Below are 57,671 nucleotides of genomic sequence, written 5' to 3' on the forward strand. Positions count from 1 at the left end.
GAGCAGGTGGAATCCGTCCTTGGCGAAGGAGTCCTGGTCGGAGGGCTGCACGTTCTCCGCGACCTGGACCTGCCCGGAGCGCAGGGCGGTGGTCCTAGCGCCGGCCTCGGGGACGAACACGAACCTGACCTCGGCGAGACTCGCCTCGCCCCGCACCGTGGCGAGCGAGGACGGCCACGAGTAGCCGGCACGCCGCTTGAGCACGACCTCCTGATTGGAGGTGTAGTGGTCCAGCACGTAGGGCCCGGAGCCGACGAAACGGCCGCGGCAGCGGTCGGCGAGCGGTGTCCCGGCGGTCGCCGGGGACAGGATGCCGAGCCCCGCCCCCGACGTGGCCTGCAGGAACTGCGCGTTCGGCGAGTCGAAGTCCACGTGCAGGCGATGGGCGTCGACGACCGTGGTGCCCTGGTAGCCGCGCAGGTAACTCGCCGCGCCGTTTGCCGGGAGCGTGGCCAGGCGATCGAAGCTGGCCTTGACCGCCTCGGCGTCCAGCGGGGTGCCGTCGCTGAAGGTGGCGCCCTCGCGCAGGGTGAACGTGAACCGGCGGGCGTCGTCGGAGGCCGAGAACTCCGAGGCCAGCCAGGGCACGATCTTCCCGGTACCCGGGTCCTGATCGGTCAGTGTGTCGACGAGCGACCTGCTGATGTCGAGCGCGACGAGCTGGCCGGTCTGCTGCGGATCCAGGCAGGCGGGGTCGGCCGGTATCGCCACGACCAGCGTGGCGCCCGCGCTGGAGGCGTTCGTTCCGGTTTCCGCCGCGCAGGCGGCGAGCAGCCCGTTCAGGGCGAGAAGGGCGAGGGCGAGGGGTTTCCGACGAGGGGACATCCGGTGGCTCTTTCCACAAGAAGCGGGACGGCCGCGACGGCGGCGGCGACTCCCGAGAAAGTTCGTAGTGCGTATAGTTCGCACTGCGGCCAAATTAGCAAGTCGCCGCGATAACCGTCAAACAGACTCGGGAATAGGGGAAAGCTTCCGCCGTACGGCGAGGGGCGACACCGCGACCCCTGCGACCGCCACCACCGCACCCAGCCAGAACAGCAAGGAGAAGGCGGAGTCGGGCACGGCGCCGGTGCGGCCGGAGGTGGTGGACGCGATCACGGCGGCGGCGAGCTGACTGCCGATGACACTTCCCACGGTGCGGGCGATGTTGTTGATGCCGTTGGCGGTCCCGGTCCGGGCCAGCGGCACGATGTCGGCGATCAGCTTGGGCAGCGCCCCCATAACGAGCCCGGAGCCCGCCCCCACGACCGCGTAGAACACGAGGTGCTGCCAGTACGAGGCGTGGCCGAGCGCCATCAGCGCCGACCCCACGGCGAACAGCGTGAACCCGCACGCCAGCGGCCCTCGCGAACCCAGGGACGCCGAGATGCGACCGACGGCCGCACCGGCCGGGACGATGGCCAGCATGCCCGGGAGCATCAGGAGACCGGCCACGGTGACCGATGCGCCGAAGCCGGCGCCGTCCGCCCCGGGCTTCTGCTGGGCGAACAGGGGCATCCCCAGATAGAAGAAGTACGACCCGGCCCCGAACAACAGGGCGGCGGCGTGCGTGGCCAGCATCGGCCGATCGGTCAGCTCGCCGACGTCGATGAGCGCGTGGGCCCTGCCGCGTTCCACCACGACGAGCACGGCCGCCAGCAGCACGCCGAGGACGAACAGGCCGAGCACCCGCGCCGACGTCCAGCCCCACGAGGGGCCCTGCGTGAGCGCGAGCAGCACCGCGACGAGGCCGAGGCCCAGCAGCACGGCTCCGAGCACGTCGAGCCTGCCCGAGGTGTCGTGGCGGCGGACGGGCACGTACCGCCAGACCATCGCGAGACTGAGCGACGCCAGCAGCGCGCCGAGGACGAACAGATACCGCCAGGACAGGTGGTCGGCCAGCAGCCCGCCGACGACCAGGCCGGCCCCGCCGCCCGCTCCGACGATGCCGGAGACCAGCCCCATCGCGAACGGCAGGCGTTCCCGTGGCAGCGCCTCACGGAGGATCGCCATGGACAGCGGCACCACCGCCAGCGCCGCGCCCTGGACGACGCGGGCGGCGATGAGCTGGCCGATGTTCTGGGCCGCCGCCGCGCCGGCCATGCCCACCGCGTACGCGATGAGCACGCCCATCATCACTCGCCGCCTGCCGTACATGTCCCCCAGCCGGCCCAGGAGCGGGGTCAGCACCGCGCTGGAGAGCAGGAAGGCGCTGAGGATCCAGGCCGACCAGGCGGGCGTCGTCCGCAGTTCCCTGGCGAGCAGGCCCAGGGCGGGGACCACCACCGTCTGCATCAGGGCGTAGCCGAAAACCGCGATGCCGAGCGCGACCAGCAAACCGGTGCCTTCCGCGGCGGGGCTCGTCGTGTCACCCGTGCTCACGAAGCCTCCTTAGTTCGTAGTACAAACAGTTCGTAGTGCGTACAAATTAGTTGGCAGTGCGAACTGATGTCAACTACGCTCGGACCGGGAGGTACAGGTGACCAGGACGACGACCACGGAGGCCGGCACGGAGTCGACGTTCGCCACCGCGCTGGTGCGCATGTCCCACGTGGTGCAGTACGTCTTCGCCGATGTGAGCCGGGAGCACGGCGTCACCCCGCAGCAGGCGCAGTTGCTGTGCATGCTGACCGGCGGCCCCATCGGCATGACCGAGCTCAGCCGCCTCCTCCATCTGGAGAAGTCCAGCCTCACGGGGCTCGTGGACCGGGTGGAACGGCGCGGGCTCGTGACGCGGGTTAGCCATCCTCGCGACCGCCGAGCCTGCCAGATCTCCCTCACGCCCGAGGGCGCGCAGCTCGGCGAGAAGGTGCACGGGGAGATCTGCGCGCGGCTGGACGTCCTGGGTGAGGCGATGCCAGAGGCCGACAGGCGCCGGATCGCCACGGCCCTTACGGGCGTGGTCGCGCGCTACGCCACCTGAGTGTCCGGCGGGGCACCAGGCCGCCGCGCGGGACATCCGCCATCTCCGGACCCGAGCGGGGGACCGCGGGGCGCAGGCGCGCCTGCTGGCGCGGGCGGCGGACCTCTTCGCCGATGCCGGGCATCCGCGGGACGCGGCCCGCTGCCGCACTCCCCTCGTGACACCGCCTGACACCGCCTGACATCGGGGAGCGGCCTCGCTGACCATCGACCCGACGTCGGCCGCCGACCCCGCACCGGCGTGCGGCTCAGGTCGCGGTGAGCCTGCGGACCGGCGACTTGCACGACCGGCGCTGCGACGGCGCCTGCGAGTCGAAGCGGACCTGCCAGTCGCCCGTCGACGGCACCTTCTTCCGCAGGGTGAACCTGCCGTCAGAACCCGTCGTCGCCGACCCCTGCACGGCGTCGGCGCCCGAGCCCGACGGGTCGAACCAGAGGCGGACGCGCTGCTGGGGCAGCGGGTCCCACCTGGCGGGCCCCCCGGCGGGCTCCACCCGGACGAGCAGCGTGCCGGTGTGGGTCGCCTTCCTGCCCCGCCTGCCGCTCTTGGGGCTCGCCGAATAAGTGATCGTGGTCCGGGCCCCGGCGGCTCGCACTGTCGAACGGACCTCGGCGCTCCTCGCGGCGGTCTCGCGCACGCGGTCCTCGGCGGCCCCGCGGAACTCCGCCGACCAGAAGCCGGACTCGGTCGCCGTCACCCTCGCGTCGAACCGGCCCGACCTGCCGGTGACGACCCGCGCCACCTCCCTGCGGGCGAGCATGTCGTCGGGCCGGAACAGCAGGACGACGGTCCGGCCGGGAAGACCGCCCCAGTCGTCCTTCCCGGTCACCGTCTCCAGACGGCCTGAGACGGTCAGGGGGCTCCCCTCGTCGACCGGATCCGGGGCCAGCTCGAAGCCGTCGATCCTCGACAGCCGCAGCCCCTCCTCGGCGTGGACCTCGAACTCCCGCTCCTCGGTGACGCCGTCGGCGCCGACCACGACGCGCCAGGTCCCCGCCGCCGCGTCCCGGCCGAACGCGTGCCTGGCCCGCCACCGCTCCTCGAAGGTCGTGCGCTCCTCGCTCTCGAAGCGCAGTCCCGTGTGGGACCCGTCCGGGGCGATCAGGTGCCCTTTGACTCCTGCGGCCCGGCCGCTGGTGACCACGTCGACGGTCGCCTCCGCCGCGCCCTCGCCGCCGATCCGGACGGGGTCGGGATCGACCTCGACCGACTCGATCTCCACGGGAGCGCTGTCGGCGGCGGGCCGTCGCAGGAGCCGCTCGAGCAGGTGGTGGATGATCGTCATGTCGCTCAGCACACCTTCCGGTAGGGCGCCTCCGGCACGAGGCGCCGCCAGTCGTCTTCTCCCAGGGCGCCGCCCGCCCGCGCGCACACCTCGGCCGCGGCCCGTTCCGGGTCGATCGTGTAGCGCCGCAGCGTCCCGTCCTCCCCGGCGCTGTAGAGGTAGCGCCCGTCCGCTCCGAAGGCGAGCGCGAGCACCCGGCCGGTGTGGACGGCGTACGGCAGGCCCAGCGGCGACCGCGTGCCGGCGTCCCACAGGCGGACCTCCCCGCTCGTGCCGCCGGTGGCGATCAGCCGTCCGTCGGGCGAGTAGGCGAGCGCCACGACGTCGTCGAACCGTCCCTCCTCGGGCGCGAGCGTCCCCGTACGCCGCAGCGTGCGGGCGTCCCACAGGCCCACGCCGGCCTCATGGAAGCCGGTGGCGATCGCCGAGCCGCCCGGGCTGAACGCGATCGACCGCACCCCGTCGAGGACGGGCCCGAAGGGACGGCCGGTGACCGTTCCTGTGGCCAGGTCGACCAGCGCGGCGTCCCGGCCGCCGATAGCGAGGACCCGGCCGTCCGGGCTGACCGCCATGACGTCCCATCCGCTGCGGCGCGGGACGGGAATCTCCGTGCCGCGGGCGAGGTCCCACGCCCGGACCGGCTCGTAGTCCTCGCCGACGGGTGCCACGGCGAGGACCCCGCCTCCGACTGCCAGCCCGCCCACCGAGCCGGCGCCCGCGACCGGGACGCGGCGGAGCGGGCGGCCGTCCGGAACGCTCGAGAGGCTCACCGTCGCGGCCCCGCCCGGCACCTCGCCGGCGGAGGCGGAGGCGAGCGTGTGAGCGTCGGGAAAGGCGAGCGCCCCGGCCGGTGTGCCGCCGAGCGGCGGCCCGAGGCGGATGCCCCTGGCCGGATCCCACAGGAGCGGCCCTTTCCCGGCCGGCGAGACGGCGAGCGTCCGTGCGCCTGGGGCGAAGGCGGCGGCGACCGCCGACGGGGACACCGCCGTGGAGCGGGCCCCCGCCCCGACGTCCACCGTGGCGACCCTGCCACCGCTCAGCAGGTAGCGCAGCACCGGGCCGCCCGCCGCGCCGGTGGCGACCCTGATGTCCGGCATGCCGGTGGTGTCCCCCGGCGTGGAGTAGGCGAGCAGGCCGCCGCCGTCCGCGCTCCACAGCCCGGCGCCGGTGCGGTCGAAGGTGAGGACGAGCCTGCCGCCGTCGCCGTACGCGAGCCAGACGGCGGAGGCGCCCTCCAGGACGGTGCCGCGGCGGCGGCCGGTGGACAGGTCCCAGAAGCCGACGTCCTCGCCGCGGCCGACCGCGATCGTGCGGCCGTCGGGACTGAAGGCGACGGCGTCCCCCCGGCCGCCTCCGGGGGCAGGAAGGCGCCGCGGGCCGTGCGGACGCCCCGCGACCGGCTCGTACAACCGGTACCGGCCGTCGTCCAGCAGCACGGCGGCGTGCCGGGCGGAGACCACGACCCCCTCCGCCCGCTCGTCGCGCACGTCGAGGAGTTCGACACCGCGAAGGGCGTCCCAGACCTGGCCCCGATGGCCGGGCGCGAGCACGGCGAGGCGCCGGCCGTCCGGGCCGAACGTCATCTCCAGTGCGCCGTTCCCGAACGCCGGCCCGAGCGGACGGCCGGTGGACAGGTCCCACACGCGCAGGCGGCCGCCGCCAGAAACCGCGAGGCGGCGGCCGTCGGGGCTGAGCGCGACGGCGTCGGGGGCCGGTCCGATGCCCTGGGCGCCCCCGGCCACGCGGTGGGCGGCCACCTCCCACAGGACCGCCCGGCCTGCGTCGGCGACGGCGAGCAGCCGGCCGTCCCCGCTCAGGTCGAACCGGGCTCCGGCGGTGACGGGCGGGGGCGGGTCGATCCGCCGCAGCGGCTGGGCGAGCGAGCTGTAGAGGGCCGCCCGCGCCTCGGGCACCCCGGCCAGCCGCCAGGCGGCCACGCTCAGCGCCATCGCCCGGGTGGGATCGGACGAGCGCGAGGTCTCGGCCAGGGCGGCGAGCCGCCGGGCCACGGCCACGTCCCGCTGCCGCTCGGCGGACGACTTCTGGTCGAGGGCCAGCCCGGCCGAGGTCGCCGCGACGGCCGTGAGCACGACGAGCGCGGCGGTGAGGCGGCGGCGCCGCCGGGCGTGGACCCGGGCGAGGGCCCGGGACGCGTCGAGGAACGCCTTCTCCAGCGTGTTCAGCGTGACGTGATGGCGCGCGGTCGCCGCCCAGCCGAGCGCCGTCTCCAGCGCCGTCCCCTGGTAGAGGTCGCCGGCACGCCTCCCGTGCAGGTCCCACATCCGGGCGGCCTCGGTCAGCGGCCGCTGCACCCGCAGGCCCGCCCGATCCGCGTCGACCCACCCGCGCAGCCGGGGCCAGGCGCGCAGCAGGGCGGCCGCGGCGAGAGCGACCGTCTCGCCCTCCCGGACGACGAGGTCGGCGCGGGCGAAGCCCGACAGCACCCGGCCGGCCGTCTCCCGGTCGACCAGCCCGTCGAGGAGCTCGTCCTCGGGCACCGGCCGGGGAAGGTCGTCGCCCCCCTCCCCCGGCGCGACCATGCGCAGCAGGATCCGCGGCACCAGCGCCTGGTCGGCCGGGACGAGCGCGCCGTACGCCTCCTCGGCCACGGCCGCGAGGGACGGCGGCGCGACTGCCCTGGACGGCCCGAGACCCTCGGCCGTACGGGTGCCCGCCGCGAGCAGCGCCTCGCCTCGCGGCGACGCGTGCCCGAGCAGCGTCGAGAGGAGGGTGTCCGCGTCCGGCCTGGCCTCCGGGTTCTTGTCGAGCGCGCGGGCCACCAGGCCGCGCAGCGGCTCCCCCAGCGCCGTCAGGTCCGGCTCGGCCGCCAGGATGCGGTGCAGCAGGGCCGCCACCCCGGTCAGCGCCTGCCCCGCCGCGCCCGGATCGCCGCCGGGTACGGGCAGACGCGCGGACCCCTCGGCGAACGGCTCTCGGCCGGTGGCGGCGAACAGCGTCACTGCTCCCCAGGCCCAGACGTCGACGGCAGGGCCCGTCCGTGCCCCGAGCACGCTTTCCGGAGCCATGAAGGCCGGTGTGCCGGCGACGTGCCCGGTCGTCGTCAGCGACATGTCGGCGGTCCGCGCGATGCCGAAGTCGATGACCCGCGGGCCGTCGGGGCCGATCAGCACGTTGTCCGGTTTGAGGTCGCGGTGGACCACCGACGCTCCGTGGATGGCGGCCAGCGCCGTCGCGATGCCCGTGGCGAGACGGTGCAGCTCCCCCGGCCCGTACGGCCCGTCCCGCGCGACCGCCGCGCGCAGGCTCGGCCCGGCGACGAACTCGCTCACGATGTACGGCTGGGGGCCCTCCAGATCGGCGGCGATGACCCTGGCCGTGCAGAAGGGCGCGACCCGGCGCGCGGCGGCGACCTCCTTGGCGAACCGTGCCCTCGCCCGCGCGTCGCCCGGCCCGCCGGCCGGGCGGAGGACCTTGACGGCCACCCGGCGACCGGCCTCGTCGTAGGCCTCGTACACGACGCCCTGCCCGCCCTCGCCCAGGCGGCCGGCCAGCCAGTAGCCGCCGAGCCTGCGCGGATCGCCGGGAAGCAGGACGGTCGCCATCCAGACCTCCCGCCGGCCGCGGACCGCTGCCCCGATCGTGCTACGGGTGTCCTCCGCCGCCAAGACCCCTGTGGCGCGCTCGATCAGGCTCAGGGCCCGCGAAGGGCGTGTCTTCTCGACCGGTGCGGCCGGCGCCCGATAGGAGTAGGAACACTCTCCCCTTCCTGATCGAGATCGGTGATCGATGGTTCCAGGCGAGGGGACGCGCAGAGAGGTTCTGGTCTCCAGGCGCTGGATTCAGGCGGCGGCGCTGGTGGCGGTGTTCGGGTTCTTCGTCATGGGGTTGCTCGCCTTCCGCACGTACGCCGCGGGGCCGCCCGTGCCGCGGCTCGTGGTGAGCGAATCCGGGCAGGAGCTGTACACCGGGCGCGACGTCGCCGACGGGCAGAAAGTCTTCCTGGCAACGGGCTCATGATCGCTGACCTCCGCTCGCAGAGGCAGGCGACGGCAGGGGGACGACAGGGCCTTCCTCGATCACCTCCCACCGGCGTACGGCTACCGGCTGGACCCGTCGGATGAAGGCGCATTCATGTGGCCGAGTCGCTGCTGGAGCGCGGCGGCCTGGACACGCCGGACGTCTTCGCCCGCTTCCGGTGGGTCAGAACTGAGCACAGGTGCCAGTGAGGCTGGTGCCGTGCCCACGGCGATCCGTGCTCCGCGCCGACGTCGCACGCCACGCATCGTCAGAACATCGATCAAGATCGGCGATAAGGAAGGCAACTGAGGGCTCAGTTTCGAGAGCGGGGGCGTGATGAGGCCGACGGCTCCGGGAGCCGTCGGCCTCATCACACGGTGGCGCTGTCAGTCTGCGACGAAGAACATCCGCTTGTTGACGAACTCGTCCATGCCGAGGGGACCGAGCTCGCGGCCGAACCCGGAGCGCTTCACCCCGCCGAACGGAACTTCTGCGCCTTCACCGGCAGGGGTGTTCACGTTCGCCATCCCGGTCTCGAGCAGTGAGGCCATGGATGTGGCTCGATCCACGTCGGTGCTGAACACCGCGCCACCCAGTCCGTACTGCGTGTCGTTCGCCAGCTCCAGGGCCTCCTCGTCGCTGCCGACCTTGTAGACCACGGCGACCGGCCCGAACAGCTCTTCGCTATAGGCCCGCATGTCCGGGGTGACACCCGTGAGGACAGCAGGCGAGTAGTACGCCGCCGGGGCGTCGCTGAGCACACCGCCGGCATGCAGTGTCGCTCCCTTGCTGACTGCGTCGTCGACCTGGGCCGCCAGCGTCTCCGCAGCCGCCCGAGATGACATCGGGGCGAATGACCCCGGCTCGATCGCGAGCGCCTTCCGGGTGAGCTCCGAGACGAAGTCATCGAAGATGTCCTGCATCACGATCATGCGCTTGTTGGAGTTGCAGGCCTGGCCCATGTTGTACATGCGGGTTTCCCACGCGGTCTCCGCCGCCTCGGCGACGTCGTCGGTGTCGAGGATCACGTAAGGGTCCGAGCCTCCCAACTCCAGCACGCACTTCTTCAGGTGCTTCCCGGCGAGCGACGCGACGATCGCACCGGCCCGCTCGGATCCGGTCAGCGAGACGCCCTGCACCCGTGGGTCGGCGATGATCGTCTCGATCTGCTCGTGGGTTGCGAACAGGTTGACGTACGCGCCCTCCGGCACGCCGGCGTCCTTCATGATCTGCTCGACTGCGAGCGCCGACCGCGGCACCGACTCGGCGTGCTTGAGGATGATCGTGTTGCCCAGCATCAGGTTGGGCGCCGCGAAACGGGCGATCTGGTAGTACGGGAAGTTCCACGGCATGATCCCGAGCAGGGGGCCGATAGGCAGTTTCTGTACGACCGCCTTTCCGCCTGCGAAAGTCTTGATCGGCTGGTCCGCAGCAAGCGTCGGGCCTTCGGTCGCGAAGTAGTCGAAGATCGCCTGGCAGAACTCGACCTCCCCCACTCCCTCCGAGACCGGCTTGCCCATCTCCTGGGCCGCGATCGCGGCGAGCTCATCCGCACGCTCGGCGAACAGTGCTCCGACCTTGCTGACGATCTCGGCACGTCGGGTGATCGGGACATGCTTCCACGTCGCGTACGCCGCGGCGGCGGCCGCCAGCGCGGCCTCCACGTCTGCGTCGGTCGCCGGCTCGAAGGTCTCGACGACCTCGCCTGTCGCCGGGTCGGTCACCTGGTAGGAGGGACTGGTGCTCATTGTCGTTCTCCTGTCGGGAGTGGTTCAGCCGGTGCCGGGTCGGGCACCGATTGTGAGTGTCGGCGGTGCGGAGTGTGCGCCGACACGTCCGCCCCTCGCTCGCCTGGTCGCTCTCGAAGGAGACAACAGGGTCGAGCGCCTCGGGCCCGAAGTACGGAGGCGACGGCAGCCCTGCCGGATCTGCGTCGGCCGCCGTACGGCTCGCGGCCCGGCTTCGATCATGTCGATCGGAGCTGTCTGGTCTGGGGGAACCCACAGGCCGCTGAGTTCGAGCGTCCTCCGCCGATCTCTTCGGTTCAGAGACTACCGCCAGTGCGTTCGCGAGCGCTGGGAGGTCTACGCGGCCCCCGGCGCTCTCCGCCTACCTGGTGCCGTGCCCGGTCACCTACCGCCCTCAGCGAGACGGCTACCACCAGCGGGAGGGGCAGTGCAGATTCCGGGTGCCGCTGAGGTCAACATACCTCTGAGGCCGCACGATCGGACAAACGAACAACGACTGTTCACGGCGAGCAGGCGGCAGCCATGCAGCCGCGCCTCCTCGAAACGCATACGGCAGGGCCGCCCGCGCCCCTTCAGGACCCGTCTCCACCAGTCCTCCGGCCACCGGCTCCGAAGTCCGATCTGACGGACTTGGACCGAAAGTCCCACGATCACGGGACTTCGAGACGGCCGCGGCGTGCCGTACGGCTCCTGTGGCACGCCCGCTACTCGCGGTTTCCTTGAGGTGTCGAAAGAGAGAAAGACGTTGAAAGGGGCCGGCAATGGCCATCACCGAAGGGCGTAACCAGAGGAACCACCGCCTCCACGCCGCCGCTCCCACCGTCCCCGCCCCCCGCGTGCACGGCGAGGCGCTCCCCGCCGCCACCGCCACCCGCCCGGTCCAGTACGTCTGGGCCGCCGCCCGGATCGCCGTCGGCTGGGTGTTCCTGTGGGCCTTCCTGGACAAGCTGTTCGGCTGGGGCTTCGCCACCCCCGCCGCCAAGGCGTGGATCAACGGCGGCAGCCCGACCACCGGCTTCCTGAAGGGCACCGCCGACCACACCTTCGGCGGCCTGTTCAACGCCCTCGCAGGCCAGGCCTGGGTCGACTGGCTGTTCATGACCGGCCTCGCCGGCATCGGCACCGCCCTCATCCTCGGCGTGGGCATGCGCGTCGCCGCCGGTGCGGGCGGGCTGCTCCTGCTGACGATGTGGGCCGCCGAACTGCCGCTGGCCACCAACCCCTTCATGGACGAGCACATCGTCTACGCCATCGTCCTGGCGGGCCTGGCCCTGGCAGGCGCCGGCCAGACCCTCGGACTCGGCAAGTGGTGGGCCGCCACCCCCCTGGTCCGCCAGCTCCCGATCCTCAAGTAGACCGACTCTCAAGCAACGGACTCCGGCGCCCACCCCCGGCCCCCTGGGGGTGGGCGCCGGCTTGGCCGGGCCGCCCAGCTCCGCCTTGCGATGTCTCGGCGCGACGACGGCGAGCCCCCGCAGAAGACTTCCACGAGAAGGTGCGCCGTGAATTCTCCCCTCGCCACAGAACTCGCCTTCCACCGGCTGCTCACCGCCGCCGGGCAGGCGCCCTCGGTGCTCAACACGCAGCCGTGGCGGCTCGAAGCGGTCCGTGGGGAGTCCGCCGAGCTACTGGCCGACCCCGACCGGCGGCTCCGGGTCAGCGATCCCCGAGGACGCTCGCTGCACGTCAGCTGTGGCGCCGCCCTGTTCAACCTCCGGCTCGCCGTCCGGATGACCGGTCACCGGCCGATGGTCTGGCTGCTGCCGAACACCGCGGAGGAACCCCGGCTCCTGGCCGCCGTCCGTGTGTCGCCGTACCGGCCGGCTGCTGTGCGAACTCGGGAACTGTACGACCGTATCGGCCTGCGCCGGACCAACCGGGAGCCGTTCGGCGAACGGCGGGTTCCCGAGCATGTGCTCGCCGACCTGCGCCACGCGGCCGCCTGTGAGGGTGCCTGCCTGGTCATGCTCGGCCGGCACGCCGCGGCGGATCTGCTGGAGTACGTCGCCATCGCCGACGACGAGCTGGCCAAGGACGGCGGCTACCAGGCCGAGCTGCGGGCGTGGACGATGAGCGGAAACCGCCGCGACGGACTGCCGTCCTACGTGCAGGGGTCCGGCTGCGCCGACGACCCGGCGCCGGTCCGGGACTTCGGACTGCACAGGGAGCGTGGGCCGGTCCATTTCGAGTCCCGTCCCCAACTGGCGGTGCTCACCACCCCGGGCGACGGCCCCGTCGACTGGCTGCGCGCAGGCCAGGCGTTGCAACGCCTGCTGCTGACCGCGACCCTCCACGGGATCTCGGCCTCGTTCCTCAACCAGCCGCTCGACCTCCGCGACATGCGCCGCCGCAGCGATCCCCACCACCGGCGCGGGCACATACAGATGATCATCCGGCTGGGGTACGGCCCCTCGGTGCCCCGCGCACCCCGCCGCCCCGCCGCGGAGCTGAGGGCAAGCGCTCCGGCCCGAATCCCCGAAGGCTGCGCGGTGTGAGCCGGTGCCCCGGGCCTACTGCTCGCGGGGCAGGCCGGGCGGGTTGACCAGGGATTCGGGGACGGCCTCGTTGGCCAGGCCCCAGCGGGCGAGGACCTTGGCGTAGGTGCCGTCCTTGATGAGGGCGTTGAGGGCGTCGGCGATCGGCTTGGCCAGGCCGTTGCCCTTCCGCGTCATCGCGGCGATCAGGCCCTGGAGGGTGGGGCCGGCGCCGGAGTAGGTGCCGACGATCTTCGTGTCGCCGCTCACCGCGGCGTGGTAGGCGGAGGTGGGGTTGGGCGCGAAGAACGCTTGTATCCGGCCGGACTTGAGCGCCAGATAGGTGTCGGCCGCCTGCTTGTAGTACTGGATCTGGGCGGGCTTCAGACCGGCGGCGCGGTTCTGCTTGTCCCAGCCCAGCAGGATCTTCTCCTGGTTGGTGCCGGAGCCCACGGCCACGCTGAGCCCGGCGACGTCGGCCGGCTTGGCGATCGACGTGATCGTGCTGTCCTTCGGCACCTCCCATGCCAGCTGGTCCAGCCGGTAGGTGGCGAAGTCGTAGATGTCCTTGCGCTCCTCGGTGACGGTGATGTTCGAGAAGCCGGCCGCGTACTTGCCGGACCGCACCGCGAGGAACAGGTTCTCCCACGACGTGGCCTCGATGCGCGGCTTCAGGCCGAGCACGTCGGCGACGATGGAGGCGATGTCCTCCTCCACGCCGATCGGGGTGACGTTGTCGTCGGCGACGAACGACAGCGGCGGCTCGAACGTGGAGGTGCCGACAAGGAACTCCCCCTTCGCCCGGATCGCGGCGGGCACCTCGGCGGCGATCGCCTCCACCTTCCTGGCCCGGATCCGGTTCTGCTCCGGACTAGTGTCGATCTTCAGGACGCCGGGCGGGGCCGCGGCGGCGGCCGCGCCGTCGTCGGGAACCGTGCCGCAGGCGGCGAGCAGCAGCAGAGCGGACACGCCGAGCACGGATAACCGGGATGATGACATGCGATTGTCCTTGGAGGTCAGAGCACCTTGCTGAGGAAGGCGCGCGTACGGTCGTGCCTCGGCCGGTCGAGCACCTGCGGGGGCGGGCCGTGCTCGATGATCCGGCCGGCGTCCATGAAGACCACGGTGTCGGCGACCTCGCGGGCGAAGCCGATCTCGTGGGTCACGACGATCATGGTGGTGCCGCTGCGGGCGAGCGCCTTCATCACTTCCAGCACCTCGCCCACCAGCTCGGGGTCGAGTGCCGAGGTGGGCTCGTCGAACAGCACGACCTTGGGCCGCAGGGCCAGGGCCCGGGCGATCGCGACGCGTTGCTGCTGTCCCCCGGACAGCTGCCGCGGATAGGCGTCGGCCTTGTCGGACAGGCCCACCTGCTCCAGCAGCTCGGTCGTCAGCGCCTCGACCTGGTCGCGGGGGCGGCCCTGGGCCGAGATCGGGGCCTCGATCACGTTCTCCCGGACGGTGAGGTGGGGGAACAGGTGGAAGTTCTGGAAGACGAAGCCGATGTGGGTGCGCCGGCGCAGGATGTCGCGCTCCCGCAGCTCGTACAGCCGGTCTCCGGACCGCCGGTAGCCGACGAACTCGCCGTCGATGGCGACGTACCCGCGGTCGATCTTCTCCAGGTGGTTGATGCTGCGCAGCAGCGTCGACTTGCCCGACCCGGAAGGGCCGATGATCACGGTCACCTCGCCGGGCTGGACCCGCAGGTCCACCCCGCGCAGGACCTCCAGCGGGCCGTAGCTCTTGTGCACGCCGCGCACGTCGACCATGGGAGTGCTCATCGCCGCCCGCCTCCCCCTCCGGCCGGGCGCTGCCGCCGGGCGGCCCGCCGTACGGTGAGGATCCGGCGCACCCGCTGCACCGGCGTGGGCGGCAGGGCCCTCGCGAGGCCCCGGCCGAATCTGCGTTCCACGTAGTACTGCGCGGCCGACAGCACCGTGGTGAGGACGAGATACCAGATCGCGGCCACCAGCAGCATCGCGATCACCCGGCCGTTGCGGTTGTAGATCACCTGGACCTGGTAGAACAGCTCGGGCAGCGCCATGATGTAGACGACCGAGGTGCCCTTGACCAGGCCGATGATCTCGTTGCCCGCGGCAGGGACGATCGACCGCATGGCCTGCGGAAGCTGGATCCGGAAGATCTGCCTGGCCCTCGGGATGCCGAGCGCGGCGGCCGCCTCCAGCTGGCCCGGGTCCACCGACAGGAAGCCTCCGCGCACGATCTCCGCGGCGTACGCCGCCTGGTGCAGCGCCAGGCCGAGCGCGGCGGCCGTCACCGGTCCGATCAGGTCCATCGAGTCGACGGAGAAGAACGCGGGCCCGAACGGCACCCCGAACGAGATCTGCTTGTACAGGGCGGCGAGGTTGTACCAGAACAGCAGCTGCAGGATGAGCGGCACCGAGCGGAACAGCCACACGTAGCCCCAGGCCGCCGACGCGAGCAGCGGGACGCGGGACAGCCGCATCAGCGCGAGCACGGTCCCCAGCAGGAAGCCGAGCACGATGCCGAGCGCGGTCAGCTCCACGGTGAACAGCACCGCGTGCAGCACCGAGGGATGGAACAGGTACGCGCCGACGACCGGCCAGTCCCAGGCCGGATTGGTGACCAGCGCGTTGACCGCCATCGCCAGCAGCACCGCCACCACGGCGCCGGCGATCCAGCGGCCCGGGTGACGCGCCTTGACCACGGTCAGCGGACCGGCGGTCTCCGCCGCCGCCTCCTCCAGCACGGCGGGCGCGGTCATCGTGCCTCCGTGGCGTCAGGTGGATGGACGTTACTGAGCGCGAAGGGCTCGACAGTCATGGCTCAACCCTCCCGGCGACCGCGCTGATCGCGGGCGTCCGACATGTCTCCATCTTCAGCACAGGAACCGATATACCGTCAAGCCCTACTTGTTTAGTAGGTAATTGCTTAGGATGCGTCCACAGGACGACGAGCGACAGGAGGTCCGATGCCGAAGGCATGCGTGTTTCCCCCGCGTGGCGGCACCCGACGGCTACGCCCGCGACGAGACGGCCATGGAGGTGGGCGCGTGCGCACCGGCCACGGCGACGCGTCCCGAGGAGAGCCGCGGTGAGCGACCGGCACCTCCTGGACAACCCCGTGTGGGCATCGCTGACCGGCCCGCACGCGCGCTTCGCCGGACGGTACGGCAACGCGGTGCGCTACCCGGACGACGTCTCCCCGTTCTTCGCACTGCCCGACGAGCCCGGCCCCGCCGACTGGAACGACCTCGCCGCGCTCGCCGGGCCCGGCGCGACGGTCCCGGTCACCGGTGACGTCACCGCAGCGCCGGACGGGTGGGAGGTGGTCTCGCGCGGCGGGGGCGTGCAACTGGTCGGCGACGACGTGGTCCCGGCGCGCGACGACGAGGCGGTCCGCCTGGAGGCGGCGGACGTGCCGGAGATGCTGGACCTCGTCGCGCGCACGCAGCCGGGCCCGTTCCGGCCGCGCACCATCGAGATGGGCACCTACCTGGGCATCCGCCGTGGGGGCGCGCTGGTCGCGATGGCCGGTGAACGGTTGCATCCGCCCGGCTGGACGGAGATCAGCGCGGTCTGCACCGATCCGGCCTTCCGCCGCCAGGGCCTGGCGTCACGGCTGGTGCTGGCCGTCGCCGCCGGCATCCGCGCCCGCGGCGAGACCCCGTTCCTGCACGCCGCCGCGAACAACACCCCGGCGATCCGGGCGTACGAGGCGCTCGGCTTCCGCCTTCGCCGGCGGACGGCGTTCGTCACCGTCCGCGCGCCCGCCGGCGTACCGGTCGCGTGAGCGCGAGGGCGCGACCATCACCCCTGAGCAACGGACGTCAGGAGTCCCCGTGACCAAGCAGATCCATCTCGCCGCGCACTTTCCCGGCGTGAACAACACCACCGTCTGGTCCGATCCCGCGTCGGGCAGTCAGATCGACTTCGACTCGTTCCGCCACCTGGCCCAGACGGCCGAACGCGGGAAGTTCGACTTCTTCTTCCTGGCGGAAGGCCTGCGGCTGCGCGAGGCGAAGGGACGCATCCACGACCTGGACGTCGTGGGACGCCCGGAGTCGCTCACGGTCCTTTCCGCCCTGGCCGCCGTCACCACCCACCTGGGGCTCGCCGCGACGGTGAACTCCACCTTCAACGAACCGTACGAGGTGGCGCGACGGCTGGCCACGCTCGACCACCTGAGCGGCGGCCGGGCCGCGTGGAACGTGGTGACCAGCTTCGACGCCTTCACCGGGGAGAACTTCCGCCGGGGCGGCTTCCTGGCCGAGGCCGACCGGTACACCCGGGCGAAGGAGTTCCTGCGGACCGCCAGGGAGCTGTGGGACTCGTGGACGCCCGACGCGGTGGCCGCGGACACCGCGTCGGGACGGTTCCTCCGGCCCGGCGGCGTCACCCCCTTCCGGCACCAGGGCCGGCACTTCGACATCTCGGGGCTGTTCAACGTGCCGCGGGGCCCGCAGGGCCACCCGGTGATCATCCAGGCCGGCGACTCCGACGAGGGCCGCGAGTTCGCCGCGTCGTCGGCTGACGTGATCTTCAGCAGGCACAGCAAGCTGGAGGAGGGCCGTGCCTTCTACCGTGACGTCAAGCGCAGGCTCGCCGCCTACGGACGGCGGCCGGAGGACCTGAAGATCCTTCCCGCCGTGACGTACGTGCTCGGCGACACCGACGCCGAGGCCGCCGAACGGGCCATCGAGATCCGCCGCGCGCAGGTCGGCCCGCAGACGGCGCTCTACTTCCTGGAGGCCGTGTGGGGCCGCGACCTGTCGGGATACGACCCGGACGGCCCGCTGCCCGACGTCGAGCCGAACCTGGACGAGGGCGTGTCCAAGGGCCACGCGGCGTTCCGCCGCGACCGCGGCGAGCTGGTGGCCAAGTGGCGCGCCCTCGCCGAGGAGAAGAACCTGTCGATCCGCGAGCTCGCCATCGAGGTCTCCGCGCCGCAGACCTTCATCGGCACGCCGCGGTCGGTCGCCGACGAGATCGACCACTTCGTGCAGGCCGATGCGGCCGACGGCTTCATCTTCGTCCCCCATCTGACTCCCGGCGGGCTGGACGACCTGGTCGACAAGGTCGTCCCCCTGCTGCAGGAGAAGGGCGTGTTCCGGGCCGACTACACCGGGCCCACCCTCCGCGACCACCTCGGCCTCGCCCCCCGCACTCCGAACCCCATCGAGGAGACCTCATGACGCTGCATCTCGCCATCGCGCTGGACGGGGCGGGCTGGCATCCGGCCGCGTGGCGGGCCGAGGGCGCGCGGCCGGACCGGCTGTTCACCTCCGGCTACTGGACCGAACTCGTCGCGGAGGCGGAGCGCGGCCTGCTCGACTTCGTCACCTTCGAGGACGCGCTGGGCCTCCAGTCGGCCCGCCTCAACGAGCCCGACGGGCGCCTCGACCAGGTGCGCGGGCGGCTCGACGCGGTGCTGATCGCGTCGCGCGTCGCCCCGCTGACCTCGCGGATCGGCCTCGTGCCGACCGCCGGCACGACCCACACCGAGCCGTTCCACGTGGCGATCGGCATCGCCTCGCTCGACCACATCAGCCGCGGCAGGGCCGGGTGGCGGCCCCAGATCTCCGGCCGCCCCGACCAGGTCGCGCACTTCGGCCGCCGCTCCCCGTTCCCGCCGCAGGACTACTCCCGCGACCGGGATCCCGTCTTCGGCAAGCACGTGCTGGACCTGTTCGCCGAGGCCGCCGACGCGGTCGAGGTGGTCCGCCGCCTGTGGGACAGCTGGGAGGACGACGCCGAGATCCGCGACGTCGCGACCGGCCGCTTCATCGACCGCGACAAGCTCCACTACATCGACTTCCGCGGCGAGTGGTTCAGCGTGAAGGGCCCGTCGATCACGCCGCGCTCTCCGCAGGGCCAGCCGCTGGTCACCTCCCTGGCCCACGACACGGTGCCGTACGAGTTCGCGGCCCGGTCCTCCGACGTCGTGTACGTCACGCCGCGCGACAGGGAGGACGCCGCCGCGATCGTCGAGAGCGTCCGGGCGGCGGAGGCGGCCGTCGGGCGCACCGAGCCGCCGTTGCGGATCTTCGCGGATCTGGTGGTCTTCCTCGACGCCCACGACGCGGCCGGCCGGAAAGCCCGGCTGGACGACCTCGACGGCGCCGAGCTCGACTCGGACGCCCACGTCTTCACCGGCACCCCCGGGGAGCTCGCCCGGCTGCTGCTCGGCTGGCGGGAGGCGGGGTTGGAGGGATTCCGCCTCCGGCCGGGACGGCTGCCTCACGACCTGACGGCGATCACCAGGGGCCTGGTGCCCGAACTGCAGGCCGAGAACGCGTTCCGGACGGCGTACGACACGGTGGACCTGCGCGGGCGGCTCGGCCTGGCCCGCCCCGCCAGCCGCTACGCGGCATAGAGCCGCATGAGGGGCGAGCCGGCCGCGGCCGGCTCGCCCCTCGCGCGGGGCCACGCGGGTGGCCTTGTCAGCCCCGCGATCGAGGGCGGTACCACGAGACGGCCGAGACGAGCAGGGCGGCCACCAGTGCACCGCAGGCCCAGGCGAACACCGACGAGATGCCCTCGGCGAGACCGTTCGCGCCGAGCGGGATCAGCATGGCGGCCAGGCCGAGCGAGCCCCCGACGGTGAGCGCGGTCTGCAGCAGACCGGCGGCGACCCCGGCGTACTCGGCCGGGGCGGTGGTCAGGACGATCATGTTGAAGGGGATGATCGCCACGCCGACGCCCAGCCCCATGACGACGAGGGCCGGAAGCACATCGGCGGCGTAGGCGCTGCCGCCGTCGAGACGGGTCAGCCAGGCGACCCCGGCGAGCACCACCGCCAGGCCGAGCAGCGCACGGGTCTTGAGGCCGACCGCGGCGATGCGGGCGGTGAGGATCTGGGTGCTGACGAGCAGCGCCAGGCCGAACGGCAGGATGGCCAGGCCGCTCCGCAGCGCGTCGAAGCCGAGCACCGCCTGGAGATACTGCACCAGGTAGACCAGGAAACCGGTGAGGACCGCCGCGAGCAGCAACAGGCCGGCGAAGGCGCCGGCCCGCTCCCGCCCGGCCAGGACCGCCAGGGGCAGCAGCGGCTCGGCGGCCCGCCGGTCCACCAGGAGCAGCGCCCCGGCCGACACGACCGCGCCGACGAGCGCGGCCGCCGTCCACGGGTCGCCCCAGCCCTTCTCCGCGGCGTGGACCAGGCCGTACACGGCGGCGGCGAGTGTGGCGATGCTGAGCAGTGCGCTGTGCATTCCAGGAACACGGGGCAGGCCGAGCGAGCGGGACCGGGTCGCCTCGTCGCGCACGCCGAGCGCCCGGGCGGCGAGCGCGACGACGACCAGCCCGATCGGCACGTTGACCAGCAGGCTCCAGCGCCAGTCCCCCGCCCAGGTCAGCAGGCCTCCCAGCACCATGCCCGCGGAGGCGCCGAGCCCGGTCACGGTGGAGTAGAGCCCGAAGGCCCGCTGCTGCCGCTCGCCCCGGAAGACGATCGCGAGCAGCGCCAGGCCGGTGGGGCCGGCGATCGCGGCACCCGCGCCCTGCAGGACCCGGCCCGCGAGCAGCACCTCCACGTTCGGCGCGAGGCCGGCGACCAGCGACGCCACCACGACCAGGCCGATCCCGGCGAGGAACACCCTCCGGTGCCCGAGGGCGTCGCCGAGGCGGCCGGCGAACAGCAGGAGCCCGCCGAAGGCGAGGAGAAACCCGTTCGGCACCCACGATCCCCCGGCCACGGACAGGTGCAGGTCGGACTGCAGGGCCGGGAGCGCGACGTTCACGATCGTGCCGTCGAGCTGGAGCATGAACTCGGCGCCGACGATCGCCGCGAGCGCGAGGGCCCACGCGCGGTCGCGGCCGTTTCCGGGCAGGCCGGCCGAGACGTCGCCGGTCGCGGTGGTGCTGTCTGTGCTCATGGAAACCTCCACGGTCCGCCCGATGCGAGGGACAACAAGGCGAGGAAGCCTCAGGTTAGGCGGCGGCATTATCCTGAGGTCGCCTCAGGTTGATGGTGAAGATTCAAGTTGAGGTAACCTCAGGATGTCAAGCGGGAGGTATCGATGGACGGCAAGCCCTACATCGCCCAGCGCCCGAAGCGCGCGGACGGCCGGCGCAACTACGACGCCATCCTCGCCGCCGCGCGCAAGGCGTTCGAGACCTCGGGCGCCGACGCCTCACTGGAGGACATCGCGAGCCAGGCGGGCGTCGCGATCGGCACCCTGTATCGGCACTTCCCCACCCGCGCCGCACTCGTGGAGGCCGCCACCCGCGACGGCCTGGAGAGCCTCGTCGCCCACGCCGAACGGCTGGCCGCCCGGCCGGATCCCCTCGACGCGCTGACCGAGTGGATGCGCGAGGCCGTCGTGCACTTCAGCACCTTCCGCGGCCTGGTCGGCATCCTCGCCCGGAGCATGTACGACGAGGGCACTCCCTCCCACACCATGTGCGCCGCGATGCACCGCAGCGGCGCCGACCTGCTGCGCGCCGCCCAGACGGCCGGCAGGGTGCGCCCCGACCTCACGCCCGAGGAGCTGTTCGACCTCCTCAGCGGCGCGGCCTGGGTGCGCGAGCAGGCCGCCTCCGGCAGAGACGGCAGCCCGCGCTTCCTGCGACTGGTGCTGGAGGGCATCACCACCCGGGAAGACTGACCCTCGCCTACAGAGACGAGACGATCTTGGCGATCAGTTCGTAGGAGCGGATCCTGGCCTGGTGATCGGGCACCTGCGTGAGGACGAACAGCTCGTCGGCGCGGGTGCGGCGCAGGAGTTCGCCGAGGCGGGGGGCGATGCGCTCCGGGCCGCCGACGAACTGCGGGTCGATCTTCTCACGCAGGAACCGCTCCTCGGCCGGGCTGAACCGATGCGCCGCCGTCTCCTCCTCCGTCGGCAGGACGGTCGCCGGGTCGGTCGTGCGCATGAGGATCTGGCCGTACACGAAGGAGGCGGCGAGCCGGTGCGCGCGCTCGTCGCTGTCGTTCGCGACGGCGATCACCGCCACGCAGGCGTGCGGCTCGGCCAGGGCCGGGGAGGGCCGGAACGCCTGCCGGTACGCCTCCAGCGCCTCCGGCGCCCCGCCGCCCACGATCGCGTGCGCGTACACGTACGGCAGGCCGAAGCGGCCGGCGTAGGCGGCACTGGAGGCGCTCGACCCGACCAGCCATATCTCGGGCGGGATGCCCGGCTCGGGGATCGCGCGCACGCCGCCGCTGCCGCCGGAGAAGTACTCGCCCAGCTCGCGCAGCGCGTCACCGAAGTCGAGCCGGCGCGGGTCGCCGAGGCGGGCCGCGGCCTCCCCCGAGCCGCCGGGGGCGCGCCCGAGCCCGAGGTCGACCCGGCCCGGGTAGAGCCCGGCCAGCACGCCGAACTGCTCGGCCACCACGTACGGCGAGTGGTTGGGCAGCAGCACCGCACCGGAGCCGACGCGGATGGCGGAGGTCGCCGCGAGGATGGACCCGGCGAGCACAGCCGGGCTCGAAGTCGCCAGCGCGGGGGTGTTGTGGTGCTCGGCCACCCAGTAGCGCCGGTATCCCAGCGCCTCGACGGCCTGGGCCAGGTGGACGGAACGGCGCAGCGCGTCGCCCGCGGTGTCGCCGCGCCAGACGGGGGCGGTGTCGTGCACGGAGACGGCGATTCCCTCGGCCAACGTCCTCTCCTTTACGGAAGGGGGATATCCGGAGGTGTCCTCAGGTTCACCGAAGTCAACCTGAGGTATCCTCAGGTTGTCAACGGCCGACCCGCCGACAGTTCATCCGGGGAGCCGGGGCACGGCCGCGAGCAACTCCCGGGTGTACGGGTGCCGGGGATGGTGGAAGACCTCCTCGACGGCCCCCTCCTCCACCACGCTGCCGTCCTTCATCACCAGGACCCGGTCGCTCAGGTGACGGACGACTCCCAGGTCGTGGGAGATGAACAGCAGCGCCGTCCCGTCCTCGGCCTGGATCTCGGCCAGCAGGTCGAGCACCTGGGCCTGGATCGACACGTCGAGGGCGGAGACGGGCTCGTCGCAGATCAGCACCTCGGGCCGGGACGCGAGCGCGCGGGCGACGGCCACGCGCTGCCGCTGGCCGCCGGACAGCTCACGCGGACGCCGGCCGAGCAGTTCGGACGGCAGCCCGACCCGGCCAAGCAGTTCGATCGCGCGCTCCCGGCGCCGCCGCCTCGGTAACCCGGAGAGCGGGTCGGCCACCAGGCGGCCCACCGTGTGGCGCGGGTCGAAGGAGTCCAGCGGGTTCTGCGCGATCACCTGGACGGCCGGGCGGAGAGGGCGCCGCCGTCGCTCGGGCAGGCCGCTCCACGGGCCTCCCCGCAGGGTCACCTCGCCCGCGTCCGGCGCGAGCAGGCCGAGGGCCAGCCGCGCGAGGGTCGTCTTGCCCGACCCCGACTCGCCGACGACGCCGAGCGTCTCCCCCGCGTGCAGGCGGAAGGAGACGTCGTCCACGGCCCTGCGCGAGCCGTACGCGACCGACAGCCCCGTGGCGGCGAGTACGGGATCGCGCGGGGCGGCCCCCGGGGAGCGAGCCGCCCGGCGCGGCACGGCGACAGCGGAGGGCACGGGAGACGTGGAGGGCACGGGAGACGCGGAGGGCACGGCGGCCAGCAGTGCCCGGGTGTAGTCGTGCCGTGGAGTCGTCAGCACCTCCCGTGCCAGGCCCTCCTCGACCACCAGGCCGTCCCTCATGACCAGGACGCGGTCGGCGACCGCGGCCACCACGGCGAGGTCGTGACTGATCATCAGCAGCGCCGTCCCGGCCGCCTTCCTGTCCGCGAGCAGCCGCAGGATCTGGGCCTGCACGGTCACGTCGAGGGCGGTGGTGGGCTCGTCGGCGATGATCAGCTCCGGCTCCGCGGCGATGGCGGAGGCGATCAGGGCCCGCTGCCGCAGCCCGCCGGAGAGCTGGTGCGGGTGCTGCCGCACGCGCGCCTCGGGGTCCGGGACGCCCACCGCCTCCAGCAGCGCCAGGACGCGATCCGGGCGGGCCCTGCGGGGCACCACGTCGTGCTCGGCCAGCACCTCGGTGATCTCGGCCCCCACGGTGCGCAGCGGGTCGAGCGAGACCAGGGCGTCCTGCAGGACCAGCCCGGCGAACCGGCCGCGCAGGCGGCGCCACTCACGCGGGCCGAAGGTCAGGGCGTCCCCTCCGCCGACGTGGAAGGCCGACGCCCGCACGTGCGCGCCCGGGCCCGCCAGCCCGATGAGGGCGCGGGCCGTGACGCTCTTGCCCGACCCCGACTCGCCGACCAGGGCGACGCACTCCCCCGGCGCGATCGACAGCGACAGCCCGCGTACGGCCTCGACGCCGGAGGCGGGAAAGGAGACCCGCAGGTCCTCCACCGCGACGAGCGGTGGAGCGGCGGTGGCGGCGGAGTCGGCGGGGCCGGGGGCGGAGCCGGCGCGGGTGATCGCGAGCTCTGTCATGGGGTCCTTCCCTCGAAACGCCGCTGGAGGTGCCGCCCGGCGACCGTCAGGCACACGACCGACAGGGTGAGGGCCGCTCCCGGAGAGAAGGCCACCCACGAGGCCACACGCAGGTAGTCCCGCGACTCGGCCAGCATGGTGCCCCACTCGGGGGCGGGCGGCTGGGGGCCCATGCCGAGGAAGCTGAGGCCCGATGTGGCGATGACGGCCTGGCCGAGCCCCATCGTGGCCAGCACGGGGACGGGGCCGACGACGTTGGGCAGCACGTGCCGGGTGACGACGCGGGCCCGCGAGTGGCCGAAGGTCACCGCCTGCTCGACGTAGCCGGAGCGGCGCACGACGAACGTCTGCGCCCGGACCACCCGCGCGTACGTGGGAATCTGCGCGATCCCGATCGCCGCGACGACGTTCCACGTGCCGGGGCCCGTGATCGCGATCACCAGGAGCGCGAGCAGCAGCTCGGGGAAGGTCGACAGCACGTCGAACAGGCGGGCCAGCGCCTCACCGGCCACGCGGGTCGCCAGCCCGGCGGCCAGGCCGAGCAGCGAGCCCGCGCCCACCGCGAGCGCGGTGGCGAGGACCCCGATGCCGAGCGAGTGACGGGCGCCGTACACGACGCGGGCGAGCACGTCGCGGCCGAGGTGGTCGGTGCCGAGCGGATGGCCCGCGCCGGGCGGGGCCAGCGCCCGCAGCGGGTCGGCCGCCAGCGGGTCGACCCGGGTGACCAGGCCGGGGGCCGCCACGGCGACGGCCAGGACGGCCAGGACGAGCAGCGCGAGGACGAGGCCGGGGCGCGGGCGGGCGGCCGGCCTGAGAGCGGGTGCGGCGACGGCCATCATGCGCTCCTGAGCCGGGGGTCGACGAGCCGGTAGGCCAGGTCGAGCAGGGCGCTGATCGTCACGTACACCGCCGCGGACAGGATGACGACGGCCATCACGACCGGCATGTCCTTGGCGTTGACGGCCTGCATGGTCACCCGGCCGAGCCCCGGGCGGCCGAAAAGGGCCTCGGTGATGACGGCCCCGCCGAGCAGGACGCCGGTGAACCAGCCGGTGAGCGTGACGGCCGGAAGGAGCGCGTGCCGCAGCGCGTGCCGGGCCACCACGGCCCGCTCGCTGAGGCCGCGCGAGCGCGCCGTCACCGCGAACGGCTGCTCGAGCGCGCGTTCCAGGCCCTCCCTGAGCACCTGCCCGAGCACGCCGGCGACGGGCAGGCCGAGCGCCAGCGCGGGAAGGACGAGCGCCTGCGGGTCGGCCGCACCGGAGACGGGGAACCAGCCGAGCGAGAACGAGAACACGAACAGCAGCACGATGCCGATCACGAACTGCGGCACCGACACCGCCACCAGCTCGACGGCGGAGACGATCCGGCGCGGCCAGGCCGACCTGCCCGCCGTCGCCACCGCCAGGACGAGCGCCAGCACCACGCCGACCGCGGCGGCCGCCAGGGTCAGCCGCACCGTCGGGCCCACCTGCCCGGCCAGTACCTCGCCGACGTCGCGCTGCAGCTGGTAGGAACGGCCGAGGTCGCCGTGCAGCAGGCGGCCGAGGTAGCTCAGGTAGCGCACGGCCTCGGGCCGGTCCAGCCCCCACTCGGCGACGATCCGCGCGCGGATCTCCGGCGTGTCGGCGCCGTCGCCCACGAGGATGTCGACGGTGTCCCCCGGCGCCAGCAGCAGGGCCGCGTACGCGGTCGTGGCGGCCGCCCACAGCACGGCCACCGCCGAGACGACCTTCCGCACCGGCGCGCCCAGCCAGGCGGGCGCGCGCAGGCCGGAAAGCCGCCGCCGCGCGGGCGGCCGGGTCACGGGCGGCGGTGTCGTGGGTGCCGGCTTCGTGGGTGCCGATGTCGTGGGTGCCGGCTTCGTGGGCTGCCGGGCCGGTAGCGCCGCCGTCATGCGGCGATCCGCACGTCGTAGACGCCGCGCGGCGTGCCGGAGACGGGGTCGAAGCCCAGGCCCTGCACGTTCCTGCTCGCCGCGATCTGGTCAGAGGGGACGTAGATGGGGAAGACGGTCGCCTCGTCGGCCACCACCTTGCGCTGGACCTTGGCGTACAGGGCCTTCCGCTCGGCGGCGTCGGAGCTCGCCGACGCCTTGGCGAGCCATCCGTCGAGCTCGGCGTCCTCGTAGTGGGTGCGGTTGATGGCCCCGCCCTTCGGCAGGATGAGGTTGAGCGCGGCCCCGACGTCGGAGTCGCCGCGCGAGTTCTCGAAGATCTCGTACGCGTCGTCGTCGAGCGCCTTCTGCGCGGTGCCCTGGTCCACGATCTTCACCTGGAAGTCGATCCCCGCCGCCTGCTTGACCTGCGCCTGGACCGCCTGCGCCAGGATGTCCCTGCGGTCGCGGACGAACGGCGCCGACGCCACCGAGCGGACCGTCAGCCGCTTGCCGTCCTTGACCCGGTAGCCCTCGGCGTCGCGCCCGGTCCAGCCCGCCGCGTCGAGCAGCGCGTTCGCCTTGGCGGCGTCCCCGCCGTACGTCCTCTCCAGGGACGCGTCGTAGAAGGGGCTGGTGTCGCCGACGACGCTCCAGGCCCGCTTGGCGGTGCCCTGGTAGACGGAGGCCAGCACGGCGTCGACGTCGACGGCCTCGCGGAACGCCTGCCGCACCCGCCTGTCGTCGAAGGGCGGGTGGGAGGTGTTGAAGTAGTAGGAGAACGACGTGCCGGAGTTGAGCGCCGACTGGAAGGACAGCGCCGGGTCCCGCTTGATCGACTGGATGTCAGTGGCCGGGACGCCCTCGACGACCTGGACCTGCCCGGAGGTGAGCGCGCCGACGCGGACGGCCGCCTGCGGCAGGAAGCGGTAGGTGACCTCCGACAGGTACGCCGGTCCCTGGTGGGCGCTGCCCCGCGGCGCCCAGTTGTAGCGGGGGTTGCGCCGGTAGTGGACCTCCTGGCCCCGCACGTACCGGTCGAGGACGAACGGGCCGGTCCCGACCACGTCCGGGCCGCCGGCCTTGAGGTCCTTGGCCTCCCGGAGGGACTTCGGGGACACCTGCCCGGCGTACGGCGAGGCGAGGAAGTCGAGGAACAGCCCGTCCGGCTCCTTCAGCGTGATCTTCAGGGTGGTGGGCGAGAGCACCTCGGCCTTGTCGAAGGCGTGCAACTGGATGGCGGCGACCGTCGGGTTGTAGCCGGGCTCGCGCAGCTTGTCCAGGTTCGCCTTCACCGCCGCCGCGTCGAACCTCGTGCCGTCCTGGAAGGTGACGTCGCCGCGCAGTTCCAGGGTGTAGGTGCGCCCGTCGTCCGACACCTTCCACGACTGGGCGAGCCACGGGACGAACGACCCGTCCTCGCCGTGCGCGAGGAGCGCGTCGAACTGGTTGAACACCAGCAGCCTGGCCTTGTTCTGCGCCCACAGATGGGGGTCGAACGTGATGGGCTCGGTCTCGACGGCCCACGTGAGAGAGGTGCCGCCCGCCTGCCCGGCCGGCGTCTCGGAACCGCACGCGGCCAGGGCCGCGACGAGGATGACGGGCAGCGCGCCTCTGACGACCTTCACCGTGGTCCTCCCGCCGTCCATGCCTGCGCGAGCAGCTCGTAGGAGCGGACCCGGTCGGCGTGCCCGTGCGTGATGGTGGTGACCAGCAGCTCGTCGGCGCCCGTGACCCGCTGGAGCACGCGCAGCCGTTCCACGACCGTCTCCGGGGAGCCCGCGAACTGGGTGTCCACGCGGTCGGCCACCAGTTCCCTGTCGGACTCGCTCCAGACGTGCGCGTCCGCCTCCTCCGGCGTCGGATAGGGGATCGCCCCCTGGCCGCTGCGGATGGCGCGCACCCAGAGGCCGTACGGTTTGGCCAGCGCCCTGGCCGTCGCGTCGTCCTCGGCCACGACCACGTCCGCGGAGACGACGACGTACGGCTCCGACAGCGCCTTGGAGGGGGTGAACGCCTCCCGGTAGGCCTCCACGGCCTCCAGCACCGACGCCGGGCTGACGTGGTAGTTGGCGGCGAACGGCAGGCCGCGCTCCCCCGCCACCTTCGCGCTCTGCCCGCCGCTGCTGCCGAGGATCCACAGCTCCACCTCGGCGTCCTCACCCGGCACGGCGTGCGCCGCGATCCCCTCCGGCGACCGGTAGGTGCCCTCCAGGAAGGCGACGACCTCGTCGACCTGCTCGGCGAAGTCGGGGGTCCGCGCGCCCGGCTGTTGCAGCAGCGCGGCCTGGAGCGCGAGCTGCGGAGAGCGCGCCAGCTCGGCGAAGGAGAACGCGGGCGGGATCAGCAGCCCGTCCACCACGCGGGACTCACGGGGCACGGGGGCCTGGGCGGCCTGGGCGGCCTGGGCGGCCTGGGGGGCGTGGGGGGTCTGGGGGGCCTGGGGGGCCTCAGCCACGATCTCGGCCCTGCGCTGCCCGGAACGGCCGAGCCCGAGGTCGATCCGGCCGGGATGGAGCGCGTCGATCAGGCCGAACTGCTCGACCACCGCGACAGGCGTCTGATGGCCGAGCTGCACAGCTCCGGAGCCCACCCTGATGTGGTTCGTCGCGGCCGCGATGAGGCCGATGAGCACCGCCGGGGCCGAGCTCGCGACGCCGGCCGCGAAGTGGTGCTCGGCCACCCAGTAGCGGAGGTAGCCCAGGCGCTCGGCGTGGCGGGCGAGGTCGATGCTGTTGCGCAGCGCGTCTCCCGTGCCGCTGCCGGACGGGATCGGGGACAGGTCGAGGATCGACAGGGGAACCGGCCGGCTGACCGGCCGTGCTGTGGACGGGGGGATGCTCATGCCGGCACTCCGGTGTTGTGCGGGGTCGCTGCGGTGCTCCGCCGGGTCGCGGCGGCGCTCTGCGGGGTCGTGCTGTCTCCCTGCCGGGTCCCTGGTGTGGAGGGGAACGGTGCGGCGGGGAACGGCCTGCTCGGGATCTCCTTGCGCAGCACGGGGGCGATGTCGCTCTGGAACAGCTCCAGCGCCCCCCGGTGCTGCGCCCGGGTCAGGCCGTCGGCGTCCGCGCTGATGTGCATGACCTCGTGGCCGAGCCGCTCGTGGTAGCGGAGAACCTTGTCGACGATCTGCTGGGGGCTGCCGACGAGGATCGAGCCGCGCTCGACGGCGTCCTCCAGCGAGTGGAAGACCGGCTCCACGCCCGACTTGCGGAACAGCGCGACGCGCGCGTCGTAGATCGGCCGGTAGGTCGCGATCGCCTCCTGCGAGGTGCGCGCCGCGTAGAAGCCGGCGCTGCCCGCGCCCACCAGCGCGCCGGCCGGATCGTGCCCGTAGTGCGCCCACCTTTCGCGGTAGTGGTCGACCAGCTCGGCGTACGGCTCGACGGGGTTGGTGACGTTCGCCGAGAACAGCGGGTCGCCGTAACGGGCGGCCAGGTCGACCGAGTCCTTGCTGGTGGCGCTGCCGTGCCAGACCCGGATCGGCCGCTGCAACGGGCGTGGCCAGGTCTCCGCGTCCGTGAGGGACGGCCGGAACCGGCCCTCCCAGGTGACCCTGTCCTCCCGCCAGAGCCTGCGGAACAGTTCGTACGCCTCCCGGTTGCGGTCCCACTGGTCCTCGGGGGTGACGTGGAAGAGCCGCGCCTGGGCCGATCCGTTCCCCTTACCGATGATCAGTTCCAGGCGGCCGCCCGACAGGTGGTCGAGCGTCGCGTAGTCCTCGTACGCGCGCACGGGATCGAGCAGGCTGAGCGTGGTGACCGCGGTGAACAGCCGGATGCGGGAGGTCCGGGCGGCGATGTGGCTGAGCACGACCGGCGGAGAGGAGGAGATGAAGGGCCGCTCGTGCCGCTCCCCCACCCCGAAGCCGTCGAAGCCCAGCTCCTCGGCGAGTACGGCGTTGTCCACGACTTCGCGGAACCGTTCGGTGGTGGACCTGGTCTCGCCGGTCAGCGGGTCGGGCCCGTGCGCGATGAGGGTGATGGCGAGGAATTTCACGTGGTCGCATACCTCTCGAAAGGGCTTTACCTACTAACTATGTAGGAAAAGCATGCTTTGTCAACGGCCGCGAAGGAGTCGACCTCCGGCCAGGCGCGGGCCGGTGGCAGGATGCTTGCGGTAGCCACCATGGCGGTCACGGTGCGAGGGGACGCCCGCCGGACCGAGGGATAGTCGAAGGAGGCCGATGAGCCGGAAGAACCATCGCGTCGCCGTGCTCGTGCTCGAGGGCGCGAAGCCGCTCGACGTCGGCATCCCCGCGCAGGTGTTCTCCAGCCGTCCGAGCATGCCGTATGAGGTGCGGGTGTGCGGCGCCGCGCCCGGGCTGGTGACCGGCGGCGACGGCCTCTCCTATCACGTGGCCGAGGGCCTCGACGCCTTCGAGCAGGCCGACACCGTCTTCATCCCCGGCTATCGGGAGCCGGCGACCACGGAACCGCCGGCCGCGGTCGTCGGCGCGCTCATGGCCGCCCACGAGCGCGGAACCCGGCTCGCGGCCATCTCGACAGGGGCGTTCGCTCTGGCGGCGACGGGCCTGCTCGACGGCAAGCGGGCGACGACCCACTGGCACTACACGAAGGCTCTCACCGAGAAGCATCCGCTCGTGCGGGTGGACGAGAACGTGTTGTTCGTGGACGAGGGCGACGTGCTGACGTCGGCGGGCGCGGCGTCCGGCATCGACCTGTGCCTGCACCTGGTGCGGCGCGACCACGGCGTCGGGCTCTCCAACCATGTGGCGAGACGGCTGGTGGCGGCGCCCTATCGCAGCGGGGGCCAGGCGCAGTACGTTCCCCGGAGCGTCCCCGAGCCGCTCGGCGACCTGTTCGCGAACACGCGTGAGTGGGCCCTGGCACACCTGTCCGAACGGCTGACCCTCGAGACGCTCGCCCGCCACGCGCGGGTGTCGGCGCGCACCTTCTCCCGGCGGTTCGTGGAGGACACCGGCTACACGCCGATGCAGTGGGTGCTCCGAGCACGCGTGGACCTGGCACGCGAGCTGCTCGAACGCACCGATCTGGGCGTGGAGCAGATCGCCGACCGGGTCGGGCTCGGCACCGGCGCCAACCTGCGCCTGCACTTCCAGCGCATCCTCGGCACCTCTCCCACCGAGTATCGCCACACCTTCTCCGCCTGAACGGCCCGGAGCTCCGGTCTGTGTATGGGGAGGCGTGGCGAGATCCTTGCGGACGGTGGCGAAAGTTCTGGCTCGATCCTTGCGCACGCTGTCGTTCAGGCCACTGTCGGCCCGGCAGCCGGATGCCGATCATGGAGCGCGGAACGAAAGGAACGCCCATGACCCGCATCGCCGTCAACGGATTCGGCCGCATCGGACGCAACACCATCCGCGCCCTGCTCGAACGTGACAGCGACCTCGAAGTGGTCGCCGTCAACGACCTCACCGCCCCCGAGACCCTCGCGCACCTGCTCAAGTACGACAGCGCGCTCGGCCGGCTCGGCCGCTCCGTCGAGGTCGACGGGACCGAGCTCGTGGTCGACGGCCGCCGCATCAAGGTGCTCGCCGAACGCGAGCCCGCCAAGCTGCCCTGGGCCGAGCTCGGCGTCGGCGTCGTGCTCGAGTCCACCGGCCGCTTCACCGCGGCGCACGCCGCTCGCTCGCACATCGACGCGGGCGCCAGGCGCGTGCTGGTGAGCGCCCCCTCCGACGGAGCCGACGTCACGCTCGCCTACGGCGTGAACACCGAGGCCTACGACCCCGCCGAGCACGTGATCGTCTCGAACGCCTCGTGCACCACGAACGCGCTGGCTCCGCTGGCGTCCGTGCTGGACGACCTGGCCGGCATCGAGCACGGCTTCATGACCACGGTGCACGCCTACACGCAGGAGCAGAACCTGCAGGACGGCCCGCACCGCGACCTGCGCCGCGCCCGCGCGGCCGGCGTGAACATCGTGCCCACCACCACCGGGGCCGCCAAGGCCATCGGCCTGGTGCTGCCGAACCTCGACGGCAAGCTGTCGGGCGACTCGATCCGCGTGCCGGTCCCGGTGGGTTCGCTCGTGGAGCTGAACACCGCCGTCACACGCGAGGTCACCCGCGACGAGGTGCTCGCGGCCTACCGTGCCGCCGCCGACGGCAGGCTCAAGGGCATCCTCGACTACGCCGACGAGCCGCTGGTCTCCAGCGACATCACCGGTCAGCCGGCGTCGTCGATCTTCGACGCCGCCCTGACCCGGGTCGAGGGCAGGCACGTCAAGGTGGTGGCCTGGTACGACAACGAGTGGGGCTTCTCCAACCGCGTCGTCGACACGCTGGAGCTGCTCGCACGCGACTGAGGGCGCACGCCCTCCGGCCCCGGAGCCGGCGCAGGTGTCCGCGGCCTCACATCGTGAGCTGGTAGTGCCGCTCGGCGCGCCACTCGACCAGCATCACCGTGGCGTCGTCCTGCAGGTGGCCGCGCTGGTAGACGAGGATCGAGTGGATCAGGCGGCGCAGGGTCTCCGGCGCGGAGACGCCGTCGATCTCCCGCCGGATGACGTAGTCGGCGAAACGGTCCAGCCCGAACCTCTCCCCGTCCGGGGTCTGCGCCTCCACGATGCCGTCGGTGTAGAACAGCAGCCGGTCGCCGGGCTCGAGCTGGCGGCGGGCGAGCACGGCGGCCGGGCCCAGGCGAAAGCCCATGGGGGTGTCCGGCGGGCTGTCCAGCACGGAGGCCACCCGCCCCTGCCGCAGGACGAGCGGTGGAGGATGCCCCCGGTTCACCCAGGTCAGCCACCCATTGCGGATATCCAGGTCGGCCAGGACCCCGGTGGCGAAGCGTGAGGTGCCGAACTCGCAGGCGATGGCCTCGTCGATCGCGTCGCTGACCTCGAGCAGCCCGGTTCGGTGCCGGCGGCGGTTGTTGCGGTAGGCGCTCAGGGCGATGGCCGCGGTCAGTCCCGCGGAGGTGTCGTGCCCCATGGCGTCGAAGATCCCGATGTGGAGGGTGGCGCCGTCGAGGGCGTAGTCGAAGGCGTCCCCGCCGACGCGGTAGGCCGGCTCCAGCGCGGCGCTGACCGTCATCGTGTCGGTCGCGAAGTTCCTGATGGGCAGCAGGGTCCACAGCATCTCGGCCGACAGGTGCATCTCCTCGGTGCGCACCAGCCGCGCGAAGGCGTCGCTGTAGGCCCGCTTGCTCACCACCAGCAGCGCGACCAGGCTGCCCAGCTCGGTCGCGATCCGCTCGGTGGTCTCGTCGACCACGGGCACGGTCACGCCCAGCACGCCGACCCGTTCCGTGCCGTTCAGCATCGGCACCCACAGCCGCCGCGCCCCCTCGCTGCCGAGCGGTTCCGCGGCTTCGGCGGCGAACGGGTCGGTGGCGGGACGGGCCTGGACGATCTCCAGGTTGCGGTAGGCGCGCCCGGCCAGGGTCGTGTCGATGGACAGGCGGTTCAGCGGCTCGCCGTACGCGTCACTCTGCGCCGGCAGCGGCACGAGATACAGCGGTCGCAGGCTGGCCACATAGATCATGACCTCGGTGAAGCCGAGCGGCCGGACGTGCTCGATGACGGATGACGCCAGGTCGTCCAGAGGCGTCAGATGGTGGTCGCGCACCAGCCCGCCCCAGATGCGCCCGACATCATGACACCCGTTGGCCTGCCGCGGCACATTCCCGACGCTACCCGGCCTCGGTTCACACAGAGCCAACGCGCGGGGCATGCGCAGGCCAGCACCGGGGCGCGCATGGTCTTAAGAGAACCCTCATGCAGGTGGTCTAGCGTCCCACAGACGTCACCTCAGGAGAGGAAGGCAATCGTGGGACACGATCATCAGGGCGCTGCGGGACACGATCACGAAGGCCAGAGGGTCAGCCGCAGGACCGCCGTCGCCGGGATCAGCGCGATCGGGCTGGGCGCCCTGCTGTCTGCCTGCGGCACGAAGGCCGGCGGCTCGGCCTCGGTCTCGACCACGTCGGGAGCCACGGTCTCGATCACCCCGACGACGGGCACGTCGGCCGGCTTGACCGGCCTTTTCGCCGGTTCCAACACCTGCGTCCTGACTCCCGCGACCACCCAGGGGCCCTACTACTTCGACGCCGACAAGATCCGCTCCGATATCCGCGAGGACCGGCAGGGCAGGCGGCTGAAGGTCGCGATCAAGGTGCAGGACAGCGAGAAATGCGAGCCGATGGCGAACGCCGTCGTCGAGATCTGGCACTGCGACGCGTCGGGCCTCTACTCGGGAGCCGAGGCGCAGTCGAACGGACAGGGCGGTGGAGGCGGCGCGCCCGGAGGACCCGGCGGCGGCCCGGGCGGGCCGCCCCCTTCGGGCATGCCGGCCGGAGGACCCAGCGGGCCGCCCCCTTCCGGCATGCCGCCGGGAGGACCCGGCGGCGGGCCCTCCGCGAACGACGGGATGGCCGACCTCACCCCCACCGACGACAAGCGCTACCTGCGCGGCGCCCAGGTCACGGACAAGAACGGCATCGTCGAGTTCACCACGATCTGGCCCGGCTGGTACCGCGGCCGGACCGTGCACATCCACGCGATGGTGCATGTCGGCGACGAGCGCACGCTGACGACACAGGTCATGTTCGACGAGGACCTTAACGCGAAGGTGTTCAAGGAGCAGCCCTACTCTACGCACACGGGCAGGGACACCCTCAACGACAACGACACCATCTACAAGCCCAGCATGCTCATGAAGGTGAGCGAGGACGGCGACGGCTACCTTGGCGTGATCACCTTCGCCGTCGATTCCGATAAGAACGGCAAATAGCGCACCGCCCTGATCCTCCCTCCGCGGTGGCCGCCGGGTCTCATCATCCCGATCTTGACGCGGCGGCTCGCCCGATATATGGGAGACTGAGCACCTGTGACCCCCGTGCTCGACCTCGTCGGAATTTTCGTATTCGCCCTGTCCGGCGCGCTGGAGGGCGTACGCAAACGGCTCGATGCGGTCGGCATCGCGGTGCTCGCGTTCTTCACCGCCGTCGGCGGCGGCATCGTGCGCGATCTGTTCATCGGCGTGCAGCCCGCCGCGCTGCGGGACACGGGATATCTCCTCGTGCCGATCGTGGCCACCGTCATCGCCTTCTTCTGGCATCCCCAGGTCGAGCGGGCGATGCCCGGGGTGCTGGTCTTCGACGCGGCGGGCCTCGGCCTGTTCTGCGCGGTCGGGACCTCCAAGGCGCTTTACTACGGCCTCGCGCCGATGCACGCCGTGTTCCTCGGGGTCTGCACGGCGGTCGGCGGCGGCGTCATCAGAGACGTCCTGTCCGGCGGGAAACCGACCCTGCTCTACGACCGGGAGCTTTACGCCGTGCCCGCGATGCTCGGCTCGACGACGATGGCCGCGCTGTACGCGCTGGGGGTGCGGGGGTTCGTCGCCACCCTGTCCTCGGCGGTGCTCGCCTTCGGGTTCCGCATCCTCGCCATGCGGTACCGCTGGCGCGCTCCCCTGGCCAGGGGCGTCAGCGGGACGGAGTGAGCGGCGCCGGCGACCAGCGGGACCTTACGAGGAACTAGCATGATGACCGGGGTCGCAGCCCCGGCCCACCGCTTGGCACCCGCCCTCTCCCGCAGCGGCGAGCGACCGGCGCCCCGCCCGGCCCGCGAGTGCGTGCGGGGGCGCACCTGCCGACACAGGAGGAGAGACGGGTGAGCATCATCCTTCCCGAGGATCCGTTCCACCGCAGGCTGCACCATGTGGCGCCGGCCGGCCTGACGCCCGACACGGCGCAGACGGGCGGTATGCGGCGCCAGGCCGCCATCAGCGGGGCCACCGTCGGTTCGCGACGACTATGGATGGGCCAGACCCGCGTGGCTCCGGCGACCGTCTCCGCCAACCACCACCACGGCGACTCCGAGACCGCGATCTACGTGGTCAGCGGCACACCGTCGTTCGTGTTCCTCGACGTCGACGCCGACGAGCCGCACGAGGTGCGCATCGACACGAAGCCGGGCGACTACATCTTCGTGCCCCCGTTCGTGCCGCATCGAGAGGAGAACCCCGACCCCGATCTGGAGGCCGTCGTCGTCATAGCCCGGAGCACCCAGGAGGCGATCGTGGTCAACCTGCCCGAACTCAAGTGGACTGGCCCGGTCCGGACGACGGCCTGACCACACGGCGTCATCCCCCTGGCGGCGTCGAGCCCTGCCTTGAGCCCTTCGCCGCGGCCGGTCTGCCGGTGTGGAGAGCACGGGTGGCCGGGGTGGTGGTCTTCGATGGGCGGTTGTGGCCGGTCGATGTCGGTCGCGGCGGTTGGCTCCGCAGTACCCAGCCGGGACAGGTCACGTCAGGCCGTGTGAAGTGTGCCCCGACGCGGCCCAAGCGGCTCGGCCGTGATGCCCGTCGGCACCTACCAGATGCGCGGCGCGGCCACCCAGCGACTGCTGGCCGCGCTGCCCACGCTGCTGGTGCTGCGCGGCGACCCCCAGATCGCTGGATCAAATGTGGGCTTCCTCCGGCTGTGTGGCTGCAGGCTGGGCCGACGGGTGCCCCTCGACATCGCGGACCTCCACCGATCGAGGACGGCAGGCCGGTCTCCGAGGGCGGTTGCTCGACTCGTAGGTGGTCGCTGCCATGTGGCCGCGCTCGCAGACCACCCCGGCAGGACCGCGCCAAGTCAGCCGCAAGGTTCGCAAGTCGGGGGCAAAGGGCGGATGCCATCGTTCGGTGCGCTGGGACCGCGAGGGATGCGCGTCCGCTCACGCGGCCGCGGCCACTCCTCCGTGCCGCTCGTCAGGGACGCGGCGCAGGGCTCTCGGCCTCCCACCCGGAAGAAGCGACAAGGGACACCGCCATGAGCTCGAATCACGAAACCAGGCCTGCTCTGGAACCGATCGCCGTCGTGGGGATGGCCTGCCGGCTGCCCGGCGCCCGCTCCCCCGAGGAGCTGTGGGAGCTGCTGTGCCGCGGCGAGAACACCATCTCCGAGATTCCCGCCGACCGGTTCCCGGTCGAGGACGTCTACGCCCCCGTATCCGGGGTGCCGGGAAAGCTCGCCTCGAAGTACGGCGGTTTCGTCTCCGGCATCGACGAGTTCGACGCGGAGTTCTTCGGCATCTCCCCGCGGGAGGCCGCGGCGACGGACCCGCAGCACCGCATGGTGATGGAGGTGGCCTGGGAGGCCTTCGAGGACGCCGGCCTGGTGCTGGAACGGATGCCGGAGCTGACCGGCGCCGTCTTCATGGGGGTCATCACCAACGACTACTGGGACCGGCAGTCGGGGGTGCTGGAAGAGCTCGATGTGCACACGGTCACGGGAAGCGCCAAAGGGGGCAACGCGGGCCGCATCTCCCACGCCCTGAACCTCACCGGTCTGAGCGTGGCCCTCGACGCCGCATGCTCCTCCTCTCTGGTGGCCGTACAGCTCGCCGTACAGTCGCTGCGGGCGGGCTCGTGCGATCTCGCCTTCGCCGGCGGCGTGAACGCCATCCTCACCCCTGATCACGGCATCGGGTTCTCCCAGGGCGCGATGATGGCCCTCGACGGCCAGTGCAAGGCGTTCGACGCCCGCGCCAACGGCTACGTCCGCAGCGAGGGCGTCGGCGTGCTGGTGCTCAAGACCCTCTCGCGAGCGCTGGCCGACGGGGATCGGATCCATGCCCTGATCCGCGGAGCAGCCGCCAGCAACGACGGGCACTCGGACGGTTTCATGGCCCCCCAGGTCCACGGACAGCAGGCCGCGCTGCGGGCGGCCTACCGCGACGCCGGTGTGGATCCGGCGAGCGTCGCCTACGTGGAGGCCCACGGTACCGGCACCGGCGTCGGCGACCCGGTGGAGATCGCCGCCCTGGACGGGGTGCTCGGGCAGGGGCGGCCGAAAGACCGCCCGCTCCTGGTGGGCTCGGTGAAGACCAACCTGGGCCACACCGAGGCCGCCGCCGGCGTCACCGGGCTGATCAAAACCGTGCTGTGCGTCAAGAACGGCCGGCTCCCGGCCAGCCTCAACTTCACCACGCCCAACCCCTCAATCGCGTGGGACGACATCCGGGTACGCGTGTGCGACCGGGAACAGTCGTGGCCGCAGGAAAACCAGCCACGCAGGGCCGGGGTCAGCAGCTTCGGCATCACCGGCACCAACGTGCACATCGTCGTCGAGGAGCCTCCGCAGACCGCGCACCCGGACGAGAGCCGCGAGGACGGCGACCGCCCCATGCTGCTGCCGGTCTCGGCCCGCACCTCCGGCGCTCTCACCGCGCTCGGGGCGCGCTACCGCGACCTCCTTCGGACGGCCCCGCTTCAGGATGTCGCAGCGGCGGCGGGAGTCCGGCGCAGCCATCACGACCAGCGGCTCGCCGTGGTCGCCGTCACGGCCGAGGAGGCCGCGGCCAAGCTGGACGCGTACGCCGCGAACGGCCACGCGGAGGGCGTGTACACCGGCGAAGCCGACGATCTCGGCGGGCCGAGTCGCACGGCGTGGGTGTTCCCGGGACAGGGCGCGCAGTGGGTCGGCATGGGCCGCGACCTGCTCGACCAGGAGCCGGTCTTCGCCGCGGCGATCGCCGACTGCGAGAACGTGATGCGCCGCTACGCCGGCTGGTCCCTGACGGCCGAGCTCAGGGCGGAGCCACAGGCCTCCCGCCTCGCCGAGATCGACGTGGCCCAGCCGACGATCTTCGCGGTGCAGGTGGCGCTGGCCCGCCTGTGGCGGTCGTGGGGTTTCGAGCCGGATGCCGTGATCGGGCACTCGATGGGCGAGGTCGCCGCGGCCCACGTTGCCGGAGTGCTCGACCTCGACGACGCCGCCCGGATCATCTGCGGCCGAAGCCGGCTGATCCGCGCCACCAGCGGTCGCGGCGCCATGGCCGCGGTGGAGCTGTCACCCGAACGCGCCGAGGCGCTGATCGCGGAGCGCGGCGGCCGGGCGGTCCTGGCCGTGCACAATGGGCCGGCCTCGTGCGTGCTCGCCGGCGAACCCGAGGAGATCGACGCCATCCTCCGCGACCTCGACGCCGAAGGCGTCTTCGGGCGGCGCGTGCAGGTGGACATCGCCTCGCACAGCCCGCAGATGGACCCGCTCAGGGAACCGCTCCTCGAGTTGCTCGCCCCCCTGCGCCCCCGGCAGGGCGACGTTCCGCTGATCTCCACGGTCACCGGCCGATTCGTCGACGGGTCAGACATGGACGGGGCGTACTGGGTGGACAACCTTCGCGAGCCGGTGCTGTTCGCGGACGCCGTCCAGCATCTGGCGGGGTCGGGATTCGACACCTTCGTGGAGTTCAGCCCCAACCCGCTGCTCGCCCGAGCCGTCCAGCAGAACCTGCGTCACGCCGGCGCGGACGGGGTGGTCGTCACCGCGCTCACCCGCGACACCCCTGGCCGTACCGCGCTCCTCGAGGCCGCGGCCGAACTGTACGTCAACGGCCGGGCCGTCGATTTCTCCCGCCTGCAGCCCGACCGTGGGCACCACGTGCCCCTCCCCTCCTACCCCTGGCAGCACACGAGGTACTGGAAGGACCCGGTCAGGCGACCCGGTGTCGTCCGGGACGGCGGCGGCCACCCGATCATCGGCGCGGCTCTCACGCTGGCCCCGGCCGGCACTCTGGTGTGGGACTTCGACCTGGACACCGAGCGACTGCCCTACCTGAATCACCATCAAGTCCATGACATGCCGATGCTGTCCGGCACCGCCTTCCACGAACTGGCCCTTGCCGCCGGGGAGGAGGCGTACCGCGGCCGGACCTTCGCCGTGGAGGATCTCCGCATCGAGCGCGCCGTGTTCCTCACGGCGGACGTCCCTCAGCGCCTTCAGGCCCGCCTCGACCCGGCCGGAGCCGACCACATCCGCCGCTGGACGTGTTACCTCGCGGACACGACCGGCGAGACCACCGAATGGTCCCCGGTCGCCACGGCCCTTGTGCGTTCCACCAGTTCCCCCGAGGAGACCCCCTGGGTAGGCCGTCCCGACCTCACCTGTTATCCCCGAAGGGTCGACGTGGCGGAGCACTACGCCGCGCTGCGCCGCCGGGGCATCCAGCAGACGGGCCCGTTCCAGGCGATCGTCGCACTCCATCGGACGGAGGCGGCCGTGGCGGCCGAGCTGAGGATCGACGCCGGCATAACCGCCGGTCTGGACCGCTACCTGTTCCATCCGGCACTGCTCGACGCGGCCCTCCAGCCGGTGATGGCCCTCCTCGGCGACACCGGCGGCGCGCATCACACCTATCTGCCGGTGCGCACGATTCGGTGCCGGGTGCACCGGCGCCTGCGGGCAGGCACCCGTCTGTGGGCGACCGCCGTACGAATCTCGCCCGCGGAAGAACCCGAGCTGGTCGAGTTCGACGTACTGATCAAGGACGACGAGGGCCGGGTCGTCGCCTCCGTCGACGGCTTCCAGATCAAACGGCTGAACGAAGACCCTCCCGAGATCGCCGAGCGGAAGGCCGCGCGCCTTCTGTACGGGATGGAGTGGGCGGAGCTCCAGCCCCTGCCCGATCCCGCACCCGATCATGCTCCCTTGCTGGTGGTGAGCGACTCTCCCCTCGGCGCCGAACTGTGCGCCTCTCTCTCGGCGATGGGAGGCGAGCCGCTGCTGGTCCAGCCGGGTGCCGGCTATCGGAGACTCGACCAGCACCGATGTGTGCTCGACCTGGCCTCCGCGGAGGACTGGACGATGCTCATCAAGGAACAGGCCGCGAGCCGGGCATGGCCCCCGAGAGCCGTCGTACGCCTGTCCGCCCCGCACTCCGGCGAGGGGGCGACCGGACCGGACGCAGTGGCGGGCTCCTACGAGGTGCTCGCGCTGGTCAAGGCACTGACGAGTGCGCGGCAGGCCGCTCCCCGGCTCTGGCTGGTGACGACCGCCGCCCAGGCTCCCGACGGCATCGGGGATGTCAACCCCGCGGAGACCGCCGTGTGGGGCATCGGCCGCGTGATCCCCTACGAGCACCCCGAACTGCGCTGCTCTCTGATCGACCTCCCCGAGGACCCGGACTCCGGCGTACTTCGCGCGCTCTCGGCCGAGATCAGGAACGACGGAGTCGAGACCGAGATCGCTCTGAGGGACGGCCGCAGGTACGCGAGCAGGCTCAGCCGCCGGGCGCTTCCCCCCGCACACCCGGTCCCTGTACGGCTGGACGCGACGTACCTGATCGCCGGCGGCTGCGGCGGGGTCGGGCTGCTCACCGCCGAATGGCTCGTCCAGAACGGCGCACGCCACCTCGTGCTGGTGGGCCGGAGCGGCGCTCCGGAGAGCGCGGCGGACCGGATCGCCGCGATGCGGTCCGCCGGCGCGGACGTGCACGTCGCCGCGGCGGACATCGCCTCACGGGCGGCGGTGGCGAATCTGCTCGACGAAATCGCCCGGCGTATGCCTCCTCTGCGAGGAGTCGTCAACTCCGCCGTCGTCCTCGACGACGGGACGCTGGCGCAACTGGACCGCACGCGGTTCTTCACGCCGATGCCTCCCAAGGTCGACGGGTCGTGGAACCTGCACGAACTCACCCGCCACCTGCCGCTCGACTTCTTCCTGATGTATTCGTCGGCCGCCTCCGTGATCGGCTCGCCGGGCCAGGGGAACTACTCCGTGGCCAACGGCTACCAGGACGGGCTCGCCTGGCACCGCCAGGCCAACGGGCTCCCGGCCCTGACCGTCAACTGGGGACAGTGGGCGGCGACCGGACAGGTCGCCAAGGCGGACAAGGACCTCCGGCTGAACGAGCGCGGCTTCGCCGGTTTCACTCCCGCCGAGGGCCTGGCCGTCCTCGACCGGCTACTCTCCTCTCCGCACGCACAGGCGTCCGTCATGTCGTTCGACCCCGCTACCTGGACCCACTACTTCCCCGCTCTGCGCACCTCGTCCCTCCTTCGGCACCTCGTGGAAGAAGGAGCGGCGAACGGCGTCCCCATGGCGGAGCTTGAGCCGGCCGCCCTCGCAGGCCTTGGCGAGGAGGAGGCCCAGCGGCTCATCGCGGCGTACCTGTGCAGGCAGGTCGCGGCCATCGTCCAGCTGCCTCAGGAGAAGGTGGACCCCGCACAGCGCCCGCACCGGATGGGCCTCGACTCCCTCATGGCGGTCCAGCTGCGCAACCGGATCGCGGCCGACCTCGGCGCCCACCTGCCGGTGGCGGTCTTCCTGCAGCGCCGTACGATCGGCGATCTCGCGACCGTCGCCCTCGCCCACCTGAAGGAAACCGAAGCCGTTTCTATCGGCTCCGATCGTCCGATCGGCGCGGGTCTGTGAGCAGGCGGTCGGGCATCCGCCGCACCGGCGTGACGTGTGGCCGTACAACATGCACGAGGGCGGCGGCGTCCACCAGGAGGCCCGCCGGCTCCGCTGGCTGCGCGAGCGCGGGTCCTGAACTGCCGCCTCCGGCCTCACGGTTCTAACGTGGATTCGTTTCCGCTGTAGGGCCGCGCAGGCCGTGATGTGCCGGGAGTAATGATGGGTGACGTTCGGGTGGAGGTCGAAGGACCGATCACCACGATCTGGATGGACCGGCCCGACCGGCGCAACGCCGTCGACCGTGCCATGGCCGGGGAACTGCGGGCGGCGTTCGAGGGGTTCGAGGCCGACCCCGACCAGCGGGTGGCGATCCTGGCCGGCAGCGGCGGCACCTTCTGCGCGGGCGCCGACCTGACCGCGGTCGGGGACCCCGAGCGGCGCAACGAACTGGATCCCGAGGGGGGCGGCGGCGGCCCGATGGGGCCGACCCGGATGCAGCTGGGCAAGCCGCTTATCGCCGCCATCAGCGGGTACGCGGTCGCGGGCGGCCTGGAGTTGGCGCTGCTGGCCGACCTGCGGATCGCCGAGTCCGACGCGGTGCTGGGGGTGTTCTGCCGTCGCTGGGGGGTGCCGCTCATCGACGGCGGCACGGTCCGGCTGCCGCGGATCGTCGGCCTGGGCCGCGCCCTGGACATGATCCTCACCGGCCGCCCCGTACGGGCCGACGAAGCCCTCGCGATCGGGTTGGCCAACCGGGTCGTCGAGCCGGGCCGGGCGGTCGAGGCTGCGCGCGAGCTGGCCGGGCAGATCGCGGCGTTCCCCTTCGAATGCGTCCTGGCCGACCGGGCCTCCACGTATGCCGCCCTGGACCTGCCCCTGGCCGAGGCGTTGCGCGCCGAGGGGGCGGCGGGCGTCCCGATCGTGGAGCGCGAGGGCATGACCGGGGCCGCCCGCTTCGCCGCCGGCGCCGGCCGCCACGGAGTTTTCACGAGACCACCCCATGAGCCCCGCTGAAGCCGCGTCTTCTAGGCGGTACGGTCCCCGGCAAAGCGTCTACACCCGCTTTTATGCTGTGGCTCTAACCGACCACTTCGAAGACAGGCTCTAGCGGCGCACCTTGAACCTCAGATGTAGCACTCCGTCGCCCTGGATGACCACGTGGGGATCCTCCAGCAGATGCTGCCCATCGATGCTGCCGAAGTAGCGTTTGCCCGACCCGAACACCACCGGCACCACGTCCATCGCCACCTCGTCCACGAGACCGGCCGCGAGGATCTGGCCGCCCACTTCGCCGGCGTTCACAGCGACGGTTCGCTCCCCGGCGAGCTCCTGGGCCTTGTCGATCGCAGCCGTCACGCCATCGACGAAGTGGTACGACGCCTCGGGGTGCCAGCCCTCGGGCTTGGGCCGGTGGGACACCACGATCACGTGGTCACCCGCGGGCGGCTGACCCTCCCAGCCGTTCACCAGGTCGAACAGGTTGCGGCCCATCACGATCGCGCCGATTGCCTCCCACATCGGCCGGACGTACTCCGCCGATGCACGTGACATCTTGAAGCCGCTTCCAGCGCCGGAGTGATCGTACTGCTGGTCGCCGCCTTCGGTGATCGGGGTGTCCCCGTTGAAGTACCAATCGTGGAGTGGCCCGACGTCGTCGTTCTCGTCGGCGATGAAGCCGTCCACCGACACCACATTGTGCATGATTACTGTGCCCACAGTTCTCCTCGAGCCTCCTTGCGCATGCGCCTCCGATCTTGTCGGTCCTGAGGGCGAGTGGGCTTGTAAAAAATCAATCAGCGGGCATCGGACCGCTGTCCGGTGGGAACCCCTGCTCGGCGGGGAATCGGCGCCGCAGGGCCAGGTATTCCGTCGGGGTGTGGCCGGTGAAGTCCTTGAACTCCCTGCTGAAGTGGGCCTGGTCGAAGTAGCCCGCTGTTTGGGCAAGCTGCGACCAGTCGACCGGACGCAGGGCGTCTACGGACAGGATCAGCCGCGCAAAGCGGTAGATCCGCGCCACCCGCTTCGGGGTGATCCCGACATGGGACTTGAACTGCATGGCCAGGTGATTGCCACTCACCCCGGCGGCATCGGCGAGCGCACCGACCGGGATCGCGCCGTGGGAGGTCTCCAAACGCCCGCCTGTGTGCTGGACCAGGTCGAGGCTCCGCGATGGCGCCTCGGCAAGCATCGATCGCAGTTCCTCCTCCAGTACCCGCAGTGTCTCGGTGGCCGATGCGATGTCGCCGACCTGGTTGCGAATCCGGTCCAGCGATCGTTGCCAGACGGCGTCGACCGGCACCCATCGGTCCCGCAGCTCGGTCGCCGGCATGTCGACGAACGGCGACATCCCCCAAGGCTTGAAGTGCACCCCGACGAGCCGCACCCGCGTGGGGTACTCGAAGAGGAAACGCCTGGTCCACACACCCATGAACCACCCATCGGTGAACACCGCCGGCGGCACCGAAGGGTTGGAATCCCACAGGCGGGCGGGTCCGCCCAGGTTGATGAACAGGTGTGCCGACGGCATCGGCGGGACGTTCATCCGGCGGTGTCGCGGCACCCCGGTCAGGCAGTAGATGTCGTCGATGAGCCGGTCGAGCGGCGGCGCGGGCACCCGGCCGACGTATTCCATGGACTCAGTGTGGCCGACGAGGGTCCAACTCGCGAGGGAGGTCGCCGCGGCCCTAGGTGTGCCGGTCCTCGGGATTGGCGTTCGCGGGCCCGTCGTGGCCATGGTGGGCATGTTGACTGTCGTCGGGGCTCCCGCCCATCGTCTTCAGCATCGGCAAACCGCCGGTGGCGAAGAACCGGATCAGCAGCACCGCGGCCAGCGCCAGGAAGGCGACGTTGAGCCAGGTGGTGTAGTTCCAGGAGATGTGGGCCTCGACCACGGAGGCGTGGCGGTGGCCCGGCACCAGGCCCAGAAGTGTGAACAGGAGCTCGACCGCGTAACCGGCCAGCACCATGGTGGCGTAGAAGGTGCCGGCGACGAAGGCGGCCATCTTCCAGCCGTAGTACTTCCGGTAGATGTTCAGGATCGGCAGGATGATCAGGTCGGCGAAGATGAACGCGATCACCCCGCCGAAGCTGATCCCGCCGTTCCACAGCACCGCCGCCAGCGGCACGTTGCCGATGGAGCAGACGAAGCTGACAACCGCGACGATCGGCCCGACCAGTGGTCCCCAGATGCGGGCCCACAGCGGGTGGCCGGTCAGGAAGAAGCTCTTCCAGAAGTCCATCGGCACCCAGGCGGCCAGCGCCCCGGTGATCAGGAGGCCGGCGACGATGTCCCTCCAGATGGCCGCCCATTCCATGACGAAGATGTGCGACACCGAGGTGAAGCCCTTGGCCGAGGTCAGCCGCCGCCAGAACGAGCCCGGTCCGGTGACGGACATGTCCATCGCGGCGTGCCCCTCCATCGACCCAGCCACGCCCTGCTCGGCCTGGCGCAGCGCGTCGTCGACCAGGCGCCGGCGCAGGAAGACGCGGAACAGCACCGCCAACAGGACGATCATGATGGGGCCGCCGATGAACTCGGCCAGGGTGAACTGCCAGCCCATGAGCAGGGCCAGGATGATGCCCAGTTCGACGACCAGATTGGTTGAGGCGATCTCGAAGGCCATCGCCGCGGTGAAGCCGGCCCCCTTGCGGAACAGCGAGCGGGCCAGTGCCACTGAGGCGTAGGAACACGACGAGGAGGCCATGCCGAATCCCGTCGCCGCGGCCAGGGCCCGGGGTGAGTCATCCCCCAGTGCCCGGGTGATCGCCTCCCGGCGGACCACCGCCTGCACGATCGCGGACAGGGTGAACCCCAGGATCAGCGCCCACAGGATCTCCCAGGTCATGGACCCCGCGATCCCCAGCGCGCGCCACAACCCATCCATGATCTGCCCCCTCTTCCACCCTTGTCTTCAGCTCCCCCGCCGAGATCGAGTCACACCGTTCACCCGCCGGGGACAGCGCGTTCCGATGCGGAAGGGCCTCCGAGCGAGTTGCCGGAGGCCCTTCGTACGACCTAGCGGAAGCGGCGGAGCCTGAGACTGTTGCTGACGACGAAGACGCTGGAGAACGCCATCGCCGCTCCGGCGATCATGGGGTTGAGCAGCCCCGCGGCGGCCAGCGGCAGAGCCGCGACGTTGTAGGCGAACGCCCAGAACAGATTGCCCTTGATCGTGCGCAGCGTCCGCCGCGACAGCCGGATCGCATCGGCCGCCACCCGCAGATCCCCCCGCACCAGAGTCAGATCGGCGGCCTCGATCGCCACATCGGTGCCCGTGCCCATGGCCAGACCCAGATCCGCCTGGGCCAGCGCGGCGGCGTCGTTGACCCCGTCGCCGACCATCGCCACCGTCCTGCCCTCGGCCTGCAACCGCTTGACCACATCGACCTTGTCGGCCGGCAGCACCTCGGCGATCACCTCGTCGATCCCCACCTCCGCGGCGACCGTCCGGGCGACCGCCTGGTTGTCGCCGGTCAGCAGCACCGGCGTCAGCCCCAGCCCACGCAACTGCGCGATGGCCTGCTTGCTGGTCGGCTTGACGGTGTCGGCCACCACCAGCACCGCGCGGGCCGCACCGTCCCAGCCGACCGCCACCGCGGTGCGACCCGCGACCTGCTCCTCCTCCAGCGCTTGGGCCAGATCGGCGGGCAGGCGCTGGGCCCAGTCGGCCAGCAGACGGGGCCGGCCGACGAGTACGGCGTGGCCGTCCACGATCCCCTGCACGCCCAGGCCCTCGACGTTGGCGAAGTCCTCCGGCGCGGGCAGGTCACCGACGCGTTCGGCGGCGCCCCGGGCGATCGCCTGGGCGATGGGGTGCTCGGAGGCGTGCTCCAGCGCCCCGGCCAGGCGCAGCACCTCATCCCGGTCCTGTCCGCCGGCCAGGTGGACCTCAACCAGGGTCATCTTCCCCTCGGTGACGGTGCCGGTCTTGTCCAGCACGACCGTGTCGATCGCCCGGGTGGACTCCAGCACCTCGGGCCCCTTGATCAGGATGCCGAGCTGGGCGCCGCGGCCGGTGCCGACCAGCAGCGCGGTCGGGGTGGCCAGCCCCAGCGCGCAGGGGCAGGCGATGATCAGCACCGCGACCGCGGCGGTGAAGGCCGCCCCGACGCCTTCACCCGTGCCGAGCCAATACCCCAGCGTGGCGACCGACAGGGCGATGACGATCGGCACGAAGATCCCCGAGATGCGGTCGGCCAGGCGCTGCACCTGCGCCTTGCCGGTCTGGGCGTCTTCGACCAGGCGCGCCATCTGGGCGAGCTGGGTGTCCGACCCCACCCGGGTGGCCCGCACCACCAACCGGCCGCCGGCGTTGACCGTCGCCCCGGTGACCGCATCCCCCACCCCTACTTCGACGGGGACCGACTCGCCGGTGAGCATCGAGGCGTCGACCGCCGAGGCGCCCTCCTCGATGACGCCGTCGGTGGCGATCTTCTCCCCCGGCCGGACCACGAACTGGTCGCCCACCGCCAGCTCGCCGATGGGGACGCGCACCTCACGGCCGCCGCGCAGCACGGCGACGTCCTTGGCGCCCAGCTCCAGCAGCGCCCGCAGCGCCGCGCCGGCGCGGCGCTTGGAGCGGGCCTCGAAGTACCGCCCGGCCAAGATGAACGCGGTCACCCCGGCGGCGGCCTCCAGGTAGATGTTGCCCGAGCCGTCGCTGCGGGCGATGGTCAGGTCGAAGGCGTGGGTCATGCCCGGTGTGCCGGCGTCGCCGAGGAACAGCGCCCACAGCGACCAGCCCAGCGCGGCGATCGTGCCCAGCGACACCAGCGTGTCCATCGTGGCGGTGCCGTGCCGCAGGTTGGTCCAGGCGGCCTTGTGGAACGGCAGCCCGCCGTAGACCACGACCGGGGCGGCCAGCGTCAGCGACAGCCACTGCCAGTAGGTGAACTGCAGTGCCGGGATCATCGCCAACGCGATCACCGGCACCGCCAGCACCACCGAGACCCACAGCCGGGTCCGTAAGGCCGCCAACTCATCCTGCGGCTCGGCGGGCGCCTGCTCGGGCGTGGGCGGCTCGGGCAGCTTGGCCGTGTATCCCGCCTTTTCCACCTCCGCCACCAACGCCGCAGGGTCCAGGCCCTCGGGGAAGGTCACCTTGGCCTTCTCCGTGGCGTAGTTCACCGTCGCGGACACGCCCTCCAGCTTGTTGAGCTTGCGCTCGATCCGGTTGGCACACGACGCGCAGGTCATGCCGCCTATCGAAAGCTCGACCGCGCCACTCGGCCGGTCACCGGTGATGGAGGCCATCACCCCTCCTTTCCGCGATATGCCCGGGGTCAGTGCCCGGAGTGCGAGTGCTCCGAACCGTGGTCCGCCGTGGCGGTGGGGGCCGCCCCTGACGGTTGCTCCGCCCCCACGGTGAAGGCGGCGGTGTGCACGGTTCCGTCGTGCTGGAAGTCGAGGAAGAGCCGGTAGTCGCCGCGGCTGGGGACCTCGGCGTAGAAGGTGATGTCCGGACCGGCGGGGGTGACGCCGTCGCCCGGGGCGCCGTCGGGGTGAACGTGCAGGTAGGCGAGGTCACCGACACGCAGCGCGACCAGGTGGCCGTAGGCCCCGAGGTAGGGCTGCAGGTCGGTGACGGGCTTGCCGTCCCTGCTGATCTCGGCGGTGAGCTTGCTCGCCGTACCCGGGGTGAGGGTGCCGTCGAGCCGGACGGTGTATCCGTCGACCGTCACCGTACGGCTGGGCGCCGGCAGCGGCCGGGGCGTGTAGTCGCCGGCGGCGTACAGGTCGGCGCCGAGGGTCAGGCCTTCACCGCCTTGGGGGACGAAGTCCGCGAAGATCCGGTAGGCGCCGGCGTCGGGCAGCGTCAGCGGCACCGACCAGATCCCCTCGCCGGACAGTTCGGGGTGCAGGTGCCGGAAGACGGTCGCATCCCGGCTGACCACGATGAGGTGCAGATTCTTCTCGTGCTCGGTCTCGTAGGCGGTCACCGGGCGGCCGTCGGGGCCGTTCACGGTGAACCGGAAGTCGGTCTCCGTCGCGGGGGTGATGGTCGTGGTCTGCGGGGTGAGGGTGTAGCCGTTCTGGGACACCTGAAGTCCTCCTGGCACGTGTTCCGTCTTCTGCGTGGCCTGTGAAGGGGTCGTGTGGCCCCCATGTCCGTTCTTTGCGGGCGCGGGCCCGGTCGCGCCGACGGCGCCGCCGACGCCGAACGCTCCCGCGAAGACCACGGCGAGGCCGAGAACATAGGCGCCCAGCCGGGCTGGCGTGTTCATCGCTTGTCCACCAATTCGTATCCGGCCTCCTCGACGGCGGCCCTGATCTCGGCCGTGTCGAGGGGGCTGTCGCTTTCGACTGTCACAAGCCCGGTGGCCAGATCGACCTCGACACCGGTGACACCGGGGACCTCGCCGACTTCTTCCTTCACCGAGCTGACGCAGTGGCCGCAGGTCATGCCGTCGACGGTGTAGGTGGCGGTGGTCATGACGCTTCTCCTTCGATCGATCGGTCAGGAACGGACGAGACGGGCGACGGCGTCGGAGGCTTCCTTGATCTTGACGTCGGCCTCGGTGCCGCCCTTGGCGATGGCCTCGGCGACACAGTGCGCCATGTGCTCGTCCAGCAGTTCCAGGGCGAACGCCTGAAGCGCCCTGTTGGCGGCCGAGACCTGGGTGAGGATGTCGATGCAGTACTTGTCCTCGTCGACTATCCGCTGCAGTCCGCGCACCTGCCCCTCGATCCGGCGCAGCCGCCTGAGGTGGTCTTCCTTGGCCCCCGCGTATCCGGCCATCTCCCCGCCTTGCTCTGAGGTCTGTTGGTCTTCATTAAACACCCTACCCCCCTAGGGTATTTAGCGGGCCACCGCCACCACGGGCGGGCCCGCTCGGTGGGACCTACACCTGCACTGCCTCGGTGTCCGTCGCGGCGGGGGCTGCCACCACCGGCTTCCGCATGAGCAGCAGGGTCAGTACGGCCCCAGCCGCCGCCACGACCGCCGCGCCGACGAAGGCCGACTGGAAGCCGTCGGTGAGCGCGGCCGGGCCATTCGCCGCGGCCGCTCCCCCGCTGGTGGCGAGCGCGGTCATCACGGCCAGGCCGAGCGCCGAGCCGATCTGGTAGGTGGTGTTGACGATTCCCGAGGCCAGCCCGCTCTCCTCGTGCCGCGCGCCGGACATCGCCGACATCATCGAGGGAATGTAGGCCAGGGACATCCCCACCGCCGCGACCAGCGAGGCGGGCAGCACGTCGGCGACGAAGGTCCCGTCCGGCCGGACCAGGGACAGCCCGGCCACCCCCGCCGCCAGTACGGCGAGCCCGATGACGATCAGCGGCTTGGCGCCGAACCTGCCGAGCAGCCGGGCGGTGATCCCGATCATGAAGATCATGATCGCGATCGTCATGGGAAGCAGGGCCGCTCCACTGGGGAAGGCGCTGTAGCCCAGGACCTGCTGCAGGTAGAGGTTGAGGAAATACCACATCGGGATCCAGGCCGCGCCCAGCAGCGCCATCGCCAGGTTCGCGACGGCCAGCCCGGGGGTGCGCCAGATCCCCAGCGGCATGAGCGGCTCCCGGATCACGCGCTGCACGAGCAGGAACAGCGCGAGAAGCACGACCGCCCCCGCCAGCTCCAGCAGCGTCGCGGCAGAACCCCACCCCTGTTCGGGGGCCCGGACGATGGCGAACACGGCCAGGGCGATCCCGGCGGTGACGGCGACCCCGCCGAGCACGTCCACCGAGCCGCGCCGCCCGGCGACCGCGGGCAGCAGCGCGGGCACGGCAAGCAGGGTGGCGATGCCGATGGGGATGTAGACGATGAAGACCCACGGCCAGCTCAGATACTCGGTGATGACTCCGCCGAGGAACACCCCGGCGGTGCCACCGGCCGGCGCCGCGGCGCCGTACAGCGCCATGGCCTTGCCGAGCTCCCGCGAATCGTGTCCGAAGAGCATCATGAGCAGGGTCATCGAGGCAGGGGCGATGAGCGCGCCGCCGACGCCCTGCACGCCCCGGCCGAGGATCTCCACCCACGGGCTGCTCGCCGCGGCGGCGACGGCCGACCCGGCGATCAGGATGAGCCAGCCGGTGATGAAGACCCTGCGGGCGCCGAACAGGTCGGACAGGCGTCCTCCGAGCAGCAGCAGGCCGCCGAAGGCGATGACGTAGGCATTGAAGACCCACTGCAGCGCGTCCGCGGAGAAACCCAGATCGCGCTGCATGTCGGGTAACGCGACCCCGATGATCGAGGTGTCCATGATGACCATGAACTGCGCCGCGGCGAGCACGACCAGCGCCCGCCACCTGCGCGGATTTACGGCGTTCATGCCGCACTCCTGTTCTTCGCATCCGCCCCGCGATGGGAGGATGCGCTAGGGGGTTGGGTGTGATGCCGAATCGGACCGGCCCCGCAGGTGGGCGTGCATGCCAGTGCACGCCCACCGCCTTCTTCGGGGACCCGGTTTCCTAGGACCGGCCCGCCAGCGCGTAGCCGGCCTGTTCCACCGCGGCGCGGATCTCCTCGTCGGTGAATCCCGAGCCGCTGACGGTGACCGCGCCGGTCGGCAGGTCGACCGCCACGCCGGTGACGCCGCCGATCTTGCCGATCTCCCCGGACACGGACGAGACGCAGTGGCCGCAGGTCATCCCGCTCACCGAATAGACCTTGCCGTCCGCCGTGCCCGCCTCAGCGGTCGCCACGGTCTGAGCCGATTCTGTACCGCACGCGCATGCAGTGCACATGTCCATTCTCCCTTTCTTTGTACCCGTAGGGGGTATCGCCGGGACAGACCATAACATACCCTAGGGGGGTGTCAATCGGTCCGACTGGACGCATCGAGGGGCCTACCGGCCGGCGGACGGAAGAGGCGTGGGGCGCGGGGCCCGGCGCTGAGCGCGGCTCCTGCCAGCGATCACATCCAGGGAGCCGCATGGTCACGGAGAAGATCGGACTGAAGCGCGACCGCGTGTCCCTGGCCGAGTCCGCCGGACAGACGGGATCCGAGCCGGGACCTCACCGATGGGCGGAGATCAGCTCGGGGGGACGATCTTCAAAGCCTGCCGCAGCGCTTCCGCCTCCGCGGGGGTCAGTTCGGAGAGGAAGTGCACGAACGCCGCCGCCTGGTTGTTGCTCGTGGCCAGCGCTGCGCGCATCAGACGAGCCGTGTACGCCTCGCGCGAGGCCACGGCCTCGTAACGGTAAGCACGGCCCTCCAACCGACGGCGCAGCCAGCCCTTGCCGTGGAGGGTGTCCATCACCGTCATCACCGTGGTGTAGGCGATGTCGCGGCTCTTCTGGAGTTCGGTCAGCACCTCGCGTACGGACACGGGTCGGCCGAGAGTCCAGATACAGTCCATCACCGCCGCCTCGAGCTTGCCGAACTCGCGCACGTCTCCTCCGCCTTCGCCCTTCCTAGGCAAGGTAGTAGACCAGGCCTGGCGCGAAAAGCGGTCATCAATTCCCAGGCGTTGTGACAGTCCAGCTGCCGGGATGCGGCGAGGGGATCAGCGGGAGTCTCCCCCTCCCCCGGCGATCACAGCATCCCTTGTTCCAACCCACAGCCCGGCACCGATATCGCCGGAGACCATCACGGCCACTAGTACCGGTAGTAGTAAGTTCTTCGGGTGGCATTGCGAGGCGATGCGCGAAGCGCGCGGACCCATGGGTAACGTGTCCACTGTGACTACGGGCGGCGCGGCGCGCAGGCTCGCTCCTTTGGGCGGGCTGCTCCTGCTTGCCGCTGTCCTGTGCGGGCTACTGGCCATGCACGGGCTGCAGCCCTCACCTGGGCCTCTTCCCACTCCGAGCGTTCTGGCCCTGCACTCCGCTCAGACCGACGACCCGGCGATGCCGACGGCTGGACCCCACGACCGGCACGGCGACGAACCCAGTTCTCCCCACCAGGGGCACGGTGGCGGCCAGGTCTGCCTGGCCCTCCTCCTGGCCGGAACGGTCCTACTACTTTTCCTCGTCGTGATGGGTGCAGGCCGCTTCGCCGCCCCGTCAAGCAGGCTGTTCTTGCAGTCGTTCCTCCCCCGCGGGCCTACCGCCCGTCCTCGATGGCCGACTCTCACGCAACTCTGTGTGATCCGGGTGTAGAAGGCGCACTCGACGGTCTGTCCGCCGTCGAGCTCCGGCGACCTGTCTTCACCCATACACGGAGAGTGTTCATCCATGAAGCGTTTTGCCGTTCCCGCCGCCCTGCTCTCGGCCGGTCTGCTGGTCAGTGCCTGCGGCTCCACGGACACCGCCACCCGCGACATGTCCTCCACGTCGTCCATGTCTGCGATGCCTACCGAATCGCAGGATCCTGCCACCAGCCCGGCCGCGGACCACAACGACCGGGACATCTGGTTCGCACAGATGATGATCCCGCACCACCGTCAGGCCCTTGAGATGGCGAAGCTGGCGGAGGGGCGCGCAGCCGGCAGCAAGGTCAAGGAACTGGCCAAGCAGATCGAAGCCGCCCAGGATCCCGAGATCCAGATGATGACCGGCTGGCTCGAGAGCTGGGGCGTTCAGGCCCCCGGCGAGGACGGCATGCCGATGGACCATACGGACCACGGCATGCCCGGCATGATGTCCGGCGAGGACATGAAGAAGCTCGAGGGCCTCAAGGGCGCCGCATTCGACAAGGCCTTCCTGACGATGATGATCCAGCATCATGAGGGCGCCATCACCATGGCCAAGGAGGAGCAGGGAGCCGGCATCTACGAACCGGCCACGCAGATGGCCGGCTCCATCATCACCAGCCAGTCCGCGGAGATCAGCACCATGAGGAAGCTCCTGAAGTAGGACTCTCGATGGGTGGGCGACGTGTGGTCGTCGCCCACCCGTTCCTCGAATCCCGGCTCCTCACGTACCCCCGCCGATCGGCCGTACGGCGACGGAACCGGCGCGAGGCGACCACGCGCAAGGGGTTGCATCCGATACCCAGGTACAGGTTTACCGGCAGAGGCATGACCCAGGACATCGCCCTTGACCAGGGATGGGCTCCCTCAGCGTGCACCCTCCCCACCGCGGAGCAGCCGCTGCGGGTGGCCGAGTTCGACGCCTTGTTCGCCGAGGCGGTCCAGACGGTGCGGCGTCCTGGGCGTGAGCGGCTGCGGCTGGAGCTCGTCTTCAGCCCGGAGCACGCGGCCCGGGCGGCCGAGCTGACCGCGCGGGAGAACGGCTGCTGCTCCTTCTTCGCCTTCACCTTGACCATCGCCGACGGCAGCCTGGCGCTGGAGGTGGCGGTGCCGCCGGAGCAGATCGACGTGCTGGACGCGCTGCAGGCACGCGCCGGCGCGGCGGCCGCTGCCGCATGAAGCGGCCCGCCGGACCAGCGCCGCGAGGAAGGGACGTGATGGCGTCGCGCTCGCCGAACAGACGCTCCTGACCGTGGCCGGGGTGCTGGTCGCCGCCGCGGCGGGCATGTGGTGGCTGCACCGCCGACGCGCGTCTCGCACGAGCTCGCGCTGCGGATGCGGCGGGAGCAGCTGCGGATGTTGAGCGCCTGCACCACGGCAAAGCGGACCCGACGGCGGATGGGCCGCTGCCGTGCGGTGTACTACCGGCCATGACGGTCGTCCGCTCCCTGCTGCTGTTCGTTCTGGCCGCCCTCGCCGAGATCGGCGGAGCGTGGCTGATCTGGCAAGGCGTACGCGAGCAGCGTGGCCTGCTGTGGATCGGCGGCGGCGTGATCGCGCTGGGCCTGTACGGGCTGGTCGCCACGCTCCAGCCGGACGCGAACTTCGGCCGCATCCTGGCCGCCTACGGTGGCGTCTTCGTCGCCGGGTCCCTGGCCTGGGGCATGCTCGTCGACGGGTTCCGGCCCGACCGCTGGGACGTCATCGGCGCGCTCGTCTGCCTGGCCGGCGTACTGGTCATCATGTACGCGCCACGTGGCTGACCGAGCGGACCGGCTGGGGCCACGCGCTGACCCTGGCCCCGGCAGGTCCGCGTTCTCCGGCGCCCTCGCTCGTCCGCCTATCCCGCCCGGCGCCACCGCAGGGCCAGCGCCGCAGCGCATCCCAGGCAGATCACCAGCGAGGCCGCGGACAGCCCGATCGCCCATGAGACCCCCGCGTCCGGCCCGGTCTCGGCCGCGGTGGCCGCCGATTCGGCAGCCGGGGCCGGGGCCGACGCGGTGCCCGCTTTGGCCGTGAGCTTGAGCACCGGCGCGGGCCGCTCCGGCTCCTCGTCGCCGGGGGTCTGATCCTGGATCCAGCGCACCACTTCGCCGTTGCTGTAGTACTGGAGCGTCTTGAACGCCAGCTGGCCGGTTTCGGGCAGCGGCCCGGCGCTCACCGAGAACTCGTCGTACTCACCCGGCTTGATCGCCGATTCCTCACCCGACGCGGTCCAGGTGATCTTCGAGGTGACCTCGCCGATCTTCGCGCCGTGCGACTCGATCGGCGTGGCCAACGTGGCCTTCTCGATCTCGTACGACCAGCCGGGGTGCGGCTTCACCGAGACCGAGGCCAGCGGGAAGTCGGCCGGGAGCTGGACCTCGATCTTGGTGGTGCTCGCGTCGTCGCGCTCGTTCGGGACCCGGAACGTCAGCGCGGTGTAGCCGCCCTGGACGGCCGCGTCCGCGGTCACCTTCACATGCGCGAACGCCGCCGCCGGCAGGACGGCGACCAGGCAGACCGCCACCGCCGCGATGACCAGCCCGCGTGCCGCGCGGCGCAGCGTGCGCACCCCCCGAGGCGTACCGGACGCCCCGCCGCCCGCGGCCCCGGCCGTATCGGAGCCTGCCAGAACGGGCGCCGCGCTCCGGATAACCGGGTGCGCGGGGCCGGCGCCCATCGTGGCGGGCGCCACGCCCGTCGGAAGTGCTCTGCCGCTCAACGTTCCTCCTATCGGCGGGACTCCCGCCGTTCTCGGACCTGCCATCGATGATCTGCCGGGACGCGCTAGCCGAGGCGGGCCAGCGTCGTCGTCATCAGGTCCTTGACCTTCTCCTCGGTGTCGGACCGTGCACCCACCTTCTTGATCTGGGTGTAGCCGACGTAGAGGACCGCGTTCGCCTTGTGCACCACGACGGTGACCAGGTCGTCATAGGTGTCCGAGCCCAGGCCCGCCGGCGGGGTGTGCACGAGGTGCTGGGCGAACCCCTGCCACCCGTCCAGTTCCAAGGGCCGGCTGCTGGTCTTGTAATCGCCCACGATGGACGGCGGCCCGCCGAGGATGGTGAACGTCGCCGGGCACTTGGCCGACTCGGCCGTCACGGCGTCCATCGCGTTGCCGGCGAGCGTGGTGCTCTCGAAGACCACCGCGCCCTGGGTGACCACCGGGAGGGTCTCCGGCCCCACCTTCGGCGGGGCGACGATGAACCGGCCGGTCGAGTTCCCGCCCACCGGCTCGACCGCCGCTTCCACCTGAGCCTGGACGTCGTCGGAACGCTGGACGTACGGGCAGGTGGGGATGCTGTTCGGGGGCGTGTAGATGGTGTGCGAGGCGTGGTCTTTGTCCTCGAACGCGACCGCGCCCTTGCCCAGGTCGCCGGCGCCGACGAAGCCGGAGCGGATGGTGTCGACGGTGTAGGGCGGCTTGGTCGCCGGCTGCGGCGTCCCGCCGGAGCACCCCGCCAGGACACCGACGGTGATCGCACCGGCGGCGGCCAGGGCCATCCGCGACCCGGGGGCCTTGCGGTCAGCGCCTCGCATGTGTGTCACCAGCCTTTCAATGTGCGGTGAACGGGACACGTACGCGTGTCTCGTCGAAGTCGGAAACGCGGATGTCCAGCCGCAGCGCCCACTCCCCGGGGTAGGGGATGGACATCGAGCCCGCCACGTAGTGGCCGGGTTCGGCCGCCGTCACCTTGACGGGCAGCGCCGGTACGGTGCGGTCCCGCGATTCGAGCGCACCGGAGATCTCGGGCACCGGGATCAGCGTGCCGTCCCGTCCGGTCAGGTAGATGTCGGCCGTGTTGCTGCCCGGTCTCGCCGATTCGATCTTCAGCTGGATCGAGCCGCCGCGCAGCCCGCCGTACGGGCCGGACGCGCTCGCGGCAGCGGCGGGGAACGGGACCGTGGTGTCCACCGGCGGCGCGTAACTGGTGCGGGCCGGGGCCGTGTCGACCAGGACGGCGGTGATGGACACGACGACGACCCCGAGCACGACCTCACCGGCGACCGAGCGGCGCAGCCGGCGCACCGCGGCACCGGGGTCCTGGGGGGCACGGCGGACACGGTCGCGCCGCTGTACGAACCGCCGCGCTCCGGAGGCGAGCGCCAGCACCCCGAGCACGGCGGCGAGCTTGCCGAGCAGCAGCCGCCCGAAGTCGGTACCGCCCAGTGCGCCCCACGTTCCCACCTGCCGCCAGGACAGGTACAGGCCGGTGACCGCGATCACCGCGAAGCAGAGCAGCGCGAGCCGGGAGAACCTGGGGAGCGCGGGCTCCAGGGAAAGGAGCGCAGGGCCCCGCTTGCGGGCCGGGGCGAGCACGCAGACCGCGAGCGCGACCAGGCCGCCCAGCCACAGCGCCATGGCGAGCAGGTGAAGGCTGGTCGCCGGGACGGCCAGCCAGATCTGCGCACCGCTCTGTGCGTGGTCCGCGAGCGTCCAGGTCAGCGTCATGGCGACGGCGCCGGCGACGGCGACCGCGGGCAGCGCGATCCTGCGGGCGGCACCGGCCGGCTCAAGACCGGCTGGTTCGAAACCGGCTGGTTCGAAACCGGCGGACTCGAAACCGGCCGACTCCGGACCAGCCGATGCCCGACCGGTCGTCTCCGGGCCGGTCGTCTCCGTCGTGTCCGGGCGGGCGACGGGCGAGGGGCGGCCCACCGCGATCAGAAAGACCACGCCGATGACGGCCACGAGCACCAGCCGGGCCAGCAGCGCATAGCCCAGCCGGGTGGACAGCGTCGCGCCCAGCAGGCGGGGGTCGAACACCGCGGTCAGCGACCTGCCGTCGGCGTACGGCCCCTGGACGAGCAGCACCACCGCGGTGCCGGCGGCCAGCGCGGCGAAACCCGACCACACGACGCGCCGGCCGCGCCGGTCGTCGCGG

49 protein-coding genes (2 of these 49 only partly in view) are annotated in these 57,671 nt (G+C 71.8%); 19 read left to right on the forward strand and 30 right to left on the reverse strand.

The genetic code is table 11. The features are described 5' to 3' along the window. Both ACQEVJ_RS25725 and ACQEVJ_RS25730 read right to left on the reverse strand, forming a co-directional pair. On the reverse strand, positions 1-825 hold the 5' portion of the coding sequence (locus ACQEVJ_RS25725; protein ID WP_433105206.1) for an ABC transporter substrate-binding protein. 747 nt of this gene lie to the left of the window's left edge; 825 of the gene's 1,572 nt are visible here — the first part of the coding sequence; it begins with the start codon at positions 823-825; the stop codon falls past the left edge of the window. A gap of 117 nt (positions 826-942) precedes the next feature. Continuing rightward, complete coding sequence (locus tag ACQEVJ_RS25730) at positions 943-2,361, reverse strand: MFS transporter (protein ID WP_433105208.1); 1,419 nt, start codon at positions 2,359-2,361, stop codon at positions 943-945. A 97-nt stretch (positions 2,362-2,458) separates the two neighbouring features. Between ACQEVJ_RS25730 and ACQEVJ_RS25735 the strand changes: the two genes are divergently transcribed. Beyond that, positions 2,459-2,902: a MarR family winged helix-turn-helix transcriptional regulator gene (locus ACQEVJ_RS25735; protein WP_433105210.1), complete on the forward strand. Its 444-nt coding sequence runs from the start codon at positions 2,459-2,461 to the stop codon at positions 2,900-2,902. Positions 2,903-3,149: 247 nt separating this feature from the next. Here the strand turns inward: ACQEVJ_RS25735 and ACQEVJ_RS25740 are convergent, their stop codons facing one another. Next, positions 3,150-4,187, reverse strand: coding sequence for a hypothetical protein (locus tag ACQEVJ_RS25740; protein ID WP_433105212.1), 1,038 nt, complete (start codon positions 4,185-4,187; stop codon positions 3,150-3,152). 5 nt (positions 4,188-4,192) lie between these two features. Then, entirely contained in the window at positions 4,193-7,750 is a 3,558-nt protein-coding gene (locus ACQEVJ_RS25745) for a protein kinase domain-containing protein (protein ID WP_433105214.1), read from the reverse strand. Between the two features lie 184 nt (positions 7,751-7,934). Here ACQEVJ_RS25745 and ACQEVJ_RS25750 point away from each other — a divergent pair, with 184 nt between their 5' ends. Beyond that, complete coding sequence (locus ACQEVJ_RS25750) at positions 7,935-8,165, forward strand: hypothetical protein (RefSeq protein ID WP_433105216.1); 231 nt, start codon at positions 7,935-7,937, stop codon at positions 8,163-8,165. A gap of 386 nt (positions 8,166-8,551) precedes the next feature. Here ACQEVJ_RS25750 and ACQEVJ_RS25755 read toward each other — a convergent pair whose 3' ends face one another. Next, the gene (locus ACQEVJ_RS25755; protein ID WP_433105218.1) at positions 8,552-9,913 is read right to left on the reverse strand and encodes an NAD-dependent succinate-semialdehyde dehydrogenase; all 1,362 of its coding nucleotides are present in this window, start codon (positions 9,911-9,913) and stop codon (positions 8,552-8,554) included. Between the two features lie 761 nt (positions 9,914-10,674). Between ACQEVJ_RS25755 and ACQEVJ_RS25760 the strand changes: the two genes are divergently transcribed. Both ACQEVJ_RS25760 and ACQEVJ_RS25765 read left to right on the forward strand, forming a co-directional pair. Beyond that, the gene (locus ACQEVJ_RS25760; protein WP_433105220.1) at positions 10,675-11,268 is read left to right on the forward strand and encodes a hypothetical protein; all 594 of its coding nucleotides are present in this window, start codon (positions 10,675-10,677) and stop codon (positions 11,266-11,268) included. A 147-nt stretch (positions 11,269-11,415) separates the two neighbouring features. After that, positions 11,416-12,408 (forward strand): Acg family FMN-binding oxidoreductase, encoded by a 993-nt coding sequence (locus ACQEVJ_RS25765; protein ID WP_433105222.1) that lies wholly within the window; start codon positions 11,416-11,418, stop codon positions 12,406-12,408. 15 nt (positions 12,409-12,423) lie between these two features. Here the strand turns inward: ACQEVJ_RS25765 and ACQEVJ_RS25770 are convergent, their stop codons facing one another. From ACQEVJ_RS25770 to ACQEVJ_RS25780, 3 genes are read right to left on the reverse strand one after another with little or no spacing between them, the layout of a single operon-like run. Continuing rightward, on the reverse strand, positions 12,424-13,386 hold the full coding sequence (locus tag ACQEVJ_RS25770; RefSeq protein WP_433105224.1) for an ABC transporter substrate-binding protein: 963 nt from the start codon (positions 13,384-13,386) through the stop codon (positions 12,424-12,426). Between the two features lie 17 nt (positions 13,387-13,403). Further along, positions 13,404-14,168 (reverse strand): amino acid ABC transporter ATP-binding protein, encoded by a 765-nt coding sequence (locus ACQEVJ_RS25775; RefSeq protein WP_433105226.1) that lies wholly within the window; start codon positions 14,166-14,168, stop codon positions 13,404-13,406. After that, positions 14,165-15,133, reverse strand: a complete 969-nt coding sequence (locus ACQEVJ_RS25780) for an amino acid ABC transporter permease (protein WP_433105228.1) — start codon at positions 15,131-15,133, stop codon at positions 14,165-14,167. Before ACQEVJ_RS25780 ends, ACQEVJ_RS25775 begins: the two co-directional genes overlap by 4 nt. Before the next feature lie 329 nt (positions 15,134-15,462). Between ACQEVJ_RS25780 and ACQEVJ_RS25785 the strand changes: the two genes are divergently transcribed. Genes ACQEVJ_RS25785 through ACQEVJ_RS25795 form a run of 3 tightly spaced genes read left to right on the forward strand, consistent with a single transcriptional unit; the run spans position 15,463 to position 18,744 of the window. Continuing rightward, complete coding sequence (locus ACQEVJ_RS25785) at positions 15,463-16,161, forward strand: GNAT family N-acetyltransferase (protein WP_433105230.1); 699 nt, start codon at positions 15,463-15,465, stop codon at positions 16,159-16,161. 49 nt (positions 16,162-16,210) lie between these two features. Then, on the forward strand, positions 16,211-17,563 hold the full coding sequence (locus ACQEVJ_RS25790; protein WP_433105232.1) for an NtaA/DmoA family FMN-dependent monooxygenase: 1,353 nt from the start codon (positions 16,211-16,213) through the stop codon (positions 17,561-17,563). Beyond that, a complete protein-coding gene (locus ACQEVJ_RS25795) occupies positions 17,560-18,744 on the forward strand; it encodes an LLM class flavin-dependent oxidoreductase (protein WP_433105234.1) in 1,185 nt (394 codons plus the stop codon). The genes ACQEVJ_RS25790 and ACQEVJ_RS25795 overlap by 4 nt, the downstream gene beginning before the upstream one ends. 67 nt (positions 18,745-18,811) lie before the next feature. Here ACQEVJ_RS25795 and ACQEVJ_RS25800 read toward each other — a convergent pair whose 3' ends face one another. Then, positions 18,812-20,245 carry an MFS transporter gene (locus ACQEVJ_RS25800; protein ID WP_433105236.1) on the reverse strand — a complete coding sequence of 478 codons (1,434 nt, stop codon included), beginning with the start codon at positions 20,243-20,245 and terminating at the stop codon, positions 18,812-18,814. A gap of 144 nt (positions 20,246-20,389) precedes the next feature. Here ACQEVJ_RS25800 and ACQEVJ_RS25805 point away from each other — a divergent pair, with 144 nt between their 5' ends. Then, entirely contained in the window at positions 20,390-20,977 is a 588-nt protein-coding gene (locus ACQEVJ_RS25805) for a TetR/AcrR family transcriptional regulator (protein WP_433105238.1), read from the forward strand. Between the two features lie 7 nt (positions 20,978-20,984). On the opposite strand, the gene ACQEVJ_RS25810 is transcribed toward ACQEVJ_RS25805, so the two are convergent. The 7 genes from ACQEVJ_RS25810 to ACQEVJ_RS25840 form a co-directional block, all read right to left on the reverse strand. Then, entirely contained in the window at positions 20,985-21,971 is a 987-nt protein-coding gene (locus ACQEVJ_RS25810; RefSeq protein WP_433105240.1) for an LLM class flavin-dependent oxidoreductase, read from the reverse strand. Between the two features lie 102 nt (positions 21,972-22,073). Continuing rightward, positions 22,074-23,744, reverse strand: coding sequence for a dipeptide ABC transporter ATP-binding protein (locus ACQEVJ_RS25815; protein WP_433105242.1), 1,671 nt, complete (start codon positions 23,742-23,744; stop codon positions 22,074-22,076). Next, on the reverse strand, positions 23,741-24,580 hold the full coding sequence (locus ACQEVJ_RS25820) for an ABC transporter permease (protein WP_433105244.1): 840 nt from the start codon (positions 24,578-24,580) through the stop codon (positions 23,741-23,743). The genes ACQEVJ_RS25815 and ACQEVJ_RS25820 overlap by 4 nt, the downstream gene beginning before the upstream one ends. Continuing rightward, the gene (locus tag ACQEVJ_RS25825; RefSeq protein ID WP_433105246.1) at positions 24,580-25,551 is read right to left on the reverse strand and encodes an ABC transporter permease; all 972 of its coding nucleotides are present in this window, start codon (positions 25,549-25,551) and stop codon (positions 24,580-24,582) included. The genes ACQEVJ_RS25820 and ACQEVJ_RS25825 overlap by 1 nt, the downstream gene beginning before the upstream one ends. 86 nt (positions 25,552-25,637) lie before the next feature. Then, positions 25,638-27,248, reverse strand: coding sequence for an ABC transporter substrate-binding protein (locus ACQEVJ_RS25830; protein WP_433105248.1), 1,611 nt, complete (start codon positions 27,246-27,248; stop codon positions 25,638-25,640). Further along, positions 27,245-28,465 (reverse strand): MsnO8 family LLM class oxidoreductase, encoded by a 1,221-nt coding sequence (locus ACQEVJ_RS25835; RefSeq protein ID WP_433105250.1) that lies wholly within the window; start codon positions 28,463-28,465, stop codon positions 27,245-27,247. The genes ACQEVJ_RS25830 and ACQEVJ_RS25835 overlap by 4 nt, the downstream gene beginning before the upstream one ends. Beyond that, positions 28,462-29,619, reverse strand: coding sequence for an LLM class flavin-dependent oxidoreductase (locus ACQEVJ_RS25840; protein ID WP_433105252.1), 1,158 nt, complete (start codon positions 29,617-29,619; stop codon positions 28,462-28,464). The genes ACQEVJ_RS25835 and ACQEVJ_RS25840 overlap by 4 nt, the downstream gene beginning before the upstream one ends. 187 nt (positions 29,620-29,806) lie before the next feature. On the opposite strand from ACQEVJ_RS25840, the gene ACQEVJ_RS25845 reads away from it, so the two are divergent. Continuing rightward, positions 29,807-30,754, forward strand: coding sequence for a GlxA family transcriptional regulator (locus tag ACQEVJ_RS25845; protein WP_433105254.1), 948 nt, complete (start codon positions 29,807-29,809; stop codon positions 30,752-30,754). 158 nt (positions 30,755-30,912) lie between these two features. Then, entirely contained in the window at positions 30,913-31,911 is a 999-nt protein-coding gene (gap, locus tag ACQEVJ_RS25850; RefSeq protein ID WP_433105256.1) for a type I glyceraldehyde-3-phosphate dehydrogenase, read from the forward strand. Positions 31,912-31,957: 46 nt separating this feature from the next. Here gap and ACQEVJ_RS25855 read toward each other — a convergent pair whose 3' ends face one another. Beyond that, positions 31,958-33,226, reverse strand: a complete 1,269-nt coding sequence (locus ACQEVJ_RS25855) for a PP2C family protein-serine/threonine phosphatase (RefSeq protein ID WP_433105258.1) — start codon at positions 33,224-33,226, stop codon at positions 31,958-31,960. Between the two features lie 147 nt (positions 33,227-33,373). Between ACQEVJ_RS25855 and ACQEVJ_RS25860 the strand changes: the two genes are divergently transcribed. The 5 genes from ACQEVJ_RS25860 (at position 33,374) to ACQEVJ_RS25880 (ending at position 42,743) form a co-directional block, all read left to right on the forward strand. Next, positions 33,374-34,336, forward strand: a complete 963-nt coding sequence (locus ACQEVJ_RS25860; protein ID WP_433105260.1) for a hypothetical protein — start codon at positions 33,374-33,376, stop codon at positions 34,334-34,336. Between the two features lie 96 nt (positions 34,337-34,432). Then, complete coding sequence (locus tag ACQEVJ_RS25865; RefSeq protein ID WP_433105262.1) at positions 34,433-35,047, forward strand: trimeric intracellular cation channel family protein; 615 nt, start codon at positions 34,433-34,435, stop codon at positions 35,045-35,047. A 170-nt stretch (positions 35,048-35,217) separates the two neighbouring features. Beyond that, entirely contained in the window at positions 35,218-35,679 is a 462-nt protein-coding gene (locus ACQEVJ_RS25870; protein ID WP_433105264.1) for a cupin domain-containing protein, read from the forward strand. A gap of 683 nt (positions 35,680-36,362) precedes the next feature. Further along, positions 36,363-41,747: a type I polyketide synthase gene (locus ACQEVJ_RS25875; protein WP_433105266.1), complete on the forward strand. Its 5,385-nt coding sequence runs from the start codon at positions 36,363-36,365 to the stop codon at positions 41,745-41,747. 201 nt (positions 41,748-41,948) lie between these two features. Further along, complete coding sequence (locus tag ACQEVJ_RS25880; RefSeq protein ID WP_433105268.1) at positions 41,949-42,743, forward strand: crotonase/enoyl-CoA hydratase family protein; 795 nt, start codon at positions 41,949-41,951, stop codon at positions 42,741-42,743. A 90-nt stretch (positions 42,744-42,833) separates the two neighbouring features. On the opposite strand, the gene ACQEVJ_RS25885 is transcribed toward ACQEVJ_RS25880, so the two are convergent. From ACQEVJ_RS25885 to ACQEVJ_RS25930, 10 genes are all read right to left on the reverse strand, one after another. After that, a complete protein-coding gene (locus ACQEVJ_RS25885) occupies positions 42,834-43,445 on the reverse strand; it encodes a dihydrofolate reductase family protein (RefSeq protein WP_433105270.1) in 612 nt (203 codons plus the stop codon). 73 nt (positions 43,446-43,518) lie between these two features. Then, positions 43,519-44,361: a helix-turn-helix domain-containing protein gene (locus ACQEVJ_RS25890; protein ID WP_433105272.1), complete on the reverse strand. Its 843-nt coding sequence runs from the start codon at positions 44,359-44,361 to the stop codon at positions 43,519-43,521. A 52-nt stretch (positions 44,362-44,413) separates the two neighbouring features. Continuing rightward, positions 44,414-45,613 carry a permease gene (locus ACQEVJ_RS25895; protein WP_433105274.1) on the reverse strand — a complete coding sequence of 400 codons (1,200 nt, stop codon included), beginning with the start codon at positions 45,611-45,613 and terminating at the stop codon, positions 44,414-44,416. Positions 45,614-45,744: 131 nt separating this feature from the next. After that, positions 45,745-47,982, reverse strand: a complete 2,238-nt coding sequence (locus tag ACQEVJ_RS25900; protein WP_433105276.1) for a heavy metal translocating P-type ATPase — start codon at positions 47,980-47,982, stop codon at positions 45,745-45,747. 29 nt (positions 47,983-48,011) lie between these two features. Continuing rightward, positions 48,012-48,953, reverse strand: a complete 942-nt coding sequence (locus tag ACQEVJ_RS25905; protein ID WP_433105278.1) for a hypothetical protein — start codon at positions 48,951-48,953, stop codon at positions 48,012-48,014. Next, positions 48,950-49,162: a heavy-metal-associated domain-containing protein gene (locus tag ACQEVJ_RS25910; protein WP_433105280.1), complete on the reverse strand. Its 213-nt coding sequence runs from the start codon at positions 49,160-49,162 to the stop codon at positions 48,950-48,952. Before ACQEVJ_RS25910 ends, ACQEVJ_RS25905 begins: the two co-directional genes overlap by 4 nt. 24 nt (positions 49,163-49,186) lie before the next feature. Beyond that, complete coding sequence (locus tag ACQEVJ_RS25915) at positions 49,187-49,468, reverse strand: metal-sensitive transcriptional regulator (RefSeq protein ID WP_433105282.1); 282 nt, start codon at positions 49,466-49,468, stop codon at positions 49,187-49,189. A 103-nt stretch (positions 49,469-49,571) separates the two neighbouring features. Continuing rightward, the gene (locus tag ACQEVJ_RS25920) at positions 49,572-50,999 is read right to left on the reverse strand and encodes an MFS transporter (RefSeq protein ID WP_433105284.1); all 1,428 of its coding nucleotides are present in this window, start codon (positions 50,997-50,999) and stop codon (positions 49,572-49,574) included. A 139-nt stretch (positions 51,000-51,138) separates the two neighbouring features. Next, entirely contained in the window at positions 51,139-51,372 is a 234-nt protein-coding gene (locus tag ACQEVJ_RS25925) for a heavy-metal-associated domain-containing protein (RefSeq protein WP_433105286.1), read from the reverse strand. 330 nt (positions 51,373-51,702) lie between these two features. After that, on the reverse strand, positions 51,703-52,062 hold the full coding sequence (locus tag ACQEVJ_RS25930) for a BlaI/MecI/CopY family transcriptional regulator (protein WP_433105288.1): 360 nt from the start codon (positions 52,060-52,062) through the stop codon (positions 51,703-51,705). Between the two features lie 271 nt (positions 52,063-52,333). On the opposite strand from ACQEVJ_RS25930, the gene ACQEVJ_RS25935 reads away from it, so the two are divergent. The 4 genes from ACQEVJ_RS25935 (at position 52,334) to ACQEVJ_RS25950 (ending at position 54,566) form a co-directional block, all read left to right on the forward strand. After that, on the forward strand, positions 52,334-52,771 hold the full coding sequence (locus ACQEVJ_RS25935; RefSeq protein WP_433112975.1) for a DUF6153 family protein: 438 nt from the start codon (positions 52,334-52,336) through the stop codon (positions 52,769-52,771). 75 nt (positions 52,772-52,846) lie between these two features. Next, positions 52,847-53,467, forward strand: coding sequence for a DUF305 domain-containing protein (locus ACQEVJ_RS25940; RefSeq protein ID WP_433105290.1), 621 nt, complete (start codon positions 52,847-52,849; stop codon positions 53,465-53,467). 164 nt (positions 53,468-53,631) lie between these two features. Further along, a complete protein-coding gene (locus ACQEVJ_RS25945) occupies positions 53,632-53,982 on the forward strand; it encodes a hypothetical protein (RefSeq protein WP_433105292.1) in 351 nt (116 codons plus the stop codon). A gap of 251 nt (positions 53,983-54,233) precedes the next feature. Beyond that, on the forward strand, positions 54,234-54,566 hold the full coding sequence (locus ACQEVJ_RS25950) for a YnfA family protein (protein WP_433105294.1): 333 nt from the start codon (positions 54,234-54,236) through the stop codon (positions 54,564-54,566). Between the two features lie 77 nt (positions 54,567-54,643). On the opposite strand, the gene ACQEVJ_RS25955 is transcribed toward ACQEVJ_RS25950, so the two are convergent. The 3 genes from ACQEVJ_RS25955 to ACQEVJ_RS25965 all read right to left on the reverse strand — a co-directional run. Then, on the reverse strand, positions 54,644-55,357 hold the full coding sequence (locus tag ACQEVJ_RS25955) for a YcnI family copper-binding membrane protein (RefSeq protein WP_433105296.1): 714 nt from the start codon (positions 55,355-55,357) through the stop codon (positions 54,644-54,646). A gap of 215 nt (positions 55,358-55,572) precedes the next feature. Then, positions 55,573-56,325, reverse strand: coding sequence for a hypothetical protein (locus tag ACQEVJ_RS25960; protein ID WP_433105298.1), 753 nt, complete (start codon positions 56,323-56,325; stop codon positions 55,573-55,575). Between the two features lie 16 nt (positions 56,326-56,341). Further along, positions 56,342-57,671: the 3' portion of a copper resistance CopC/CopD family protein gene (locus ACQEVJ_RS25965; RefSeq protein ID WP_433105300.1), read on the reverse strand. The gene runs 563 nt beyond the window's last position; 1,330 of the gene's 1,893 nt are visible here — the last part of the coding sequence; the start codon falls outside the window, past its right edge — the gene reads right to left on this strand; it ends in the stop codon at positions 56,342-56,344.

Origin of the sequence: Microbispora sp. CA-102843, from assembly GCF_050936215.1 — a bacterium.
In the GTDB taxonomy this organism is placed as follows: Bacteria; Actinomycetota; Actinomycetes; order Streptosporangiales; family Streptosporangiaceae; genus Microbispora.

What these genes read in the sequence shown, in the direction of transcription:
- ACQEVJ_RS25940 (WP_433105290.1), top strand. Translation starts at nt 52,847, where the DNA reads ATGAAGCGTTTTGCCGTTCCCGCCGCCCTGCTCTCGGCCGGTCTGCTG.
- ACQEVJ_RS25945 (WP_433105292.1), top strand. Translation starts at nt 53,632, where the DNA reads ATGACCCAGGACATCGCCCTTGACCAGGGATGGGCTCCCTCAGCGTGC.
- ACQEVJ_RS25835 (WP_433105250.1), bottom strand. Translation starts at nt 28,465, where the DNA reads ATGAGCATCCCCCCGTCCACAGCACGGCCGGTCAGCCGGCCGGTTCCC.
- ACQEVJ_RS25775 (WP_433105226.1), bottom strand. Translation starts at nt 14,168, where the DNA reads ATGAGCACTCCCATGGTCGACGTGCGCGGCGTGCACAAGAGCTACGGC.
- ACQEVJ_RS25845 (WP_433105254.1), top strand. Translation starts at nt 29,807, where the DNA reads ATGAGCCGGAAGAACCATCGCGTCGCCGTGCTCGTGCTCGAGGGCGCG.
- ACQEVJ_RS25750 (WP_433105216.1), top strand. Translation starts at nt 7,935, where the DNA reads ATGGTTCCAGGCGAGGGGACGCGCAGAGAGGTTCTGGTCTCCAGGCGC.
- ACQEVJ_RS25770 (WP_433105224.1), bottom strand. Translation starts at nt 13,386, where the DNA reads ATGTCATCATCCCGGTTATCCGTGCTCGGCGTGTCCGCTCTGCTGCTG.
- ACQEVJ_RS25960 (WP_433105298.1), bottom strand. Translation starts at nt 56,325, where the DNA reads ATGCGAGGCGCTGACCGCAAGGCCCCCGGGTCGCGGATGGCCCTGGCC.
- ACQEVJ_RS25895 (WP_433105274.1), bottom strand. Translation starts at nt 45,613, where the DNA reads ATGGATGGGTTGTGGCGCGCGCTGGGGATCGCGGGGTCCATGACCTGG.
- ACQEVJ_RS25740 (WP_433105212.1), bottom strand. Translation starts at nt 4,187, where the DNA reads ATGACGATCATCCACCACCTGCTCGAGCGGCTCCTGCGACGGCCCGCC.
- ACQEVJ_RS25745 (WP_433105214.1), bottom strand. Translation starts at nt 7,750, where the DNA reads ATGGCGACCGTCCTGCTTCCCGGCGATCCGCGCAGGCTCGGCGGCTAC.
- ACQEVJ_RS25795 (WP_433105234.1), top strand. Translation starts at nt 17,560, where the DNA reads ATGACGCTGCATCTCGCCATCGCGCTGGACGGGGCGGGCTGGCATCCG.
- ACQEVJ_RS25890 (WP_433105272.1), bottom strand. Translation starts at nt 44,361, where the DNA reads ATGGAATACGTCGGCCGGGTGCCCGCGCCGCCGCTCGACCGGCTCATC.
- ACQEVJ_RS25910 (WP_433105280.1), bottom strand. Translation starts at nt 49,162, where the DNA reads ATGACCACCGCCACCTACACCGTCGACGGCATGACCTGCGGCCACTGC.
- ACQEVJ_RS25880 (WP_433105268.1), top strand. Translation starts at nt 41,949, where the DNA reads ATGGGTGACGTTCGGGTGGAGGTCGAAGGACCGATCACCACGATCTGG.
- ACQEVJ_RS25760 (WP_433105220.1), top strand. Translation starts at nt 10,675, where the DNA reads ATGGCCATCACCGAAGGGCGTAACCAGAGGAACCACCGCCTCCACGCC.
- ACQEVJ_RS25755 (WP_433105218.1), bottom strand. Translation starts at nt 9,913, where the DNA reads ATGAGCACCAGTCCCTCCTACCAGGTGACCGACCCGGCGACAGGCGAG.
- ACQEVJ_RS25800 (WP_433105236.1), bottom strand. Translation starts at nt 20,245, where the DNA reads ATGAGCACAGACAGCACCACCGCGACCGGCGACGTCTCGGCCGGCCTG.
- ACQEVJ_RS25820 (WP_433105244.1), bottom strand. Translation starts at nt 24,580, where the DNA reads ATGGCCGTCGCCGCACCCGCTCTCAGGCCGGCCGCCCGCCCGCGCCCC.
- ACQEVJ_RS25905 (WP_433105278.1), bottom strand. Translation starts at nt 48,953, where the DNA reads ATGAACACGCCAGCCCGGCTGGGCGCCTATGTTCTCGGCCTCGCCGTG.
- ACQEVJ_RS25875 (WP_433105266.1), top strand. Translation starts at nt 36,363, where the DNA reads ATGAGCTCGAATCACGAAACCAGGCCTGCTCTGGAACCGATCGCCGTC.
- ACQEVJ_RS25950 (WP_433105294.1), top strand. Translation starts at nt 54,234, where the DNA reads ATGACGGTCGTCCGCTCCCTGCTGCTGTTCGTTCTGGCCGCCCTCGCC.
- ACQEVJ_RS25920 (WP_433105284.1), bottom strand. Translation starts at nt 50,999, where the DNA reads ATGAACGCCGTAAATCCGCGCAGGTGGCGGGCGCTGGTCGTGCTCGCC.
- gap (WP_433105256.1), top strand. Translation starts at nt 30,913, where the DNA reads ATGACCCGCATCGCCGTCAACGGATTCGGCCGCATCGGACGCAACACC.
- ACQEVJ_RS25780 (WP_433105228.1), bottom strand. Translation starts at nt 15,133, where the DNA reads ATGACCGCGCCCGCCGTGCTGGAGGAGGCGGCGGCGGAGACCGCCGGT.
- ACQEVJ_RS25805 (WP_433105238.1), top strand. Translation starts at nt 20,390, where the DNA reads ATGGACGGCAAGCCCTACATCGCCCAGCGCCCGAAGCGCGCGGACGGC.
- ACQEVJ_RS25915 (WP_433105282.1), bottom strand. Translation starts at nt 49,468, where the DNA reads ATGGCCGGATACGCGGGGGCCAAGGAAGACCACCTCAGGCGGCTGCGC.
- ACQEVJ_RS25815 (WP_433105242.1), bottom strand. Translation starts at nt 23,744, where the DNA reads ATGACAGAGCTCGCGATCACCCGCGCCGGCTCCGCCCCCGGCCCCGCC.
- ACQEVJ_RS25935 (WP_433112975.1), top strand. Translation starts at nt 52,334, where the DNA reads ATGGGTAACGTGTCCACTGTGACTACGGGCGGCGCGGCGCGCAGGCTC.
- ACQEVJ_RS25900 (WP_433105276.1), bottom strand. Translation starts at nt 47,982, where the DNA reads ATGGCCTCCATCACCGGTGACCGGCCGAGTGGCGCGGTCGAGCTTTCG.